Genomic DNA, 56834 nt, shown 5'->3' on the forward strand with positions numbered 1-56834 from the left:
GAGGCCAAGGCATCCGCCAACGTCGTCTCGGCGGCGGCGAGGGCGACGTCGACGCGTCCATCGACGCTGACGGCCGCGGTCAGCAGCAGCCGGCGATCACGCTCGTCGAGCGCTGCGACCGTGTCGCCGACGGCGTCGCGCACGGCGCGGACGGCGGGGAGCGGGTCGGGCAGTGCCGACAGGCCCGCGCGCTGGGCGGGGGAGAGCAGCGCCGCGACCTGCGCGATGGCCGCCTGATCGCCGCAGAGGGCGGCGTGCAGGCGGGATGCGACGTGGGGCGCTACGCGGTCTCCGTTGCGCTGGAGCAGTCGGAGCACTGCGTCGATATCGCGGGCGTCGACGTCACGGGCATCGAAATAGCGGGCGTCGAACTCGTGGGCCCGGGGAGAACTCGTCTCCGTCACCTACCGCACCTCCTCGAAGTCCCCATCGGCCCCAGTGCCGGTTATGTTACCAACCCTTACAAAGTCAGGGAACCACCTGAGTGTTGCGTCTGTGTGTCGGCGCGGACGCAGTTCGGTGACGACTGGGATCCGCCCCGGGCGACGACTGGGATCCGCCCCGGGCGATGTCGCGGATTCGGACATGGTGCGCGGATTCGGATGCCTGGGCCTGCGGCATCCGAATCTGTCGCGGATCTCCGAATCCGCGACGACGTGTGCGGGGTGTCGACGAGGCGTGTGGGCGGGTCAGAGTCCGGCGAGGAGCGCGGGGCCGAAGACCACGGCGGCGGCGAGTGGGACGACGAGCAGCGCCAGGGCGGCGAGGCCGATCGCGACGATCACGCCGGCCACCGACAGTACGGCGGCCCCGCCCGTCGACACGCGGTCGCGCAGTGGCGTCCGGCGTCGTCTCGATGCGGGGAGGGAGATGCTCGCGGTGACCATGCTTCGACGCTACGAAGAGGGGATGCCGCGGCACATCGCCCCCGCGGTGGATGCGCGTCCGCCGGAAGGATGATCCTCGCGCGTCACGCCCACCCGGCCGAAGACGCGCTGCGCGCGCGGGAGAACGGCGTTCGGTCTTGCTTGTGCCCCCGACAGGAATCGAACCTGCGACCTTTGGTACCGGAAACCAACGCTCTATCCCCTGAGCTACGGAGGCGTACCGATCGAGGTTATCACCCGGCGCTGTTACCCCGTGACGGCGGCGACCGCCGCCGCGAGCCGCTCGGCGAGGTAGCGGTGGCCTTCCGTGGAAGGGTGGTTCCGCGCCAGGTCGCTCGTGTCGATGACGGAGAGATAGTTCTCGGGCGTGATCCAGTTCTCCTCGATGGGAGACACGTACCACCAGCCGCGATCGGCGGCGGCGGCGCGCAGGTCGCGGTCGATCCGCGCCGTCGCACGCTCGACGGGGAGCACCTGGGGCGCAGGGCCGAGGATGACGAACTGCGCGCGCGGGTAGGTGGCGGCCAAGGCATCCCACGCGGCATCCACGGCGGCGCGGTATCCGGTCGCCGGCAGGCGCCGATCATTGATCGACCCCTGCACGATGATCAGGTCGGGATCGATCGCCGGATCGAGGGCGGCGATGCGGTCGCCGAAGTCGGGGCCGTCGAGCCCGGGTTTGACGTAGCCCGAGCCGCGCACGCCGTTGACCACGGTGGTCCAGCCCGCGATGTCCGCCACGATGTACGCGTAGCCGAGGGTGGGATCGGATGCCGCGGAACCGTACGTCCACGAGTCGCCGAAGATCAGCACGGTGGGGTGGTCGGGAAGGTCGAGCTTCGCCGGCTGCGAGGGGACGACGGCCCCGCCCTCACCCGCGGCGACGATCGCCTCGGGGGTCGCCCAGGGGCGCCAGATCGAGATGCTCACGACCGCAGCGACGGCCACGGCGAGCAGCGGAAGAACCCATGCGCGACGCCGCCTCGGGGACGGTCGGACGGCACGCATGCGTCGAGGGTAAGTCACGCCGGGCCAGATCGCGAAGAGCGGGTGTGGACAACCGTCACGAGGCATCCCTTCGGGCATGCGAGGATACTTCGGTGCAACGCATCGTGACCGCCGAACTCGACCTGGATCTGGGGTCCTCCGTCGACCTCATCTTCCAGATCGCGGCGGCCCAGCCGGCGCCCGTCGTGCGCGAGGAGCTGACCTTCACGCAGGGCGATCGCGTGTACACGCCGAACGAGATCGTCGACCAGTCGGGGAGCCGCCTGCACACCCTCCGCGGAGAGGGCGGCCCGCTCGCGGTGCGCTACGAAGCGGTCATCGACGGGCACGTCGCGCAGCGCTCGACGAGCGATCTCGAGGCCATCACCTACCTGCGCCCGAGCCGCTACTGCCAGTCCGACGAGGTGTTCTCGCAGGCACGGCGCCAGTTCCGCGGGCTGCAGGGCGTCGAGCTCATCACCGCGGTCAGCGAGTTCGTCGCGACGAGCACGACCTACACTCCCGGTCTCAGCCAGGGTACCGACTCGGCCGTGACGACCCTCATGACCGGGCAGGGAGTGTGCCGCGACTACGCGCACGTCGTCATCGCCCTGCTGCGCGCCATGGACATGCCGGCGCGCTACGCCGCGTGCTTCGCGCCGGGTCTTCGCCCGATGGACTTCCACGCCGTCGCCGAGGCGTACCTCGACGGGTCGTGGTACGTCATCGACGCGACGCGTCTGGCGAACCGCCGCTCGCTCGTCCGCATCGCGACGGGCCGTGACGCGGCCGACTGCGCGTTCCTCAGCTACCACGGCGGCCACGTGGGCCTGAAGCGCATGCACGTCGACGCGATCGTCGTACCCGACTCGGCATCCGATGTGGCGGTGCAGGGTGTGGCGCTGCAGGATGTGGCGATGCAGGATGCCGTCGCCGCGGCATCCGATCCCGCGCACGACGACCTGGCCGACCTCGTCCAGCTCGCGTGACGTCGTCGCGGACCACTATTGTCGAGTCCGATTGCTGAGGAGGCTTCGCTGTGGGCATGATGCTGCCGAACGAGCTCGTGTGGGTGATGGAGAAGCTCGGATTCGAGTGGCCCGACATCGATGAGGACGAAGTCTCGAAGGGCGCCGCGCTCGTTCGCACCTTCGGGTCCGACCTCGAGAGCGTCATCCAGTCGGTCGACCGGCAGATGAACGGCCAGTTCGGCGAGGCGATGCGCGGCAAGACGGGGCCTGCGACGGTCGCCGCGTGGAACGCGAACCGGTCGATGAACCTGCAGCAGCTCGTCGACATCCTGCCTCCTGCCGCGGCCGCGATGGACATCGGCGCGGGAGCGATCACGGCGCTGAAGGTCAAGGTGATCGTCGATGTCACGTCGACCCTCGTCGCGCTCGTCGCGATGCTCACGAACCCGGTCACCGCGCTCGGAGCGGGTCCGATGCTGCTGCTCAAGAAGAAGCTGCTGAACGCCGCCGTCGACATCGCGGTCGAACAGCTCATCGGTCAGCTCGCACCGATGGCGATCGAGCCGCTCGCCGAGCAGCTGCCCGCCGTGCTCGACGCGATCCTCGACGCGCCGCTCGTCGAGGGCGCGGTCGGCGACACCGACGAGTTCTACGCCGACCTCGCCGCGCTCGAAGACGCGCAGGCCACGATGAAACTCCACAGCACCGACATCCAGACGCTGACGTCGACGTTCTTCGCCGAGTTCTCGGCACTCGATTTCGGAGGGGATGCCTGATGAGCGCCATCAAGCCGATCTTCCGCGAGCTCAAGGATGCCGCCCTGAAGGGCTTCGGCGCCCTCAAGCACAAGCTGCACCAGTTCGCCGACGCGCTCGACGGCCACGCCGACGACGTGATCCGGCGGGTTCGGGGTCAAGACCACCTCGACGCGCCCGGGAGCTCGCGAGGTGTGTCGGCGGGTGAGACGGACGAGCTCGTGCCCCGACCCGAGTGCCTCGACGGCGCGGGCAATATCGACTGGAGTCAGGCCCCCGGAAACGGATTCCGCCTGGACGCCGACGGCAACCCGATCACACGCGATCACGTGCCGGATGCGGGCGACCGATTCGATCGGTATGGCGATGAGCGGGGGCGCTATGTGTCACCCGTACCGGAGGACGGACCGTTCTCGTTCGACAGTCGATCGCTGCCCTACCAGGAGAATCCGAACGCGTATCACCAATACGAGTGGTCGCATTCTCCTTCAGACGTGCAGGCTGTCTACAGCGGCCTTGACGACGTGACCCGCGCCTCCGTCGACGCAGACCTCGCCAAGTACGGACTCGAGGTCGGCGATCTCGCGCATGTCACCCGCGGCGAGGCCGCGCCGATCCCCGCCTGGGGCACCGCAGGCGGCGCAACACAGGATCTGCTGCCTGCGAGTGTCGCCCTGCTGAAGGATATGGGCATGATCGTGGAGGTCCGATGAACGTCGATGAACTGATGCAGGTGGTCCGGAACGAGCGGCTTGATGCGCCCGTGCTCTACGGGGCGGGGCAGCCTGGCCTCGACGATGTCGTCGTCCGAAGCGACGACGGCCGCTGGCGCGTGTACCTCTCCGACGAGCGGGGCGAGCCCTTCGCTGCAACTCTCAGAGAGTTCGCGAATGAATCCGACGCGCTCCAATACGCATTGCAGAAGCTGCGTCAGGTCTCGGCCGCGCGCGTCGCAAAGGCGGCACTCCGCGCGAAGCAAGCCGCCGACGGGAATACGGCGACGTAGACGTCTGCGGTCAGCCCCCGCGAGGGTTCCGACAGAGTGACCGCGCGCGACTCTCCCACTGATGAACTGCTGAGTGGAGCCGTGATCGCGCACCTGGGAAAGGGAAGGTCCGCCTTTCCGGTGAGTGACGACGAGGCCGTCCTTCGACTGGCCGGCGATCACGGGGCGGACGTGCTGCAACGGGTCAGCGAGCTCGAGGACGAGATGATGGCCGTGGGGATCGATTGGGATCAGTTCAGCCTCACCGAAGGCGGCGATCAGGCGAGGAGCGTCCTCGCGGACCGGCATCCGGAACTCTCACCCGCCGCGCTCGATGCGTTGCGGTGGATGTTCACATACAACTGGCGCTGATATCGCCGGCCGCAGCGGCCCGATAACCTGACACGATGCTCAGCAATCCGCAGGTCGTCGAGGCCTCTTCCGACGCACGGCCTGCGAGCGCCGTCGTGTCGTGGCTCTATCGCGACGGACTGTGGCGCGTATCGATCGTCTCTCCGGCATTCGGGCGGTTCGAGGCCTCGGCGGATGACGCGTTCGAGGCGCTCTGCCGCGTGCGCGAGGAACTCGATGCGGGCGGCTGGCGCGTGGGTGTCGCCGGCGCACAGTCGAACGTCTGGCCGAGCGGTATGGCTCGTGACCAGGGCGGCGGGCTCACGGCGTACCGGATGACCGAGGACGGTGTCGTCGGTGTCGTGGACACGTTCGCGCCGGTCGATCCCGCCACGACGGTGCCGGTCGCCGAGCAGCGGCGGGAGGCGGACCGGCTGCTCGCCGCAATCGCTCGCCGAGGGGCGACGGGCGCAGGGGAGCCGTGATCGGCGACATCGATCTCAGCGAGGCGATCATCGTGTCCCTCCGGAACTATCCGGGGCGCAACGAGATCGAGTTCCGGACCTCCGTGAGCCCGCCCTGAGGAATCTCGGGAACGACGTCACGTATCTCGTCCGCTGAGCGGTCGCTCCAGGGGGCGGTGAGGGCGACGCGGGGGTGAGGCGGACCAGTCGTATGGGCCGTGGGGCGGTGTTGCCTCGTGAGCAACGGGAGACGACACCAGCCCCACCGGTCATACGACGGAACCGCACTCGCGGCTCATCGCTCGCGCCGCGGGGCCTCACCGCAGAGGAGCGCGGGTCCCTGCGCCCGTAGACTTGACGGGTTATGAATCCTGACGCCCTCTCCGAAGCCCTGCTCGCCGTCATCGCGCCGCTCGCCGAGGCGCGACGCGAGGGCTCGAGCGCGCATCTGACCTCCGCCGACCTGCCGTTGGAGCGTCCGCGCAACCGCGACCACGGCGACTGGGCGTCGAACGCGGCGCTCAAGCTCGGCAAGGCCGTCGGGGCGAACCCGCGCGAGTTCGCGCAGGAGATTGCTGACGCCCTCGCCCAGACCCCGGGCATCGCGTCGGTCGAGGTCGCCGGCCCCGGCTTCATCAACATCCGACTGGATGCCGCCGCCGCCGGCGCCCTCGCGAAGACGATCGTCGAGGCGGGCGCGGCCTACGGTACGAACGACTCCCAGCGTGGCCAGTCGATCAACCTCGAGTTCGTCAGCGCCAACCCGACGGGTCCGATGCACATCGGGCACACGCGCTGGGCGGCCCTCGGAGACGCGATCGCGCGCCTGCTTCTCGCGAGCGGGGCGACCCTGGTCCGCGAGTTCTACATCAACGACGCGGGCGCCCAGATGGACCGGTTCGGCCGGTCGGTGCTCGCCTCGATCAAGGGTGAGCCGACGCCCGAGGACGGCTACCCCGGCTCGTACATCGACGACCTCGCGCGTCGCGTGCAGGCGGAGCTGCCCGGCATCCTCGACCTCCCTCTCGACGAGCAGGAGGTGCAGGCACGCGACCGCGCCTATGCACTGCAGCTCGCCGACCTGCAGGAGTCGCTCGTCAAGTTCAACGTCCACTTCGACGTCTTCTTCAGTGAGCGCGAACTGCACGCGAAGGGCGCTGACGGCGAGCCGAGCCTCGTCGACGAAGCGGTCGACCGCTTGCGGGCGCAGGGTTACGTCTTCGAGGACGAGAACGCCGTGTGGGTGCGCACGACCGCGTTCGGCGACGACAAGGATCGCGTGATCCGCCGCTCGAACGGCGAGTACACGTACTTCGCCGCCGACGCCGCGTATTACCTGAACAAGGGCGACCGCGGCTTCCGGCACAAGATCTATCTGCTGGGCGCCGACCACCACGGTTACGTGCACCGGCTGAAGGCGCTCGCCGGCGCCGCGGGCGACGACCCCGATAAGGACATCGAGGTGCTGATCGGGCAACTCGTGTCGGTCAACGGCGCGCGTCTGTCCAAGCGTGCCGGCAACATCATCGAGCTCGACGACCTGCGCGACTGGCTCGGCACCGACGCGCTGCGGTACTCGCTCGCGCGGTACCCGGCCGATTCGCCGTTGACGCTCGACCCCGAGATCCTCACGAAGCGCACGAACGACAACCCCGTCTTCTACGTGCAGTACGCTCACGCGCGTACGCACAACGTCGCCCGGAACGCCGCGACGGCGGGCGTCGACCGCTCGGCCTTCGCGCCGGAGCTTCTCACCCACGAGACGGAGAGCGCGCTCCTGGGCGCGCTGCAGGAGTTTCCGCGCATCGTCGCGTACGCCGCCGAGGTGCGCGAGCCGCACCGTGTCGCCCGCTACCTCGAAGAGCTCGCGAGCCTCTACCACCGGTGGTACGACACCTGCCGCGTGACGCCGCTCGGCGACGAGGAGGTCACCGACCTTCACCGCACGCGCCTGTGGCTGAACGACGCGACCGGGCAGGTGCTCCGCAACGGCCTCGACCTGCTCGGCGTCAGCGCGCCCGAGCGCATGTGACCGACTGAGCGAGACGCGGGGGAAGCGATGAGCGACGAGAACCCGACGGTGCCGTTACCCGACCCTCGCGCGCAATGGGCCCTGTCGACGGATGCCGCGGCCTCCGGCACGCGCACCGAAAAGCCCCGGAAGCGTCGCTGGCCGTGGCTCGTCGCGGTTCTCGCCGTCGTCCTGCTCGCCGTCGGTGCGTGGTTCGCGGGGGAGTACATCGCCCGCGGCATCGTCGAGCGGACGATCCGCGAGCAGGTCACGACGCAGCTCGCCCTCCCCGCCGACCAGCCGATCGACATCGACCTGCCCGGGCAGGTGCTCCCTCAGCTGATCGCCGGGCGGTTCGACCAGCTGACCCTCTCGAGCCAGAATGTCCCGTTCGGGCAGCTGACCGGCGACGTCGTCGTGCACGCGAGCGACGTCCCGATCCGCGGCGATGACCCGATCGGCTCCGCCTCGGCATCCGTCACACTCGACCAGTCGCAGCTGCAGGCGCTTCTCGCGACCGTCGAGGACTTCCCGGCGGCGACGGTCGCCCTCGCCGAGCCCGACGTCGACATCTCGATGGACCTGAAGCTGTTCGCCCTCACGGTGCCGGTCGGTGTGGGGCTTACGCCGAGCGCGTCGGCGGGGCAGCTCGTCCTCACCCCGCGGACCCTCATGCTCAACGGCGCGGAGATCTCCGCCGAGGCGCTCGTGGACCAGTTCGGCGCGATCGCACGCACCGTCGTCCGCGACTGGGAGGTCTGCATCGCGCAGTACCTGCCCGCCGGGCTCGAGCTCAGCGCCGTGACCGTGTCGGGCGACACGATCGTCGCCGACTTCGCGATCGACGGCGCCATCATCCACGACGAGGCGCTGCAGCAGAACGGCACCTGCCCGGCATCCTGACCCGCCGCACGCCCCCTCGCCGACCGCGCCCGACACCCCCGAGACGCCCGCGAGACCGCGCGAATTTCACGCAAACCGGCTCGAAAGCGGACATATGCGCGGTCTCGCGGGGTCTGTGGCCGCCGAGGCTGCGCGATATGCGCGGAGCGGTATGGGGCGGTGCCCTAGACTTGCACCACCCGCTGCCCGGCAGGCGGCGCCCCCGTTGCGCTCGCCCAGCCCGAGGTGCGGGAATCCCGCATCCCGCACCCGATTGGTACCCAGCTCGTGTCCGCGTCACCCGATCGTCCGCTCGTGCCGGACTGGCTGACCGTCCCTGACGACGCGAACGCCCTCGCGCAGGGGGTGTGGCCGGATGCCGCACACCGCGACGACCGGGGCGAGCTCGTCGTCGGGGGTGTCTCGGCGAGCGACCTGCGCGCTCTGTACGGCACGCCCCTCTACGTCCTCGACGAGGACGAGGTACGCGGCCGCGCCCGCCGCGCCCGCGCCGCGTTCGACGCGGCCGCCGCACGCCACGGCACGACCGCGCACGTGTACTACGCAGGGAAGGCGTTCCTGTCGACCGAGGTCGTCCGGTGGGTCACGTCCGAAGGCCTCGCCGTTGACGTCGCCACCGGGGGAGAGCTCGCGGTCGCGCTCGCCGCCGGCGCCGACCCCGCGCGCCTCGGGTTCCACGGCAACAACAAGTCCGTCGCCGAGATCGCCCGGGCGATCGCGGCCGGGGTCGGATCGATCGTGATCGACAGCGAGATCGAGGTCGAGCGGGTCGCCGCCGAGGCGGAGCGCCGCGGCATCCGCCAGTCGGTGCGCCTGCGCGTCACCAGCGGCGTGCACGCCGAGACGCACGACTTCCTCGCGACGGCCCACGAGGACCAGAAGTTCGGCATCGCCCTCGACCGCGCCGAGGCGGTGGTCGCGCGGATCCGCGCCCTCCCGAGCCTCGACTTCGGCGGGCTGCACTGCCACATCGGCTCGCAGATCTTCGGCGTCGACGGCTTCCGTGAGTCGGCCGCGCGCCTCCTCGACGTGCACGAGCGCCTGCTCGAGGGCGGCCCCGTCCGGGTCCTCAACCTCGGCGGTGGCTTCGGCATCGCCTACACCTCCGTCGACAGGCCGACCCCGATCGAGGAGCTCGCGGGCGCCATCGTCGACGCGGTCGCCGGCGAGTGCGCGCGTCGCGGCATCCCCGTGCCCGTCCTCGCCTTCGAGCCCGGCCGGGCCATCGTCGGGCCTGCGGGCGTGACGCTCTACGAGGTGGGCACCGTCAAGCCCGTGCGCGTCTCCGACGACCTCACCCGCGTCTACGTCAGCGTCGACGGCGGCATGAGCGACAACGCGCGCCCCGCCCTCTACGGTGCCCAGTACTCCGCACGCATCGCCTCGCGCGTCTCCGACGCCGACCCCGCACTCGTCCGCGTCGTCGGCAAGCACTGCGAGTCGGGCGACATCGTGGTGGACGCCGAATACCTCCCCGGCGACGTCGCACCCGGCGACCTGCTGGCCGTCCCCGCGACCGGCGCCTACTGCTTCTCGCTGTCGAGCAACTACAACTACGTGCTGCGCCCGCCCGTGGTCGCCGTACGCGGCGGCGCCTCCCGCGTCATCGTGCGCGGTGAGACGATCGACGACCTGCTGGCGCACGACGTCGGCGTGCACGACGCCGCCCAGGCCCTCCGTTTCGGAAAGGACTCCGAGTGACCGACTACAGACGCCTCCGCGTGGCCCTGCTCGGCGCGGGCGCCGTGGGATCGCAGGTCGCTGCGATCCTCCTGAAGCACGGCGACGAGCTGGCCGACCGCGCGGGTGCCGCGCTCGACCTCGTCGGCATCGCTGTGCGGAACCCCGACGCGCCGCGTGACGTCGAGCTTCCGCGCGAGCTGCTGACCACGGATGCCGAGGAGCTCATCGTCGGCGCCGACATCGTCATCGAGCTGATGGGCGGCATCGAGCCTGCGCGCACCGACATTGTGACGGCCCTCGGGTCGGGCGCCGACGTCGTCACCGCCAACAAGGCGCTGCTCGCAACGCACGGCCCGGAGATCTTCGACGCCGCCGACCAGGTGGGCGCGTCGGTGTACTACGAGGCGGCGGCGGCGGGCGCCATCCCGATCATCCGTCCGCTGCGCGATTCGCTCGCCGGCGACCGCGTGAACCGGATCATGGGCATCGTCAACGGCACGACGAACTACATCCTCGACCGGATGGACCGCGAGGGGTCGGAGTTCGCCGACGTCCTCGCCGACGCCCAGGCGCTCGGCTACGCCGAGGCCGACCCGACCGCCGACGTCGAGGGCTACGACGCGGCGCAGAAGGCCGCGATCCTCGCCTCGCTCGCCTTCCACACCGCGGTCCCCCTCGACGCGGTGCACCGCGAGGGCATCACGAAGGTCGATGCGCAGCTGATGGATGCCGCGCGTCACGCCGGCTACGTCATCAAGCTCCTCGCCGTGTGCGAGCGGCTGACAGGTCAGGGCGAGGTGTCGCCCTCGGGCGAGGCGATCTCGGTGCGCGTGTACCCGACGCTGATCCCGCGCGAGCACCCGCTCGCGAGCGTCCACGGCGCGAACAACGCCGTGTTCGTCCAGGCCGCGGCCGCCGGGGACCTCATGTTCTACGGCGCCGGCGCCGGAGGGGTGCAGACCGCCTCGGCCGTCCTCGGTGACGTCGTCTCGGCCGCGCGCCGCCACATCGCGGGCGGCGTCGGGGTGGGGGAGTCGACCCGGGCGAACCTCCCCGTGCTGCCGATCGGACGGGTCACGACGCGCTACCAGATCACCCTCGAGGTGTCCGACGAGCCCGGCGTCCTCGCGACGGTCGCCGGCATCCTCAGCGAGGGGCGCGTCTCGATCGCGACGGTCGAGCAGAGCGTCCTCGACGTCGCCGGCGACCGCGCGGACGAGGCCCCGGGCACGGCGCGGATCGTCATCGGGACGCACCCGTCCCTGGAACAGGATCTGAGCGACACCGTCGCCCGACTCGCCGAGAGCGGCGTCGTCGGTCGCGTGGTGTCGGTGTTGCGAGTAGAAGGAGACTGAGATGGTGCATGTCTGGCAGGGAGTCCTGCGCGAGTTCGCCGACCGGTTGGGCGTCACCGACGCCTCGACGGTCGTCACCCTCGGCGAGGGCGGCACGCCACTCATTCCGGCCGCGTCGCTGTCGGCGATGACCGGGGCGGACGTCTACGTCAAGTTCGAGGGGATGAACCCGACGGGCTCGTTCAAGGACCGCGGCATGACGGTGGCCCTCTCGCGCGCCGTCGAGCACGGCGCGCAGGCGGTCATCTGCGCCTCGACGGGGAACACCTCGGCATCCGCCGCCGCCTATGCGGCGCACGCGGGCATCACCGCCGCCGTCCTCGTCCCCGAGGGCAAGATCGCGATGGGCAAGCTCAGCCAGGCCGTCATCCACGGCGGGCGCCTCATCCAGGTGCGCGGCAACTTCGACGACTGCCTCGAGATCGCGCGCGAGCTCGCCGAGAACTACCCCGTGCACCTCGTGAACTCCGTCAACCCCGACCGCATCGACGGACAGAAGACGGCGGCCTACGAGGTCGTCTCGCAGCTGGGGGATGCCCCGGACTTCCACTTCATCCCGGTGGGCAACGCCGGCAACTACACCGCCTACACGCGGGGCTACCGCGAAGATGCCGAGCGCGGGGTGTCGACTCGCGTGCCCCGCATGTTCGGTTTCCAGGCCGAGGGCTCCGCGCCGCTCGTGCGCGGCGAGGTCGTCAAGAACCCCGAGACGATCGCCTCGGCGATCCGTATCGGAAACCCCGCCTCGTGGGAGCTCGCCCTCGAGGCGCGCGACGCCACCGACGGCTGGTTCGGCGCGATCTCGGACGAGAAGATCCTCGTCGCGCAGAAGCTCCTCGCCGACACGGTGGGCGTCTTCGTCGAGCCGGCATCGGCGATCAGCGTCGCGGGCCTCCTCGACCGCGCCGAGGCGGGCATCGTCCCGGCGGGAGCGAAGGTCGTGCTGACGGTCACGGGCCACGGCCTGAAGGACCCGCAGTGGGCACTCCGCAATGCCGACGGCTCCGAGGTGACTCCCACGGTCGTCGACGCGTCGACGAGCGAGGTCGCCGCCGTCCTCGATCTGGCGTGACCGTGACCGGCGCCCGCACCCCCGAGGCCGCGCACGACGGCCTCCGCACCGTCGCGGTCCGTGTGCCCGCGACGAGCGCGAACCTCGGTCCGGGCTTCGACACGCTGGGCCTCGCGCTGAGCGTGTACGACGACCTCGTCGTGACGGCGCTCCCCGAGCCGGGGCTCGAGATCATCGTGTCGGGGGAGGGCGCCGCAGACGTCCCCACCGACGCCTCGCACCTCGTCGTCCGCTCGATGGCGTACGCCTACGAGGCGGTCGGTCGCACGCTTCCCGGCATCCGTCTCGTGGCGCACAACACCATCCCGCACGGGCGCGGCATGGGGTCCTCCGGCGCCGCCGTCGTCGCGGGCCTCCTGGCCGCGAAGGGGCTTCTGGCCGGCGAGGTCGAATTCAGCGACGACACGTTGCTGCGCCTCGCGACGGAGCTTGAAGGCCACCCCGACAACGTCGCACCGGCGCTGTTCGGCGGACTCACGATCGCGTGGATGGGACAGGACGGCCCGCAGCACAAGAAGCTGCTCGTTCACCGCGGCGTCTCGCCCCTCGTGTTCGTGCCGGAGTTCACGATGTCGACGTCCGTCGCCCGCGGCCTCGCCCCGCTGCAGGTGACGCGCGAGGATGCCGTGTTCAACGTGTCGCGCTCCGCCCTGCTGATCGCGGCTCTCATGCAGAGCCCGGAGCTGCTCATGGCGGCCACCGAGGACAAGCTCCACCAGTCGTACCGCGCCCAGGCGATGCCCGAGACCGACGCACTCGTTCAGGCGCTGCGCGCCGCGGGGTTCGCGGCGGTCGTATCGGGGGCGGGACCGAGCGTGCTCGTGCTCGCCGACGGTCCGGGCCGCCGGCTCGAGGCCGCGCGGCTCGCGGCATCCGCCACCGACACACCGTGGGAGCCCCTCATGCTCGCCGTCGATGTGAAGGGTGGTACAGTGAGGGACCATACGGAGGGTTCCACGGTCAGTCCGTGAATCTGGCCTCCGTCGCAATTCTGCGAACCCCCGCATAGTCACCCTTTGCCTCATCGACGTCCACGTCGGACGCGCGATGTCATCGGGTCAGCGCCTCTCGTGGACGGCGTCTGTGCGGATCTGTCCTGTCCACTTTCCCCATGAAGGAGAACTCGTGGAGTCCCTCTCCGAGATCGAAACCCCCCAGAACGACGCTGCGCGCGAGGATGCCGCTCACGTCGTGACCCCCGACACCGACGCGCCCGCCGCGGACGAGACCGTGGAGACCGCGGACGTCGCCGCGGAGGCTCCTGCCGAGGAGGCCCCGGTCGCTGCCGAGGAGTCCGCTGCCGCGAAGCCGGCTGCCGCCGAGGCGCCCGCTGCCGCCGAGGCTCCGGCCGACGCCCCCGCCGCGGAGGAGGCCCTCGCCGCGGAGGAGACCCCCGCCGAGGCGCCGGTCGCCGAGGAGAAGCCGGCCAAGGCGCCGCGCAAGCGTGCCCCTCGCCGCGCCAAGAGCACCGACGTTCCCGCTGAGCCGGCCGCCGAGGCCCCCGCCGCCGAGGCCGCCGAGGCCCCCGCCGACGCCGCCGAGGCGCCGGCCCCCGAGGCATCCACCTCCGATGACGTGGCCGCGCCGGCCGAGGCACCCGCCGCGGAGGCGCCTGCTATCGAGTCGTCGGAGACGCCCGTCGCCGAGGCATCCGAGACCCCCGCGCCCGCCGACGGCGACACCGCAGCCGAGGGTGAGGCAACCGCCGAGGGCGAGGCCCCCGCCGAGGGCGAGACGCCGAGCCGCTCGCGCAGCCGTTCGCGCTCGCGCAGCCGCAGCCGCGGGCAGAAGTCCGAGCAGCAGAACGGCGGCCAGCAGAACGGCGGCGGCCAGAACAACCAGAACCAGAACGCCCAGAACCAGAACGGCTCCGCCGAGGCATCCTCGAGCGACGCCGACAGCGACGAGCAGGGGTCGGGTCGCGGCCGCCAGCCGCGCAAGCGCCGCGGGCAGAACCAGACGGGTGACGAGTTCGAGACCGAGATCGGCGAGGACGACGTCCTCATTCCGGTCGCCGGCATCCTCGATGTGCTCGACAACTACGCGTTCGTCCGCACGACCGGCTACCTCCCCGGCACGAGCGACGTCTACGTCTCGCTCGGGCAGGTCAAGAAGTACAACCTGCGCAAGGGCGACGCCGTGGTCGGCGCCATCAAGCAGCCGCGCGAGGGCGAGCAGTCGAGCCGCCAGAAGTACAACGCGCTCGTCAAGGTCGACGCGATCAACGGCCTGTCGGTCGACGACGCCGCGAACCGCGTCGAGTTCGGCAAGCTGACTCCCCTCTACCCGCAGGAGCGCCTGCGCATGGAGACCGCGCCCGAGAAGCTGACGCAGCGTCTCATCGACCTGGTCGCCCCGATCGGCAAGGGTCAGCGCGGCCTGATCGTCGCACCGCCCAAGGCAGGCAAGACGATCGTGCTGCAGCAGATCGCCGACGCCATCGCGAAGAACAACCCCGAGGTCCACCTCATGGTCGTGCTCGTCGACGAGCGTCCCGAAGAGGTCACCGACATGCAGCGCACGGTCAAGGGCGAGGTCATCGCCTCGACCTTCGACCGCCCCGCCGAAGACCACACGACGGTCGCCGAGCTCGCCATCGAGCGCGCGAAGCGCCTCGTCGAGCTCGGTCGCGACGTGGTCGTGCTGCTCGATTCGATCACTCGTCTCGGCCGCGCGTACAACGTGTCGGCCCCGACGTCGGGCCGCGTCCTCTCCGGCGGTGTCGACGCGTCGGCGCTCTACCCGCCCAAGCGCTTCTTCGGCGCCGCGCGCAACATCGAGAACGGCGGATCGCTCACGATCCTCGCGACCGCGCTCGTCGAGACCGGCTCCAAGATGGACGAGGTCATCTTCGAGGAGTTCAAGGGAACCGGCAACAGCGAGCTGCGCCTGTCGCGCCAGCTCGCCGACAAGCGGATCTTCCCGGCCGTCGACGTCAACGCGTCGTCCACGCGCCGCGAGGAGATGCTCCTCAGCCCGGACGAGGTGAAGATCACCTGGAAGCTCCGCCGCGCGCTCGCCGGCCTCGACCCGCAGCAGGCCCTGGAGGTCGTGCTCGGCAAGCTCAAGGAGACGAGCTCGAACGTCGAGTTCCTCTACCAGATGCAGAACGTGCAGCTGAAGGCATCCAACGGGTCGAACGGCCACGGCGGCGGTCACAGCCACGGCCACGAGAACAGCATCCGCTGAGTCCCCGCGCGATGGTCGAGGGGGCCGTGTTCGCGTCGGTTCAGACGCTCATCGACGAGCACCGCGCGGTGCAGGAGGAACTCTCCGACCCCGCGGTGCACGCCGACGCGACGCGCGCCAAGCGCGTCAACCGGCGCTACGCCGAGCTCTCGAAGATCGTCGCCGCGCACGACGCCTGGGTCGCCGCGAGCGACGACCTGGATGCCGCGCGTGAGCTGGCCGGGGAGGATCCGGCGTTCGCCGACGAGATCCCCGCGCTCGAAGAGCAGGTCGCCGCGGCGCAGGAGAAGCTCCGGCGTCTGCTCATCCCGCGCGACCCCGACGACGCGCGCGATGTGATCATGGAGATCAAGGCGGGGGAGGGCGGCGCGGAGTCGGCCCTCTTCGCCGCCGACCTCCTGCGGATGTACCTGCAGTACGCGGCCTCGCAGGGCTGGAAGACCGAGCTTCTCGAACGGAACGAATCCGACCTCGGCGGCTACAAGGACGTCCAGGTCGCGATCAAGGGGTCCGGGACCGACCCGGCGCAGGGCGTGTGGGCGCACCTCAAGTACGAGGGCGGCGTTCACCGCGTGCAGCGCGTGCCCGCGACCGAGTCGCAGGGCCGCATCCACACCTCGACGACGGGGGTGCTGGTCTTCCCCGAGGTCGACGAGCCTGAAGAGATCCAGATCGACCCGAACGACCTGCGCATCGACGTCTATCGTTCGTCGGGCCCCGGCGGGCAGTCGGTCAACACGACCGACTCGGCGGTCCGCATCACGCACCTTCCGACCGGGATCGTCGTGTCGATGCAGAACGAGAAGAGCCAGCTGCAGAACCGCGAAGCGGGCATGCGGGTGCTCCGCGCGCGGCTGCTTGCCAAGCAGCAGGAGGAGTTGGATGCCGCGGCATCCGATGCCCGCCGCTCGCAGATCAGGGGAATGGACCGCTCCGAGCGCATCCGCACCTACAACTTCCCCGAGAACCGCATCGCCGACCACCGCACGGGGTACAAGGCGTACAACCTCGACCAGGTGATGGACGGCGCGCTCGGCCCGATCATCGACTCGGCGATCACCGCCGACGAAGAGGCGCGGCTCGCGGCCCTCGCCGAGAACTGACGAGCTCGCGGGGCGCTACGCTCAGCGCATGATCACCTTCCTGATCCGCGCGCTGATCTTCGTGCTGTCGGCCGCCGTCGGCCTCATCGTCGCCGACCTCCTCCTCCCCGGCTTCCGGATCGACTGGTCGAACTGGTGGGGCTTCGTCCTCGCCGTCGTCATCTTCGCGGTGCTGCAGTCCGTCCTCACTCCGTGGGCGGCGAAGGTCGCCCGCCGGAACGCGCCGGCCCTCCTCGGCGGGGTGGGGATCGTCTCGACGTTCATCGCCCTGCTCGTCGTCGTGCTGATCCCGGGCGCGGGCATCACGATCGGTTCGCCCTGGTGGACGTGGCTGCTCGCCCCGATGATCGTGTGGCTCATCACGGCGCTGGCGACGATGCTGCTGCCGGCGCTGTTCATCAAGAAGAAGGTCGGCGACAAGCGCGCATCCTGACGGCGCCGCGGGATGCCTCAGATGTAGTACTCGGGGGTCGTGAGGAGCGCCCGCGTGTCCTCGCCGCTCTTGCGCTTGCGGGGCTTCGCCGGAACGCCGACGAGAACCGAGTCCTCCGGGGCGTCGCTCGTGACGACGGCGTTCGCGCCGACGGCGGATCCCGCGCCGATGACGACCGGTCCGAGGATCTTCGCGCCGGCGCCGACCGCCACGCCGTCGCCGAGGGTGGGGTGGCGCTTCCCCGCGTCGCGCGTGCGACCGCCGAGGGTGACGCCGTGATAGAGCATGACGTCGTCGCCGATCTCGGCCGTCTCGCCGATCACGACACCCATGCCGTGGTCGATGAAGAAGCGTCGGCCGATGACGGCGCCCGGGTGGATCTCGACGCCCGTCAGCCAGCGGGTGAGCTGCGACAACGCCCGCGCGGGGAAGCGCAGCCGCCGCGTCCAGAGCCGGTGCGCGACGCGGTACGACCAGATCGCGTGGAGCCCCGAATAGAGCACGGCGATCTCGACGCTGCTGCGCGCAGCCGGGTCGCGGAGCTTCGCGGCCGCGATGTCCTCACGAATGCGCGCGACGGCGCCCCCGATGCCGCGTCCCAGGCGCCCGATCACGCCGCTCATGCGGACACCTTCTCGCTGGACTCTTCGCTGACCTGTTCGCGCAGATCCGCGTACAGCGCCGTGGTGAGGTAGCGCTCTCCGGCATCCGGCACGATCACGACGATGCGCTGCCCCGCCGATTCGGGTCGCTTCGCGATCTCGAGCGCCGCCCACACCGCCGCACCCGCGGACATGCCGGCGAGGATGCCTTCGCGTGCGGCGAGCTCGCGCGCGACGCGCATCGAGTCCTCGAAGGGCGCGTCGATGATCTCGTCCACGACGGAGCGGTCGAGGACGTCGGGCACGAAGTTCGGCCCGATGCCCTGAATGCGGTGTCCCCCCGCGCGGTTTTCGCTGAGGACCGGCGAGTCCGCCGGCTCGACCAGGGCGACCTTCACGCCCGGCACCTCCGCCTTCAGCACCTGGCCGACGCCGGTGACCGTGCCGCCCGTGCCGGAGCCCGCGACGAACCAGTCGATGCGGCCGTCGGTGTCGCGGAGGATCTCCTGCGCCGTCGTCCGGCGGTGGATCGCCGGGTTGGCGGGGCTCTCGAACTGGTGCGCGAGGATCGCGCCCGGCGTCTCCGCGGCGATCCGCTCGGCGGTCTGGACGGCTTCGGTCATCCCCTTGTACGGATCGGTGAGGACGAGCTCCGCCCCGTACGCCTTCAGCAGCGCCCGGCGCTCCTTCGACATCGATGCCGGCATCGTGAGGATCACCCGGTATCCGCGCGCCGCGCCGATGAGCGCGAGCGAGATGCCCGTGTTCCCGCTCGTCGACTCGACGATCGTGCCGCCCGGCTGCAGGGCGCCGGATGCCTCGGCCGCCTCGACGAGGGCGAACCCGAGGCGGTCCTTGACGGACCGCCCGGGGTTGTAGAACTCGAGCTTCGCGAGAACCTCGGCGTGCAGGACCTCGGTGAGCGCGTTCAGCCGGACGAGGGGAGTGTTCCCGAAGACCGTCGTGATGTCGGAGTGGATGCCGGGCACGGGGTCAGACCGCGGCCTCGTCGCGCAGGTTCTCGAACAGCACGGTGGACAGGTATCGCTCGCCGAACGAGGGCACGATGACGACGACGTTCTTGCCGGCGGCTTCGGGGCGCGCGGCGACCTGCAGGGCAGCCCAGATGGCCGCCCCGGAGGAGATGCCGACGAGGATGCCCTCGCGCGTCGCGACCTCGCGGGCCGTCCGCAGCGTGTCGTCGAGCGTGACGTCGAAGACCTCGTCGATGACGCCCTGGTCGAGGATCGGCGGGATGAAGTTCGCGCCGATGCCCTGAATCTTGTGGGGGCCGGCGGTGCCCTTGGTGAGCAGCGGCGAATCGGCGGGCTCGACGGCGATGATCTTCGCGTCGGGCACGCGCTCCTTGAGCACCTGGCCGACGCCGGTGATGGTGCCGCCCGTGCCGATGCCGGCGACGAAGTAGCCGATCTCGCCGTCGGTGTCGCGGATGATCTCCTCGGCGGTGGTCTTGCGGTGGATCTCGACGTTCGCCTGGTTCGCGAACTGCTTCGCGAGGATCGCGCCGGGCGTCTCGGCCGCGATCTCCTCCGCCTTCTCCACGGCTCCCTTCATGCCCAGGGCGGGGTCGGTGAGGACGAGCTCGGCGCCGTAGGCCTTGAGGAGCAGGCGACGCTCGATCGACATCGACGATGGCATCGTGAGGATGACCTTGTACCCGCGGGCGGCGCCGACCATCGCGAGCGCGATGCCGGTGTTGCCGCTCGTGCCCTCGACGATCGTGCCGCCGGGCTGGAGGTCTCCGGAGGCCTCGGCGGCGTCGACGATGGCGATGCCGAGGCGGTCCTTGACCGACGATGCGGGGTTGTAGAACTCGAGCTTCGCGAGCACGGTGCCGGGGAGGCCCTCGCTCACGCGGTTGAGGCGCACGAGCGGGGTGTTGCCGAACGCGCTGGTGATGTCGGTGTGGATGCCGGACATGATCTGCCTTCCTGGCGGGTCGTGGACCGCCCCGCCGCGCCGGTTGCGCCGGGTGAGGCGGACCGCGCGAACCGAGCGGATGGTTCGATGGTGCGAACCAGCCTAAGCGGCGTGTCTATTCCGCGGCCGAATGTGACGCACCGTCACGGGCGGTTCCCGTCGCGCCCGGAGTCGGTCGCGACGCGGCACGTAAACTGGTCCCACCCATGGCCACTTCGCACGATACCGGCGCGCCCGCATCTCTTGCGGTCCTGTTGCGCGACGCCGCGGCGACCCTCGCCCGCGCGGGGGTGCCGACGCCCGATGCGGATGCCGAGCTGCTCGCCGCGCACGTCTTCGGGATCGGTCGCGGCGAGCTGGCCGCCGCCGCGATCCGAGGGGACGCGGCGCCCGCACAGACCGACGACTTCCTCGACCTCGTCGAGCGTCGCGCGGCGCGGGAGCCTCTCCAGCACCTGACGGGTTCCGCTCCGTTCCGCCACCTCGAGCTCCGTGTCGGCCCGGGGGTGTTCGTCCCGCGCCCCGAGACCGAGATGGTCGCGCAGCTCGCGATCGACGCCCTCCGTGCGGTTCCGGATGCCGCACCGATCGGGGTCGATCTCGGCACCGGGTCGGGGGCGATCGCCCTCGCTCTCGCAACCGAGGTGCCGCACGCCGAGATCCACGCCGCCGAGAACGCGGTCGACGCCTTCATCTGGGCGAAGGAGAACGTCGACGCTCTCGCGCCGCACGTCCGCCTGGCGTTCATCGACCTGGCATCCGCCTTCCCCGAACTCGACGGCCGCGTCGCGGTGCTCGTCTCGAATCCGCCGTACGTTCCGGATGCCGCGATCCCGCGCGACCCCGAGGTCCGGTTCTGGGATCCGCCCTCCGCGCTCTACGGGGGAGAGGACGGGCTCGACGTCGTCCGCACGCTCTCCGATGTGGGGCTGCGGCTCCTCCGCCCCGGGGGGACGCTCGTCATCGAGCACGGCGAGTGGCAGGGGCCCGCGATCCGCGAGCTCCTCTCGACGGCCGGGTGGCGTGCGGCGGCGACGCACCCCGACCTCACGATGCGCGATCGGGCCACCACCGCGCTCCGTCCCTGAGAGGGCCGCCGCGTAGACTGGACGGATATGTCTGACCTCTTCGACTGCCGCGACGCCGAGCAGCTGCTCCCCGGCATGCGCAAGGCGCGCCAGGCCATCGGCCGCGGCGAGCTCGTCGTCCTCCCCACCGACACCGTGTACGGCGTCGGCGCCGACGCGTTCAGCGCGGCGGCCGTGCAGCGGCTGCTGGATGCCAAGGGCCGCGGGCGCCAGTCCCCGCCGCCCGTCCTCGTCGCGGGCGTCGCGACGATGCGCGCTCTCGTCGCCGAGGTGCCCCCGCAGGTGGAGCGCCTCGTCGAGGCGTTCTGGCCGGGTGGCCTGACGATCGTCCTCCCCGCCCAGCCGTCGCTGTCGTGGGACCTCGGTGAGACCCACGGCACGGTCGCGGTGCGCATGCCCGCCGAGCGCATCGCCCTCGAACTCCTCGAGGAGTGCGGGCCCCTCGCCGTCTCCAGCGCGAACCTCACCGGTAGGCCCGCCGCGGTCGACGTGGACTCCGCGCGCGCCATGCTCGGCGACAGCGTCTCGGTCTACCTCGACGGGGGCCCCGCGTCGACCGGGGTCGCATCGACGATCATCGATGCGACCGGTCTCGTCGCGGGCGGCACCCGTCCCGTGCGCGTGCTCCGCGAAGGCGCCGTGAGCCGCGCGCAGCTGGGGGAGGTGCTCGGCGATCTGCTGGAGCCCGCCGATCCCGACGCGCCGCTGCTCGGCGACGGAGCGCGAACGGATGCCGGCCCCGCCTAGGGTCGGGCCGCCGCGGAACTCGACCTCATCGTGAAGAACGCATCGTGAAGTACTACCTCTTCATCGCCATCATGACCGCGACCTTCACGCTCGCGTTCACCGCGATCGTGTGGCGTGTGGGGCTGCGGTACCGTCTGTATCCGGCGATCCGCGAGCGGGACGTCCACAAGACCCCGAAGCCCCGCATCGGCGGCGTCGCGATGTACTTCGGTGTCCTCGCGGCGTTCGCCCTGTCGTCGCAGGTCCCGTACTTCTCGATCATCTGGGCGAAGCCGTCGGTGGTGTGGTCCGTGCTCGCCGCCGCGACTCTCATCGTCGTGATCGGCGTCGCCGACGACCTGTGGGACCTCGACTGGACGATCAAGCTGGGAGCGCAGTTCCTCGCCGCGGGGATCGTGGTCGGTTTCGGCGGCTTCCAGATCTTCTATCTGCCCTTCGGCACCCAGCTCGTCGTGTCGAGCTGGGTGAGCTTCGCGCTGTCGGTGCTCGCGATCGTCGTCGTCATGAACGCCGTCAACTTCATCGACGGACTCGACGGGCTCGTCGCCGGCGTCGGGCTGATCGCGAACCTCGTCTTCTTCGTCTACACGTACCTCGTGCTGCGCGACACGGGCGCCTCGACCTACTCGAGCCTCGCGCCGTTCATCGCGGTCGTCCTCATCGGCGTGTGCATCGGGTTCCTGCCTCTCAACTGGGCGCCGTCGAAGCTCTTCATGGGCGACTCGGGCGCGCTGCTGATCGGCCTGCTCATGGCCACGGCGGCGCTCGCGCTGATCGGCAGCCTCGACCCGGCCCTCTTGGGCGACAACAACGCCTTCGGGCGCTCGCAGCTGCTCGGTGCGTTCATCCCCATCGTGCTGCCGGTCGTCGTCGTCCTGCTTCCGCTGCTCGATTTCGGCATGGCGATCATCCGCCGCATGGGCAAGGGACTGTCGCCCTTCTCACCCGACCGCAAGCACCTCCACCACCGCATGCTCGACATGGGGCACAGCGACCGCGACGCCGTCCTCGTCTTCTTCGCGTGGACGGCGGTCATCTCGCTCGGCGTCCTCCTCATGTACATCGGCACGGCGCAGGATTGGGACGCGGGCTACTGGCCGGGCGTCGCGTTCGTGCTCGTGGGCATCGCCGCCTGCATCGCCGTGACGCTCCTCCCGTCGGCATCCCGTGCCGTCCCGCGGGATGCCGCGGATGCCCCGAGCTCTTCCGATGCGTCCGCATCGGTCGATCCTCCGGACTCTCCCACCCATCCCGACGCTCCCGCCCCGAACGAACCGAGGACCGCATGACCGAGGCCCCCGATCCCCGCCGCTCCGCCGCCCCGCCGGCCCCCACCGCGCGGCAGGAGGTGTCGAGCAACCGGCTGTTCCGCGCGACCCTCCTCTGGTCGGCGGGCGCGACCGCCGTGCTCGCGGTCGTCGGCGCCGTCGTCGGCTACGCGGTCGCCGGCACGTCGGGCCTATGGAGCGCGCTGGTGGCGATCCTCCTCGCGGCGGTGTTCCTCGGTCTCACGGCCGGCTCGATCCTCATCGCCAACCGCTGGTACGGCGACCCGCTCTGGGTGCCGATCTTCTTCGGGGCGGTGATGGGCAGCTGGGTCGTGAAGTTCGGGCTGTTCATCGTCGCGCTGCTGGTGCTGCGCGGCCAGGAGTGGCTCAACGGGCCGGTCTTCTTCGTCGCCCTCGTCGTGAGCGTCCTCGCCTCGCTCGTGATCGATGTCGTCGTCATGCTGAAACTGCGCGTGCCGCACGTGGGAGACGTCAGCCTGCCGACGCTCGCGGACGTGGAGGCCGCCGAATCCCGACCGGATGCCGGGGACGGGGAGCCGGGCGCGGACACGGGCGCCCCGCGCGCCTGATAGGCTGTCTCTGCGCCCGTGACCTCAGGTGTGAGAACGCCGAGGACTGTGTGCGCATCGACTTTCACCGACCATCGTCGCCTCGGTTCACGCCGATGCCCCGAAGCTGGAGTCTGCGCTGTTTACCCACGCTGCGACCTTGATCGCCAAGACCGCCGAAGACGGCGGCGAGTTCCACGGACCCTCGATCAACGAGTTCTTCCCTGAGACGCTCTTCAACCTGTTCGGTGTCATCCCGGTCAACCGGATCCACCTGATCCAGTTCCTCGCGACGGCGATCATCGTCCTCCTCTTCTGGCTCGGTACCCGCAACATGCGCGTCGTCCCCGGCACCGACTTCCGAGGCCGCCGCCAGGGCCTGGTCGAGATGGGTCTCGACTTCGTCCGCGTCAACATCGCCGAGGATCTCCTGGGCAAGAAGGACGGGCAGCGCTTCCTCCCGATCCTCACCACGATCTTCTTCATGGTGCTGTTCTTCAACCTGACCGGCATCATCCCGTTCCTGAACATCGCGGGAACCTCGATCGTCGCCGTCCCGTTGCTGCTCGCCGTGGTCAGCTACGCGACCTTCATCTACGCCGGTATCAAGAAGAGCCCGAAGAACTTCTTCAAGAACTCGCTCTTCCCCTCCGGTGTGCCGTGGCCGATCTACATCATCGTGACGCCGATCGAGCTGATCTCGACCTTCGTCATCCGTCCGGTCACGCTGACCCTCCGACTCCTCATGAACATGATGGTCGGCCACCTCCTGCTCGTCCTGTTCTTCGCGGCGACGCAGTTCTTCCTCGTGACCCTGGGCGGATGGTGGTCGGCGCTCGCCGTCGGCTCGCTCGCCTTCGGTTTCGTCTTCACCCTGTTCGAGCTCCTGGTGGCCGTCCTCCAGGCGTACGTCTTCGCCCTCCTCACCGCGGTCTACATCCAGCTCGCGGTGGCCGAGGAGCACTGAGCGGTCGAGGCTCCCGCTTCGCCCATCCCACCCTGAAAGGAAAACCCCCGTGGACGCAACTACGGTTCTCGCCGAGCTTTCCGGCAACGTCGCGACGATGGGCTACGGCCTCGCCGCCATCGGCCCCGCCATCGGCGTCGGCATCGTCGTCGGCAAGACGATCGAGGGCGTCGCCCGCCAGCCCGAGCTGGCCGGCCGCCTGCAGGTCCTGATGTGGATCGGTATCGCCTTCACCGAGGCGCTCGCCTTCATCGGTATCGCGACCTACTTCATCTTCCAGTAATCGCCTCCCGGACTTAAGGAGACAGGATGCTCAAGGCTCTTGTCGCGTACGCGGCGGAGGAGGGGCACAACACCAACCCCCTCATCCCCGCCTGGTACGACATCATCTGGTCGGCGGTCTGCTTCGTCATCATTCTCTTCCTCTTCTGGAAGATCGCGCTGCCGAAGATGCGGGACCTGCTCGACAAGCGTTCGGCTGCCATCGAGGGCAACATCGCGAAGGCGGACGAGGCTCAGCGCAAGGCCGAGGCCGCGCTCGAGGAGTATACGGCGCAGCTCGCCGACGCCCGCAAGGAGGCCGGTGAGATCCGCGATGCCGCCCGCGAGGACGGCAAGAAGATCGTCGCCGAGGCGAAGGACAACGCGACGGTCGAGGCCGCCCGCGTGACCGCCGCCGCCCAGACTCAGATCGAGGCGGAGCGCCAGACGGCGCTCGTGTCGCTGCGCAGCGAAGTGGGCACGCTCGCGCTCGACCTCGCCGGCGGTGTCATCGGTGAGACGCTCTCCGACGACGCCCGAGCCAAGGGCGTGGTGGACCGCTTCCTCGCCGACCTCGAGGCATCCGAGAAGGCCGCCTCGTCGACGGAGGCTGCGAAGTAATGGGAAGCGCGACCACTCAGGCGCTGGCGACCACGGTCGCCGAGCTCACCGCGTCGACCGTCGACGACCTCTCCGTCTCCCGCGAGCTGTTCGCGGCGGCACGGGAGATCTCCGACTCGACGCAGCTGAGCGGCGCGCTCTCGCTGTGGGGCGCGCCGGCCGCGGCGCGCACCCGGGTCGTCGAGACGGTCTTCGCCGGGTTCGGTGAGACGTCGCGGAAGCTCCTGGCATCCGCCGTCTCCGAGCGCTGGTCGTCGACCTCCGACCTGATCTCGGGGATCGAGGAGCTCGCCATCCGTGCGGCCTCCATCGCCTCACCGGGAACGGACGTCGAGGGCGAGCTGTTCCAGGTGGTCCGGATGGTCGCGGCCAACCCGGACCTTGAGCTCGCGCTCGGCAACCGCCTCGCCTCCGCCGAGGCCAAGGGCGCGGTCGTCGAGAAGCTCCTCGGCGGGCGCACCAGCGAAGCGACGACGCTCATCACCTCGCAGCTCGTGCAGCAGCCCCGCGAGCGTCGCGTGCGCTTCCTGCTGACACGGGCGACCGAGCTCGTCGCCGACCAGCGCGGCAGCACCGTCGCCACGGTCCGCGTCGCCGCGCCGCTCGACGAGCAGCAGCGGGGCCGCCTCGCTGAGGCGCTCAGCGAGCGGTACGGCAGCACCGTGACCGTCAACGTCATCGTCGACCCCGCGGTGCTCGGCGGGGTGCGCGTCGAGATCGGTGACCACGTCATCGACGCGACCGTCTCCTCCCGAATCAACGACTTGCGCCAGCGCCTCGCTGGCTGAACCAGAAGGAAAACCATGGCAGATCTCACCATCAGCCCCGACGTCATCCGTGACGCACTGAAGGACTTCGTCGCCGCCTACGAGCCCACGGGCGCGGCGGCGACCGAGGTCGGCACGGTCGTCGACGCGGCCGACGGCATCGCCCACGTCGAGGGCCTCCCCGGCGTCATGGCGAACGAGCTCGTCCGCTTCGCGAACGGTGTCGAGGGCCTCGCGCTGAACCTCGACGAGAACGAGATCGGTGTGGTCGTCCTCGGCGACTTCTCCGGCATCGAGGCCGGCCAGAGCGTCACCCGCACCGGCGAGGTGCTCTCCGTGCCCGTCGGCGACGGCTACCTCGGCCGCGTCGTCGACCCGCTCGGCACCCCGATCGACGGTCTCGGCGACATCGCGACCACCGGCCGCCGCGCCCTCGAGCTGCAGGCGCCCGGCGTCATGCAGCGGAAGTCCGTGCATGAGCCGATGCAGACCGGCATCAAGGCGATCGACGCCATGATCCCCGTCGGCCGCGGTCAGCGTCAGCTGATCATCGGCGACCGCCAGACCGGCAAGACGGCCATCGCGCTCGACACGATCATCAACCAGAAGGACAACTGGGCCTCGGGCGATGTGAACAAGCAGGTCCGCTGCATCTACGTCGCGATTGGTCAGAAGGGCTCGACCATCGCCGCCGTGAAGGGCGCCCTCGAGGACGCCGGCGCGATGGAGTACACGACGATCGTCGCGGCCCCGGCATCCGACCCCGCCGGCTTCAAGTACATCGCCCCCTACACGGGCTCGGCCATCGGCCAGCACTGGATGTACGAGGGCAAGCACGTCCTCATCATCTTCGACGACCTGTCGAAGCAGGCCGAGGCCTACCGTGCCGTCTCGCTCCTCCTCCGCCGCCCGCCGGGCCGCGAGGCGTACCCCGGCGACGTCTTCTACCTGCACTCGCGTCTGCTCGAGCGCTGCGCGAAGCTCTCCGACGAGCTCGGTGCCGGTTCGATGACGGGTCTTCCCATCATCGAGACGAAGGCCAACGACGTCTCGGCGTACATCCCGACCAACGTGATCTCGATCACCGACGGCCAGATCTTCCTGCAGTCCGACCTCTTCAACGCCAACCAGCGCCCTGCGGTCGACGTCGGCATCTCGGTGTCGCGCGTCGGCGGTGACGCGCAGGTGAAGTCGATCAAGAAGGTCTCGGGAACGCTGAAGCTCGAGCTCGCCCAGTACCGGTCGCTCGAGGCGTTCGCGATGTTCGCCTCCGACCTCGACGCGGCCAGCCGCCGTCAGCTCGAGCGCGGCGCACGCCTCACCGAGCTCCTCAAGCAGCCGCAGTACTCGCCGTACCCGGTCGAGGAGCAGGTCGTCTCGATCTGGGCCGGCACCAACGGCAAGCTCGACACGATCGAGGTCGAGGACGTGCTCCGGTTCGAGCGCGAGCTGCTCGACTACCTCAAGCGCAACACGACGATCCTCACGACGCTCCGTGACACGAACGTCCTCGACGACGACGCCGCCGCCGAGCTCGAGAAGGTGACGGATGCCTTCATCCTGGAGTTCCAGGGCGGCAAGGGCCAGTCGATCGACAAGCCGGGCCACGAAGAGGTCGCGGCCGCGCACGAAGAAGACGTGAACCAGGAGAAGATCGTCAAGGGCCGCCGCGGCTGAGGCCGCGGGACCGTTTCCTGAGACAGAGAACATGGGCGCACAACTCCGGGTCTACAAGCAGAAGATCGCTTCTGCTCAGACGACCAAGAAGATCACGAAGGCGATGGAACTCATCGCGGCTTCGCGCATCCAGAAGGCGATGGCGCGCGTCCGCGCGTCGTCGCCCTTCGCGCGGGCCGTGACGCGGGCCGTCGCCGCCGTGGCGACGCACTCCAACGTCCAGCACCCGCTCACCACCGAGCGCGAGGTGATCCGCCGGTCGGCGGTCGTCATCTTCGCCTCCGACCGCGGCCTCGCCGGCGCGTTCAACTCGCAGATCCTCCGGGAGGGTCTCGAGCTCGGAGAGCTGCTGCGGCTGCAGGGCAAGGATGTCGTCTACTACCTCGTCGGTCGCAAGGCCGTCGGCTACTTCCAGTTCCGGCGCATGGCGTCGGCGGGGGAGTGGGTCGGCGACACCGACACTCCGCACTTCAACACCGCCGAGCAGATCGCAGGGGCCCTGCTGGATGCCTACGACCGCGGCGGCGACGAAGAGGGCGGCGTCGACGAGATCCACCTCGTGTACAACCGCTTCATCAGCATGATGACCCAGGAGCCCGAGCGGGTGCGCCTGCTCCCGCTCGAGGTCGTCGAGGCCGACGAGACCGAGGCCGCGAGCAGCGGACCTGCGCAGGTCTACCCGCTCTACGACTTCGAGCCGAGCCCAGAGACGGTGCTCGACGCGCTCCTTCCGGTGTACGTGCAGAGCCGCGTGTTCAACGCGCTCCTGCAGTCGTCGGCCGCGAAGCACGCCGCGACCCAGAAGGCGATGAAGAGCGCCAGCGACAACGCCGACAAGCTCATCACCGATTACACCCGCCTGCGCAACAACGCACGCCAGGCCGAGATCACTCAGCAGATCGCCGAGATCGTCGGCGGCGCCGACGCCCTCTCGTCCGGCTCCTAATCCGGCAACTGACCACACCGAAAGAGACAGACAATGACTGCCACCGCCACTGCCGACAAGGCCGAGACGACGGTCGTCGGGCGCGTCGCACGCGTCACCGGCCCGGTCGTCGACATCGAGTTCCCGCACGATGCGATCCCCGACATCTACAACGCGCTGAAGACGACGATCACGATCGGCGACGACTCCACCGAGATCACGCTGGAGGTCGCGCAGCACCTCGGCGACGACCTCGTGCGCGCCATCTCGCTGAAGCCGACCGACGGCATGGTCCGCGGCCAGGAGGTGCGCGACACCGGCGGCCCGATCTCGGTGCCCGTCGGCGACGTCACCAAGGGCAAGGTCTTCAGTGTCACCGGTGACATCCTGAACCTCGAGCCCGGCGAGCAGGTCGAGATCACGGAGCGCTGGGGCATCCACCGTCAGGCTCCGAACTTCGACCAGCTGGAGTCGAAGACCCAGATGTTCGAGACGGGCATCAAGGTCATCGACCTGCTGACCCCGTACGTCCAGGGTGGGAAGATCGGCCTGTTCGGCGGCGCGGGCGTCGGCAAGACCGTCCTCATCCAGGAGATGATCCAGCGCGTCGCGCAGGACCACGGCGGCGTGTCGGTGTTCGCCGGTGTCGGCGAGCGCACCCGTGAGGGCAACGACCTCATCCACGAGATGGAGGAGGCGGGCGTCTTCGACAAGACCGCACTCGTCTTCGGCCAGATGGACGAGCCGCCGGGGACGCGCCTTCGCGTCGCCCTGTCGGCGCTGACGATGGCGGAGTACTTCCGCGACGTGCAGAAGCAGGACGTGCTGCTGTTCATCGACAACATCTTCCGCTTCACGCAGGCCGGCTCCGAGGTGTCCACCCTCCTCGGTCGCATGCCCTCCGCGGTCGGCTACCAGCCGAACCTCGCCGACGAGATGGGTGTGCTCCAGGAGCGCATCACCTCGACGCGTGGTCACTCGATCACCTCGCTCCAGGCGATCTACGTGCCCGCCGACGACTACACCGACCCGGCCCCGGCGACCACCTTCGCCCACCTCGACGCCACCACCGAGCTCTCGCGTGAGATCGCGTCGAAGGGTCTGTACCCGGCCGTCGACCCGCTGGCCTCGACCAGCCGCATTCTCGACCCGCGTTACATCGGTGCCGACCACTACCGTGTCGCCACCGCCGTGAAGCAGATCCTGCAGAAGAACAAGGAACTGCAGGAGATCATCGCGATCCTCGGTGTCGACGAGCTCTCCGAAGAGGACAAGGTCGTCGTGTCGCGCGCGCGCCGCATCCAGCAGTTCCTCTCGCAGAACACCTACATGGCGAAGAAGTTCACGGGCGTCGAGGGCTCCACGGTCCCGATCAAGGAGACCATCGAGTCGTTCGACGCGATCGTCAAGGGTGACTACGACCACGTCGCCGAGCAGGCGTTCTTCAACGTCGGCGGCATCTCCGACGTCGAGGAGAAGTGGGCGAAGATCCAGAAGGAGAACAGCTGACATGGCGCTGACCGTCACCCTCGTCTCCGCGGAGGAGGAGGTCTGGCACGGCGAGGCGAGCCTCGTCGTCGCCAAGACCGTCGAGGGCGAGATCGGCTTCATGACAGGGCACGAGCCGGTGCTCGCGATCCTCGCCGAGGGCCAGGTGCGCATCACCCAGTCCGACGGCTCGAAGGTCATCGCGACAGCGCACTCGGGCTTCATCTCGATGGAGCGCGACGAGCTCACGATCGTCGCCGGTCACGCCGCCCTGGAGTCCTGACCCCGCCTCATCTCCTGAGCGTTTCGACATCGCCTGAGCGTTTCGACTCGCTGCGCTCGCCCGCTCAACGACCGGCACTTCCGGACGTTGAGCGGGCGGCGTAGCGGCGAGTCGAAACGCTCTCGTCATTGTGAAAGTCCCCATGCTGATCCTGCTGCCCCCGTCGGAGACCAAGCGGCCCGGGGGTCGTGCCCGCCCCCTCGATGTCCCCGCGCTCGCGATGCCGCAGCTCTTTCCGGAGCGCGAGGCGGTCATCGACGCACTGGTGTCGCTGAGTGCCGACGCCGACGCCGACGCCGCTGCGCGCGTTCTGAAGCTCTCCGAGCGTCAGCGCGGCGGGATCGCCGACAATGCGGCGCTCCGCACGGCGCCGACGCTCCCCGCCGTCGACCGCTACACGGGCGTGCTGTACGACGCGCTGGATGCCGCGACGCTCGACGCCGCCGCACGGCGGTGGCTGGGGGCGCACGTCCTCATCCACTCGGCGCCCTTCGGGCCCGTACGCGCCCTGGATGCGATCCCCGCGTACCGACTCGCGGCGGGCGTCCGCCTTCCCGATCTGCCGCCCCTTCGGCGCGTGTGGGCGGATGCCGTGACCCGCGCGCTCGCGGAGGCCGCGCCGCGCTTCGTCCTCGACCTGCGCTCCGAGGCGTACGCCGCGCTCGGGCCGGTACCTTCCGGCATCCCTTCGCTGTACCTCCGCGTCGTGACCGGGGCGGCAACGGGGGATCGCGCCGGGAGCGAGACGGGCGCCGTCCGCGCCCTGAACCATTTCAACAAGCACGCGAAGGGCGCCCTCGTGCGTGCGCTCGCCGAAGGTCGACCCCGCATCACGAGCGGGGATGCCTTCCGCGCGTGGGCCGAGACCGCCGGCCTCACCGTGCGAACGGGTGCGGACGGCGAACTCGACCTCGTCGTCTGATCAGCGCGGCGGCGTGGTGGCGCGCTGCGTGTTCTGCGCGGTGCGCTCGGTGTTCTCCGCGATCGCGACGAGCGCGACGCCCGCTTCGATGACGAAGCGGAGCACCACGATCGCGAGGAAGGCGAGCACGGGGACGACGATCAGCGTCGAGATGATGAGCGCGATGCCGCCGCCGACGTTCCAGCTGAGCGACCCGATGCCGGAGATGATCCCGCTGAAGAAGGTCGCGATGAAACCGATGCCGATCGCCACGAGACCGACGAGGTAGAAGACGCTCGCGAGGCGCCGCGTGATGAACTGCGTGAACGTGATGTCGAACAGCGCCGAGAGGAAGCCCTTGCCGATCTCGTCGAACTCGCCCAGCAGGCGCGGCACGCCCGTGTCGTCGACACCCGCCTGCCCGCCGGTCGGTGTCGTCGCCGGCGCGGCCTGCGCCTGAGCGGCCGCGTCGGCGGCGGGCTGCTCCGGGACGGGCGGGGGAGTGGGGGTCTGCGCGTCGCTCATGGCGATCCTTCCGATGGGTACAGTCGCCAGGCTAGCGAAACCAGCGCTCGGCGCGCGAGAAACTGCGCGCGCCGACTGCCTCTGGTCGCGGGGTGCGCTGTGCCCTTACGATGACTCTGACGGACGCGCTGGCGACCGCTCACGGCCGAAAGGACATCATGGGCGACTCTTACAACGACGGCGCGGTGGTCGCCGCTGCCCTCTTCTTCGGGTTCATCTTCTTCCTGTTCGCGGTGCTGTACTACGTCCTCTCGTCGCTCTTCCTCATGAAGATCTTCGACAAGGCGGGTGTCCAGGGGAAGTGGCGCGCGTGGGTGCCCGTCTACAACTTCATGGTCTTCAGCAAGCTCGGCGATCTGAGCCCCTGGGTCGTCCTGATCGCCGCGGGTGTCGCCATCGTCCTGGCTCCGCTGAACCTCGGCTTCCTCGGTTTGGTCCTGTTCATCGTGGCGACGGCGCTGGCCGCGTGGCGCGTTGGGTTGAAGCTGCAGAAGGAGCCCGTCTGGGTTGTCCTCTACGTGCTCCTCTCGATCGTCTGGCTCGGCATCAACGCGTACGACAAGTCGCGCTGGAACCCGGCCATCGCACCCGCACCGTGGGCCGGCAACGGGTTCTTCGCCGACCGCACGGTGTGGCAGGGGATCCCGGTGCAGCCGAGCGCCGGGTACGTCGCGCCGCCCGCGCCCGGGTACGCGCCGCCTCCGGGCTACCAGCCGCCCGCCGGCTATCAGGCACCCCCGGCCGGCTATCAGGCGCCGCCCGCCGGTTACCAGGCGCCGCCTGCCGGTTACCAGCCGCCGCCCGCGGGTTACCAGCCGCCGCCGGCCGGTTACCAGCCGCCGCCGGCGTACGGACCGCCCTCGACCGAGCCGCCCGCCTACGGACCGCCGTCGACCGAGCCTCCCGTCGCCGCACCGGCCCCCGAGCCGCCGGTGGTGCCGTCGCCCGCCGCTGAAGCTCCCCTCGCGCCGCCGGCGACCGAGCCGCCCACGACCGAGCCGCCGACGACCGCAGCGCCGACGACCGATCCGTCGGCATCCGGCGACACGACGACCGACCCGACCGCGGGCGGCGCCGGCGAGACGCCCAAAGCCTGACCGCGCGGCGCAGGCCCCCGATGCTCGGGAAGATCCTCGTCGGTTTCCTCCGGCCCGCGTGGCCGTTGCTGGTACTCGTCGTGCTGTTCCAGCTGGGGCAGTCGATCGCCTCCCTCGCCCTGCCGACGCTCAACGCCGACATCATCGACAAGGGCGTCGTCACCGGTGACATCGACTACATCTGGCGTACCGGCGGGGTGATGTTGCTCGTCAGCTTCTTCCAGGTCGTCTGCTCTCTCATCGCGGTGTACTTCGGGTCGCGCCTCGCGATGGGCATGGGCCGGTCGCTCCGTGCCGCCGTGTTCCACCGTGTCGTCGCGTTCTCGCAGCGCGAGGTCGGACAGTTCGGCGCTCCTTCGCTGATCACGCGCAACACGAACGACGTGCAGCAGGTGCAGATGCTGGTGCAGATGTCGGCGACGGTGATGGTCTCCGCGCCGATGCTCGCCATCGGCGGCATCATCATGGCGGTGCGACAGGATGCCGGTCTGTCGTGGCTCATGGCGGTGTCGATCCCGGTCCTTCTCCTCGTGGTCTCGCTCATCGTCGTGCGCATGGTCCCCGCCTTCACCGCGATGCAGGCGCGCATCGACCGCGTGAACCAGATCCTCCGGGAGCAGCTCACCGGCATCCGGGTCGTCCGGGCGTTCGTGCGAGAGGACCGGGAGCGCGCCCGGTTCGGCAAGGCCAGCGAAGACGTCATGGAGACCGCGCTGCGGGCCGGGTACCTCATGGCGTTGATGTTCCCCGCTGTGATGCTCGTGATGAACCTCTCGTCGGTCGCCGTCATCTGGTACGGCGCCGACCAGGTGCAGAACCACGGGGTGCAGATCGGCACGCTGTTCGCGTTCCTCAACTACCTCATGCAGATCCTCATGGGGGTGATGATGGCGACGTTCATGTTCGTCATGATCCCCCGCGCCGCGGTGTGCGCCGACCGGATCGGCGCCGTGCTCGAGACCGAGCCTTCCGTGCACGCGCCGGAGCACCCGGTGGAGGTCCGGCCCGCCGGGGGCCTCATCGAGTTCGACGACGTCGACTTCACCTACCCCGGCGCCGACGAGGCCGTGCTCCGCGACCTCACCTTCACCGTCGCGCCGGGCACGACGACCGCGATCATCGGATCGACCGGTTCGGGCAAGACCACGCTCGTCGGCCTCATCGCGCGCCTGTTCGACGTCACGGGCGGTGCGGTGCGCGTCGACGGCACGGACGTTCGCGAGATGGACCCCGATGACCTGTGGGCGCGCATCGGTCTCGTGCCCCAGCGCGCGTTCCTCTTCTCCGGGACGGTGGCCTCGAACCTCCGCTACGGCGACCGCGACGCCACCGACGAGGAGCTCTGGAAGGCGCTCGATCTGGCCCAGGCATCCTCCTTCGTGTCGGGTTTCGACGGCGGGCTCGAGGCGCCCATCGCGCAGGGCGGCACGAACGTCTCGGGCGGCCAGCGGCAGCGTCTCGCGATCGCACGCGCGCTCGTGAAGCGCCCCGAGATCTACATCTTCGACGACTCTTTCTCCGCTCTCGACCTCAAGACGGACGCGGCGCTGCGGCACGCCCTCGACACAGAACTCCCCGACGCGACCCGCGTCATCGTCGCGCAGCGCGTGACGACGATCCGGTACGCCGACCAGATCGTCGTGCTCGATCACGGACGCATGGTCGGCCTCGGCACGCACGACGAGCTGCTCGATACGTGCGAGACATACCGTGAGATCGTCGAGTCGCAGCTCTCCGCGCAGGAGGCGGTATGAGCGGCGGAAGCACGACGTCATCCCGCCCGGCGGCACCCCAGGGCGGGCAAGGACCCCAGGGCGGGCACGGACCCATGGGCGGACGGGGGCCCATGGGCGGAGGGCGCGGCATGGCGCCGGGCGGAAAGGCGCAGAACTTCGGGCCGAGCGCGAAACGACTGCTCGGGACCCTCAAGGTCGATACGCCGAAGCTCGTCTTGGTGCTGATCCTCGGGGTGCTCTCGGTCGCGCTCAGCGTCGCGGGCCCGAAGATCCTCGGCGAGGGCACCAACATCATCTTCGCGGGGTTCATCTCCCTCCAGGTGCCGGCCGGTGCGACCAAGCAGCAGATCATCGACCAGCTCATCGCGTCGGGCAACGAACAGCAGGCGGACATGATCCGCTCGATGGACTTCACGCCCGGCGCGGGCATCGACTTCGACCGCCTCGCGGTCGTCATGATCGCCGTCCTCGCCGTCTACATCCTCGCCGCGGTGTTCGGCTGGCTGCAGGCGCGGTTGCTCACCGGCATCGTGCAGCGGGCCATGAACCGCCTCCGCGTCCAGGTCGAGGACAAGATTCACCGGCTGCCGCTGGCGTACTTCGACCGCGTCCAGCGCGGCGAGCTGCTGAGCCGGGTCACGAACGACGTCGACAACATCGGTCAGACGATGCAGCAGACGCTCTCCCAGGTGGTGACGAGCCTGCTCACCGTCGTCGGCGTCCTGGTGATGATGTTCGTCATCTCGCCGCTGCTCGCCGTCATCGCGCTCGTGACGATCCCCCTGACCATCCTCATCACGACGCTCGTAGCGCGTCGATCGCAGAAGCTCTTCGTCGCGCAGTGGGCCGCGACGGGCGTTCTCAATGCCCGCGTCGAGGAGACGTTCTCCGGCCATCAGATCGTCAAGGTGTTCGGTCACCAGACCGACGTCGAGGCCGACTTCGCCCGCGAGAACGATGCGGTGTACCGGGCGAGCTTCGGGGCGCAGTTCCTCTCCGGGATCATCATGCCCGCGATGATGTTCATCGGGAACCTCGTCTACGTCGCCATCGCGGTCGTCGGCGGCCTGCAGGTCGCGAACGGTCTCATGTCGATCGGCGACGTGCAGGCGTTCATCCAGTACTCGCGGCAGTTCACGCAGCCGCTGAGCCAGCTCGGGTCGATGGCGAACCTGCTCCAGTCGGGCGTCGCGAGCGCCGAGCGCGTCTTCGAACTCCTCGACGAGGAGGAGGAGAGCCCCGATGCCGAGCCCGCCGAGACCGTCCCCGAAGAGACCGCGGACCTCGCGTTCGACGACGTCTCGTTCCGGTACGTCCCCGACATCCCGCTGATCGCGGACCTGTCGCTGCGAGCCGATCCCGGCAGCACCGTCGCGATCGTCGGCCCGACGGGGGCAGGGAAGACGACGCTCGTGAACCTCATCATGCGCTTCTACGAAGTGGATGCCGGCGTCATCTCCCTCGGCACTCTCGACACCCGCCTCATGACCCGCGCCGATCTGCGCTCGCGCACCGGGATGGTGCTGCAGGACACGTGGCTGTTCTCGGGCACGATCCGCGAGAACATCGCCTACGGCAAGGACGACGCGAGCGAGGAGGAGATCCTCGCGGCGGCGAAGGCGGCGTACGTCGATCGGTTCGTGCACGCCCTTCCCGACGGCTACGACACCGTGCTCGACGACGAGGCGACGAATCTGTCCGTCGGTGAGCGCCAACTGGTCACGATCGCGCGGGCCTTCATCTCCGACCCGCGCATTCTGATCCTCGACGAGGCGACCAGCTCGGTGGACACCCGTACCGAGCTCCTCATCCAGCGGGCGATGTCGCGTCTGCGCCGCGACCGGACGTCGTTCGTCATCGCCCATCGCCTCTCCACCATCCGTGACGCGGACCTCATCCTGGTCATGGAGGCCGGGGCGATCGTCGAGCAGGGCACGCACGAGGAGCTCCTCGCGGCGAACGGCGCATATCGGCGCCTCTACGACGCGCAGTTCGACGCCCCCGCCGTCGACGACGAGACGGATCCGGTCGATGTCGAGCCGGAGGCGGTCCTCACCGGACCGGTCCCCGTGGTCTCGCCCGGAGCGGTACCGCCGCTGCCGCCCATCCCGCCCGTCGCCGATGAGCCGGGCGAGGCGTCCACTAGAGTGTGAGCGTGTCAGAAGCCGCGACCCGTTCGCGCACCGTTCCCCTCGACGACGGTGCGCTCGAGCTCCAGTGGTCCGAGGTGACCCATCGTGGACGTCGCCGTGACACGAACCAGGATGCCGTGCTGGCCGAGTACCCGCTCTTCGTCGTAGCCGACGGGATGGGCGGCCACATCGGGGGAGAGATCGCCAGCGCGAGCACCGTCGACCGGCTGCGCGCCGTCGCGACGAAAGGCGACGTGGGCCCGAAGGCGATCGAGAAGGCGCTCGCCCGCGCCGTGAGCGATATCGCGTCGCATCCCGAGACCACCGACGAGGGCACAGGGACGACCGTCACCGGCGTCTACCTCGACCTCTCCGGCCCCGAACCCACGTGGGTGACGCTCAACGTCGGCGACTCGCGCGTGTACCTCTTCCGCGACGGAACGCTCGCGCAGGTGACGACCGACCACTCTGTCGTGCAGGAGCTCATCGCCGCAGGAAGGCTCAGCCCCGAAGAAGCCGAGAACCACCCGTACGGCAACGTCATCACGCGCGCCATCGGTCCCTCCGACGGCGTCTCGCCCGACTACGTGCGCCTCGAGGTGCTCGACGGCGACCGGTTCGTGATCTGCAGTGACGGGCTCACGAAGGAGCTCACCGACTACGGCATCCTGCACTTCCTGCTGCAGCACGACGACCCGACCGAGGCCGTTGACGACATGCTCGAGGCCGCGCTCGAGAACGGTGGTCGCGACAACGTGACGATCATCGTGCTGAACGCGCGCCGCACGCACGCGGGTGACGCGCCCATCGACTCCTCCACAGACGACGCCTGAGCGGATTCATCCACCGATCCGCCTGATCGGTCCCCACGCGCACGGTCGCCCCGCTTGACTGTCGCGCATGCATGACGCACACGACGACCCGCTCCGCCTCCCCGCTCCGCCTCCGTCGCCGCCGCGACCGGCGCTGCCCATCGCCGCAGCGATCGTTCCGGTGATCGGCGCCGTCGTCCTGTGGAAGGTCACCGGGTCGCCGTTCGCGCTCTGGTTCGCCGCCCTCGGGCCGCTCATGGCGGGGGCGTCGTTCCTCGACGGGCTGCGCACCGCGCGACGCACGAAGCGGCGCGCCGCCAAAGACGGGGCGCGCGAACTGGGTGTGCTCGAGGGCGAACTCGACCGGCGCCACGACGTCGAACGCGAGCGCGCCTGGCGACGGACTCCCGATGTCGCGGGCTACGCGGCCGCCCCCGAAGAGATCTGGCGTGTGGTGCCGGGGCGCGAGGACGTCCTTGTCGTGGGCGCGGGGCGCGCCGCGAGCGGGGTGCGCCTCGACGGCGAAGCGCACGACGACCGATCCCGCGCGCTCCGCCGCCGCTCCCGCATGCTCGATGACGTACCCATCACGGTCCCGCTCGCGGGCGGTGTCGCCGTTGCCGGCCCCGCGATCCCGGCCGCGGCCGTCGTCCGTGCGCTCGCGCTGCAGGTGTGCCTCGCGCACGCCCCGGGGAGCGTGCGGTTGGGGGATGCCGGGGCTGCGGCGGCGGGTGATGCGACGCTGCGCGTGCCGCATGCCGAAGCGACCCGCGGTGCGCTCCTCGTCGTTGCGAACGGCGGCCGGCCCGTGTCCGACGGCATCGACATCCCGATCGTGCAGGTGCGCGAGGGGGATCCGCCGCCGCCGCGCTGCGCCGCGGTGCTCACACTCACGGGTGCCGACAGGGCGCGCCTCGATCACGACGGCCTCTCGCAGGAGGTTCGCGTCGAGGCGATCTCCTCTGCCCAGGCGGAAGCCCTCGCGGCCGCGCTCGCCGCGCGCGCCGATTCGCTCGGGCAGCGGGTGGACGGTGCCGTGTCGCTCGAGGACCTCCCGGTGCTCGGGGGTGGGCGCGGCAGTCTCGCGGCCGCCGTCGGCAGGAGCGGCGGCGCGCCGGTCGTCCTCGACCTCGTCGGTGACGGCCCCCACGCCGTCGTCATCGGGGTGACGGGGTCGGGCAAGAGCGAGCTGCTCACGACGTGGATCGCGGCGATGTGCCGCACGCGCTCGCCGCAGGAGCTGTCCCTGCTCCTCGTCGACTTCAAGGGCGGGCGCACCTTCGATGCGCTCGCCGCGCTCCCGCACGTGACGGGGGTCCTCACCGATCTCGACGAGGCACGCGCGCTTCGCGCGGTGGAGAGTCTCACCGCCGAGATCCGCTACCGAGAGCGCGTGTTGGCGGACGCAGACGCCCGCGACATCGACGACGCGGGCGACGCGCTGTCGCGCCTCGTCATCGTCGTCGACGAGTACGCGGCCCTCGTCGCCGCGCGCCCCGAGCTGCACGACCTGTTCGCCGACATCGCCGCGCGCGGCCGCGCGCTCGGCATGCACCTGATCCTCGCGTCGCAGCGCGCCGCGGGCGCGTTCCGCGACGGAGTGCTGGCCAACGCCCCGTTGCGCATCGCCTTCCGTGTGACAGATGGCGCCGACTCCCGCACCGTGATCGGCCAGGATGACGCGGTGCGCCTCCCCGGGAGCGAAGCCGCACGGGGGACGGCGCTCATCCGCTGCGCCGCCGACGCCACGGCGCGCACGGTGCGGGTCGCGCGGACCGGCGCAGACGCGCTCGCCGAGCTTCGGGCACAGGCCTCGGGGCACGCCCCCGCCCGGCGTCCGTGGCTTCCGCCGCTTCCCGACCGGCTCGAGCTTCATGACGTGCGCCGAAGCGGCGAGATCGTCCTCGGGCTGAGCGACGAGCCGGAGCACCAGCGGCAGAGCGTCGTGACGCTGCCCCGAGCCGCCGGGGGCCTCGCTATCGTCGGCGGGCCCGGCAGCGGGCGCTCGACGCTTCTTGCCACGATCGCCGCCCAGGCGGAGCGCGTGCTGCGCGTGCCCGCCGATGCCGAGGGCGCGTGGGACGCGCTCGACGGCATCGCCGCGGCGCCCGCAGGCACGGTCGTCCTCGTCGACGACGCCGACGCACTCGTGGGGCGACTGCCCGGTGAGTACGCGGCGACGTGGGTCGCTGGGCTCGAACGGGCGGCGCGCGAGGCACGCGGTCGCGGGATCGTGCTGGTCGTCGCGGTCGCGCGCCTCGCCGGCGGACTCGGGCGGGTGCTCGAACTGCTGCCGCACCGGCTGCTCCTGCCACTTCCGACCCGGACCGATCACGTGGCCGCGGGGGGCGAATCGTCCGACTTCGCGGCCGGCACGGCACCCGGGCGCGGTCGCTGGGGGCGGCGTCCGATCCAGGTCGCGGTCGCCGACGGGCCCGGCGGGACCGGCGGAGTGGGCGCGGGCGGTGGGGCCGGCGGGCTGCCCGGGTCGCTCCCGGCATCGATGGCGACGCTCGAGCCGACCACGCCGCTCGCGATCGTCACACCTCCCGGGGCGCGGGTCGAGCGCCTGCGCGCCGCGTGCGCGGAGGCGGGCCTTCACGCGATGACGGTCGAGGAGGCGGCGGCATCCACCACTCCGCCCTCTCGCGGCGACGCGGTGATCGGCACGCCGGACGCCTGGCTCGCGCAGTGGCGCGTGCTCGCGGCGGCACGCGAGCACAGCCGATTCGTCGTCGACGTCGCCTGCGCGTCCGAGTACCGCGCCGTCACCGGGCGGCGCGAGTCTCCGCCGTACACGGAGGCTGTGCCCGGGCGGGCGTGGGCGCTCGCTCCCGGCGAGGCTCCTGCGCGCGTGTGGTTGCCGGACTGAGGGCGCGGATGCCTCAGGCGAGGGCGTCGGCGAGCGTCACCGCCGCGAGGCCGTGGGCTTCCGCGACGCCGGCGTTGGCGAGAAGGCCGGCCGTCACGTTGAGTCCGTCGGCGAGGGCGGCGTCCGCGCGCAGCGCGTCGCGCCATCCGAGCCCCGCGATCCTCCGGACGTAGGGAAGGGTGGCGTTGGTGAGCGCCGAGGTGGAGGTGTTCGGGACGGCGCCGGGCATGTTCGCGACGCAGTAGAAGACGCTCCCGTGAACGGGGAAAGTGGGGTCGGCGTGCGTCGTCGGTCGGGTGTCCTCGAAGCAGCCGCCCTGGTCGACGGCGATGTCGACGAGCACCGATCCCGGTCGCATGCGCGCGACCATCTCGTTCGTCACGAGCTTCGGCGCCTTCGCGCCGGGGATGAGTACCGAGCCGATGACGAGGTCGGACGCGACGACCGCGCGGTCGAGGTCGAGCGGGTTCGACGCCGCCGTCTTCACGCGACCCTGGAAGTGATCGTCGAGAAAGCGCAGACGTGCGATGTTCGTGTCGAAGATCGTGACGTCGGCACCGAGGCCCGCCGCGATGTAGGCGGAGTTCGCCCCCGCGACGCCGCCGCCGATGATCGCGACCGTCGCGGGACGCGTGCCCGGCACACCCGACATGAGAAGGCCGAGGCCCCCGGCGGAGCGCATCAGCGTCGCAGCGCCCACCGTGGGGGCGAGGCGACCGGCCACCTCGCTCATCGGGGCGAGGAGCGGCAGCCCACCTCCCGGGAGCTGCACCGTCTCGTACGCGATCGCGGTGACGCCGCTCGCCACGAGGGCGTCGGTGAGCGGGCGGTCCGCGGCGAGGTGCAGGTAGGTGAAGATCACGAGGTCGTCGCGGAAGTACCCGTGCTCCGCGGCGATCGGCTCCTTCACCTTCAGGAGCAGTTCGGCCCGCGCCCAGACCTCCGCCGCGTCGTCGAGAAGCGTGGCGCCGGCGTCGGCGTACTCGGCATCCGACATCGACGAGCCGATCCCGGCACCGCGCTGGACGAAGACCTCATGGCCGGATCGCACGAGGTCGTAGACACCCGCGGGGGTCAGCGCGACCCGGAACTCGTTGTTCTTGATCTCGGTCGGAACACTGATGCGCATGTCGCTCCCTTGTCGGTGCCCCGCCCCGCCGCGCCTTGTGGCCGCGCCGTGCGAAGGCTAAACGGTCGGCCGGATCAGGCCGACATCCTGCCCGCCGCCGGTCACGGCGAGCGGAAGCTGAGCCAACGTCGCGGCGACGTCGGCGGGGGAGAGGGCGCCGACGCGCTCGAGCAGGGCGAGCGCGATCGCGGTCGTCGCGCGACCCGACCCGTCGAGCACCTTCAGCGCGACCGTCGTGCCGTTCGGGGCGACCATGATCATGACGCCCTCCGCGCCCCCCTTCGCGAAGACGCCGAGCCGCTCGATCGCGATCGTGTCCGGACGACCCGGCCCGTCGATCGTCCACGGGCTCTCGCGAACGGCGCGGACGAGGGCGCCGGCGCTGCGGTGCAGGGCGAACGGGGAGCGCTCCGACGACGTGCCGATGCGATGCGCCGCACGGCCGAGAGCCGACAGGCTCATCCCGTACACGGGCGCGCCGCAGCCGTCGACGGCGGCGGAGGTGACCTTCGTGCCGATGAGACGCTCGATGACCTCGCGGATGTGGACCTGCAGCGGGTGGGCGGGGTCGAGGTAGCCCGTGGTGTCCCAGCCGTTCACGGTGCACGTGAGAAGCATCGCCGCGTGCTTGCCGGAGCAGTTCATACGGATGCGCTGGGGCTGTCCGAGCTCGCGCATGAGCTCGTCGCGCGTTGCGGGGTCGCCCGGCCACGCCGCGGGGCACCCGAGATCCGACTCGCCGAGACCCGCCGCATCGAGGATGTCGCGGACGACGGCGACGTGCCGGTTGGTGCCCGAGTGGCTCGCCGTCGCGAGCGCCAGGCGCTCGCCGGTGAGGTCGGCGCCGGCCGTCAGGCATCCGAGCGCCTGTAGCGGCTTCATGCTCGAGCGGGGCAGGATCGGGGTCTCGACGTCGCCGAGCGTGAGCTGCACGACGCCCTCGGCGTCGAGGACGATCGCCGCTCCCGCGTGGCGCGACTCCACGAACCCGGAACGTTCGACGACGGCGAGTTCGACGGAGGAGGGCACGGTCAACGTCTCGGGCACCGGCCCAGCCTACCGCCGGCACCGGCCGGGCCGAGGACGGTTTCGGTCAGGTCGCCCGACCGGCGCGGTGCGAGACTGGGAGCATGATCGGAGAGCATCGATACGAGGTCCGCAGCACGTGGACGGGCAACCGCGGCACCGGAACGAGCGGGTACCGCGATTACGACCGCGCCGTGACGGTGTCGATCTCCGGCAAGCCCGACCTCGCGGCATCCGCCGACCGGCCCTTCCGGGGCGACCCCGCGAAGTGGAACCCCGAAGACCTGCTGCTCGCGGCGCTCTCGGAGTGCCACCTGCTGTCCTACCTGCACGCATGCGTCGAGGCGGGCGTCGTGGTCGTGTCTTACGACGATCACGCGACCGGCACGATGACCCTCGACGGGCGCGGAGGCGGCGCATTCACCGAGGTGACGCTCCACCCGCGCGTCGTCGTCGCCGAGGAAGGGATGATCGCGGCGGCGGAGGCCGCGCACGCGCAGGCGCACGACTGGTGCTTCATCGCGAACTCGGTGAACTTCCCGGTCCGTCACGAGGCGACGGTTACCGCCGTCTGAGCCGCGCGTATCGACGCCGGCCGACCCCGCGAAAAGCAGGGGCGACTGCGTCTATCCGGTCTGTGGCCCGCCTTTCCTGCCACCTGCCCCTGCTCTTGCCTGCGTTCGCGCCGGGGACGCGCGGCGCCGCCTCGGCCGCCGCGTCGCCCCTGCGCGGCCGCCGGCTGCTTCGTCACCGGGGGCGGGCGGCGAGCAGCCCCGCGACCGCCGCCCGCACCACGTCCGCACGCTCCATGATGTCTTCGGCGATCGGGCGGTACGTCGTGAGCCCGCGCATCGCAGCCTCCTGATCACGTCGCCGGTCGCGCTTCTGCTGCTCCCATGACGAGTGGAATGCGCGGCTGTCGCATTCGATGATGAGCCAGCCGTCGACGAGGAAGTCGACGCGTCCGACCCCCGCGATCTCCACCTGCACGTCGAATCGGCACCCGAGGGTGCGCAGGATGAGCCGCATCAGCGACTCGGGCCCCGACTCGGCGCGGGAGTCGAGCAGTCGACGCAGCCGCCGGTGGCGACGGGGGAGCGACGCGAACAGCTCGTCCAGGTCGTCGTGGGCGAGAACCCCGAGATGGAGCGCGGAATCGGTCGTCGCGATCGCGGCCCGGGGGCTTTGGCACAGCACCGATTGGCGCACCGCGTCGAAGACTTCCACGCTGAGCGACCGGGGATGAGGGGCACGCAGGAGCCGGTCGCGGTGCAGCCGATTCGTCCCGGGCGGTCCGAGCCGCGCCGCTTCGGGCACGACGTGGATGTGCCGTGTGGCGTGGTCCATGACGAACACCCCACGACGACGCAGCTCGGAGACGCACGCGAGACGTCCCCGGTTGCGCCCCGCGGCGACACAGTCGGGCGGGGTGAGCGGCGAACAGAAGGCGCCCTGACGCACCCGCACGAGACCTCCGCTCTCCACCGCGGCCCGCACCTCGCTCGCCCGCCATCCCGCCGCCCGCAGGTCGCGGGTTCGCGCGATGCGCGGGGCCGGTCCGGCGTCGGCCTGCGTCATGTGCTCCATGCCGCCAGACTGTCGGCCCGCGCAGTGGCGAGGGCGCGCCCGCGTCTGATCTGTGGACGGATCGGCGATTCGACCGGTTGGGGAGGAGGCGATGCGCGACCGTCTGGAGAGCGAGCCGCCGCAAAAGCAGGGCGAACCGCAGCTGCGGTGGCGTCACACCGCCGTCGGCGCCGATCGGCCCTGCTTTTCGCCCGCGCTCTCGCCGAGATCCCGCGTCCGGCGCCCGTGCGCTACCGCCGCTCGTGCGGGAGCACCTGCTTGAGACGTTCGACGGGGTTCGCGGCGGGCGCCTCGTTGTAGGTTCCGGCCAGCTCCTGCCCCGAGAGGGCGTGGATCGCGGACATGACCTCGTCGGTCGCGAGCCGGCGTGCTCTGCCGCTGGATGCCGGTCCGTAGTGCGACAGGTCGAGAGGCTCCCCGTAGCGCACCGTCACGCGGGGATGCCGCTTGGGCATACGTGCGCCGACGGGCATGGCCTCGTTCGTGCCGATGAGCCCGACGGGGACGACCTGGGCGCCCTCTTCGAGCGCGAGGAATGCGACGCCCGTCCGTCCCTTGTAGAGCTTGCCGTCCAGCGAGCGCGTCCCCTCGGGATAGAGCGCGATCGCCCGACCCGAGGCGAGGATGCGCCGCTGCTGGTCGAGCGCGTCGAGCGCCGCCTGCCCGGCGCCGCGCTCGACGGGGGTCGCACCGATGGCACGGAAGAAGTGCCGGCTCACCCACCCGCGGAACCCGGTGCCCTCGAAGTAGGCCGACTTCGCGAGGAAGTAGACGGGGCGCGGCGCGAACATCGGGATGATCAGCGAGTCGATGAACGACAGGTGGTTGCTCGCGAAGACCACCTTGCCCGTACGCGGGATGTTCGCGCGCCCTTCGATGCGCGGGCGGTAGATGAGCCGGGTGAGCGGCACGAGCACGGCGCGACCGAAGTAGTAGGTGAAACCGACGGGTGCGACGCCCGATTCGTCCGGCTCGGCATCCGTCGTCGCGGCGCGTTCGGGCGCCTCGGACGCGCCCCCATGCTCTTCTGCCACCCGTCGAGGGTACTCCCGATCTCATTCCTCCCCGCGCATGGCCCCCATCGGCCGCGCGGCCGGCCTCCCGACGGGACGCCTCTCAGCGGGGACAGAAGAAGATGCGCGAAGATGTGTGAGTCTCTCGTCTGCCCGGGTGCCGTGTCACGGCATCCGTGACCACCACCCCTGTGAGGTCCCCGTGCGCCTGCGCCCGATCGCCGCCCTGTCCGCCGCCGCCGTGTCGGTGCTCCTGCTCGCCGGGTGCGCCGGGTCGGGCGACGCGGAATCCTCGCCGTCGCCGTCCGGCTCCAGCGGTGCGGCGGACGCCTGCCTCATCGCGGCGTCGCCGGGATCGGACTCGGACGCCGTCACCGTCGACGAGGCGGGTGACACGCTGTCTGCCACCGTTCCCTCCGACCTGGCGTTCGAACAGGTCGAGCGCACCGTCGTCACGCCCGGCGACGGGGCGGACCTCGGCGTGGGCGACCTGGTCTCGGCGCAGTACCAGGTGTACGACGGCGCCTCCGGTGAGCTGATCAACGACTCGACGACGACCTCCGCCTCCGAGGACGGACGCGTGCCGGTACTCATCGACCAGACCCAGCTGACGATGTGGGTCGGAGCGATCGAGTGCAACCCGCTCGGGTCGACTGTCGTGATGACCGTGCCCGGCTCGGCGCTCGGCACCGAGGGCAGCAACTACGTCGTCGTCGCGCGCACGTTCGAGGAGCTGCCGACGACAGCGACCGGTCAGAGCGTTGCGCCGGTGGAGGGGATGCCGGAGGTCGCTCTCGCGGACGACGGCGAGCCGACGATCACCGTGCCCGACACCGCTGCGCCCGCCGACCTGCAGATCGAGGTGCTCAAGAAGGGCGACGGGCCGACCGTCGCCGAAGGCGACCAGGTGACGGTTCAGTACAAGGGCGTCGCGTGGGACACCAAGGAGGAGTTCGACTCCAGCTGGAAGCGCGGGGCGCCGGCGGCGTTCACCACGACGGGGGTGTACGAGGGGTTCGGCAAGGCGATGGTCGGTCAGACCGTCGGCAGCCAGGTGCTCGTGGTCATGCCGCCGTCGATGGGTGACCTGAACGGCGCGCTGAAGGGGAAGACGCTGGTGTTCGTCATCGACATCCTCGGCACCCAGCACGCGCCGACCGCCGCCACCCAGTGACGCCGAGGCGCCCCAGCGACGGCGCGCGGCTAGGCTGACGGGATGCGTCGCGTCCTGATCCTCGGCTCCACCGGTTCGATCGGGACGCAGGCGCTCGATGTCATCCGAGACCGCCGCGACAGGTTCGAGGTCGTGGGGCTCGCCGCCGGGCGTGACGCCGACGGCATGGCCGCGCAGGCGGCCGAGTTCGGCGTCGCCGAGCGCGCGACGGCGCTCGGCGCAGACGCGGCGGAGCGGCTCGTCCGCGAGGTGGATGCCGAAGTGGTGCTCAACGGGATCACCGGATCGGTCGGCCTCGGCCCGACCCTCGCAGCCCTCGAAGAGGGGCGCACGCTCGCGCTCGCGAACAAGGAGTCGCTCATCGTCGGCGGCGACCTCGTGACGGCGCTCGCCGCGCCCGGGCAGATCGTCCCGGTCGATTCGGAGCATTCCGCGATCGCGCAGGCGCTGCGCGCGGGGGAGGCGCACGAGGTGCGACGGCTCGTGCTCACGGCATCCGGGGGTCCGTTCCGCGGGCGGACGCGCGCCGAGCTCGTGAACGTGACGCCCGCCGAGGCGCTCGCGCACCCCACCTGGGACATGGGCCGGGTCGTGACGACGAACTCCGCGACCCTCGTCAACAAGGGGCTCGAGGTCATCGAGGCGCATCTGCTGTTCGGCGTCGACTACGACGCCATCGACGTCACCGTGCACCCGCAGTCGATCGTGCACTCGATGGTCGAGTTCACCGACGGGTCGACGATCGCCCAGGCATCCCCGCCCGACATGCGCCTGCCGATCTCGCTCGGGCTCGACTGGCCGCACCGCGTCGCGGGCGTCGGTGCGCCGCTCGACTGGACGACGGCGCAGACCTGGACGTTCGAGCCGCTCGACGACGAGGCGTTCCCCGCCGTCGCGCTCGCGAAGCAGGTCGGCCGCGCCGGCGGCACCTACCCGGCTGTCTTCAACGCCGCCAACGAGCAGGCCGTGGATGCCTTCCACGAGGGCGCTCTGAGCTATCTCGGCATCCTCGACACCGTTCGGCGCGTCGTTGACGCGCACGCGGCCCCCGGCGAGCTCACGCGTGAATCGCTCGCCGAGGCGGAGAGCTGGGCGCGCGCGGAGGCGGATCGCGCGATCGCCGGTGCCTGAGAGCTCCGGCGCGTGAGGAAGGGGATCAGCCCGCGCCCGGGGATGGGAAGGGGCGCAGGCTGATCCGGGAGCCGACCACCGCGGTGTGGGGCTCGAGCCGACCATCGGGTGCGGATCGGCGCGTCGGGGGAGCGGTCAGTAGGTCGTCAGACCGTGCGCGCGGAACTTCTCGCGCACCCGCTCGGTGAGTTCGGGAGTGGGCGGCTCGGTGTCCTCGAGCAGGTAGTCGCGGCCGAGGGCGGCCCACTTGTCGCGGCCCATCTGATGGAAGGGGAGGACCTCGACGCGGGTTACGGTGCCCGGCATGATCTCGTTGAGGGATGCCGCGTACTCCGCCACCTTCTCGACGTTCTCGACGTCGTCGGTGAGACCCGGGACCAGCACGAAGCGGATCCAGACCTCGGGACCGTGCGGCATCTCGGCGAGGCGCCGCCCGAAGGCGAGCGTCGGCTCGAGCTCGCGCCCCGTGACCGTCTTGTACGTGTCGGGATCCCCGCTCTTGACGTCGAGGAGCACGAGGTCGACGTCGTCGAGCATCGCGTCGGTGGCCGCCGCGCCGAGGTAGCCGGAGGTGTCGATCGCCGTGTGGATGCCGAGCTCCTTCGCCCCGCGGAGGATCCGCGCCGCGAAAGCGGGCTGCATGAGCACCTCGCCCCCGGAGAGCGTGATGCCGCCTCCGGTGGCGCGGAAGACGCCCTGATACCGCGCGATGCGGGCGAGGAGCTCGTCGCTCGAGACGGGCTTGCCGTCGCGCATCTGCAGCGTGTCGGGGTTATGGCAGTACTGGCACTGCAGCGGGCAGCCCGCCAGGAAGGTCGTCAGCCGCGTTCCCGGGCCGTCGACCGCCGTCACGAGCTCCCACGAGTGCACCGATCCCAGCCGGCCCTCGCGCATCGCGACGAGGCGCTCGTGCCGCGAGGCGTCGGCGACCTCCAGGCCCGCGAGAGGAGCAGACAGGTTCGACGCGATCAGCGTGGCGGACATGGTCTGCTCCTCTCGGGGTCTTCTGGGGTGGGGGTTACATCGAGCCGTGGAACGTGCGCGACAGGACGTCGAGCTGCTGCTCGCGGGTCAGTCGCACGAAGTTCACGGCGTAGCCGGAGACGCGGATCGTCAGCTGCGGGTAGTTCTCCGGGTGCTCCATGGCATCCTCGAGCGTCTCGCGGTTCAGCACGTTGACGTTCATGTGATACCCGTGCGACCCGACGTACGCGTCGAGGAGGCCGGCGAGGTTGTGCACCTGCTCGTCCTTCGTGCGTCCGAGGCCGGCGGGGACCACCGTGTTCGTCAGCGAGATGCCGTCCTGCGACTCGGAGTACGGCAGCTTCGCGACCGACAGGGCGGAGGCGAGCATGCCGTGCGTGTCGCGACCGTTCATCGGGTTCGCACCCGGGGCGAACGGTTCGCCGGCGCGGCGGCCGTCGGGGGTGTTCCCCGTCGCCTTGCCGTACACGACGTTCGACGTGATGGTCAGCACCGACTGGGTCGGCAGCGCGTTCCGGTACATGGGGTGGCTGCGGATCTTCGCCATGAAGCGCTCGACGAGGTCGACGGCGATGTCGTCGGCCCGGTCGTCGTCGTTGCCGTACGTCGGGAACTCGCCCTCCGTGACGTAGTCGACGACGATGCCGCGGTCATCGCGCACCGGGGTGACGGTCGCGTACTTGATCGCCGACAGCGAGTCGGTCGCGACCGAGAGGCCGGCGATGCCGCAGGCCATCGTGCGCAGCACGTCCTTGTCGTGCAGGGCCATCTCGAGCCGCTCGTACGCGTACTTGTCGTGCGACCAGTGGATGCAGTTGAGCGCCTCGACGTACGTCTCGGCGAGCCAGTCCATCGTCTTGTCGAACCGGGCCATGACGTCGTCGAACTCGAGCGGTCCGTCGCCCACGGGGGCGGCGACCGGCGAGACCTGCTTGCCGGAGACCTCGTCGCGCCCGCCGTTGATCGCGTAGAGCAGCGTCTTAGCGAGGTTGACGCGGGCGCCGAAGAACTGCATCTGCTTTCCGACGCGCATGGGGCTCACGCAGCACGCGATGGCCGCGTCGTCGCCCCACGCCGGACGGATGATCTCGTCCGACTCGTACTGCACGGCCGACGTGTCGATCGACACCTGCGCGCAGAAGTCCTTGAACCCCTGCGGGAGGTCCGGGCTCCAGAACACGGTCATGTTCGGCTCGGGCGCAGGTCCCAGGTTGTAGAGCGTCTGCAGGTAGCGGAAGGAGTTCTTCGTGACGAGCGGACGCCCGTCCTCGCCCATGCCGCCGATCGTCTCGGTGACCCAGGTCGGGTCGCCGGAGAAGAGCGCGTCGTACTCGGGAGTGCGGAGGAACCGGACGATGCGGAGCTTGATCACGAAGTCGTCGATGATCTCCTGCGCCTCGGTCTCGGTGAGCAGGCCCTGCTCGAGGTCGCGCTGGATGAAGACATCCAGGAACGTCGAGGTTCGGCCGAGCGACATCGCGGCGCCGTTTTGCTCCTTGACCGCGCCGAGGTAGGCGAAGTAGAGCCACTGCACGGCTTCACGAGCGGTGGTCGCGGGGCCGGAGATGTCGAATCCGTAGGATGCCGCCATCTGCTTGAGCTCCTGCAGCGCGCGGATCTGCTCCGCGTGCTCCTCGCGCTCGCGGGCGATCTGCTCCGTGAAGGGCGTGGTGTCGAGGCCGAGCTTGTCGACCTTCTTCGCGGCGATCAGCTGGTCGACGCCGTAAAGCGCGACGCGGCGGTAGTCGCCGATGATGCGGCCGCGGCCATAGGCATCCGGCAGACCCGTGATGATGTGCGACGAGCGTGCGGCGCGGACGTTCGGCGGGTACACGTCGAAGACGCCCTGGTTGTGCGTCTTGCGATACTCGCTGAAGACCGTCTTCAGGGTCTGGTCGACCTCGTAGCCGTAGGTGTCCAGAGCGCCCTCGACCATGCGCCAGCCGCCGTTGGGCATGATGGCGCGCTTGAGGGGAGCGTCGGTCTGGAGGCCGACGATGACCTCGTCGTCCTTCGCGATGTAGCCGGGCGCGTGGGCGGTGATGCCGGCCGGCGTGTGCGGGTCGACGTCGTAGATGCCCTTCTCGCGCTCCTCGGGGAACATCTCCGAAAGGGTGTTCCAGATGCGGGTCGTGCGGGCGGTGGCGCCGGTCAGGAACGAAGCGTCGCCGGTGTAGGGCGTGTAGTTGCGCTGGATGAAGTCGCGCACATCGATCTCGTCCTGCCAGGGGCCGGCGGTGAAGCCGTTCCAGGCGGCGGGCTGAGCGTCGTGCTCGGTCTCGTGTGCGGCGGGAGTGACGGTGGTCATGATTGTTCCTCGAGTCCTCGTGGGATGAGCCCAATGGATCGATCGGCTTCGCCGATCCGCCCGAGCACCCATCCGTGTCCGGGTCGTGATTCCAGTGTAGGACTTGTGGTCAGACCACAAAGAAGATGTGTGCGCAACCCACAAGGCGGGGCGCGTTCGCGGCATCCCCTTTGTGGTCAGGCCACACGTGCCTTCCCGCGCGGCGGCGCGTCACCACCCCGCGTCGCGCAGGGCGCGCAGCGCCATCTCCCGCGGGTTGTAGGGATGCCGGACGCCCTGGATCTCGCGGTGGTCCTGATGCCCCGGTCCGAACCAGAGGATCGCGTCTCCCTCGCCCACGAGCGAGACGGCCTTCGTGATCGCGTCTTCGGGCGGGGTGATGTTGTAAAGGCCCCCCGCGGGCGGCTCCTCGACGGCGCCGGAGTACAGCGCGTCGCGGATCACCTGGGGGTCTTCGTAGCGCGGGTGGTGGTCGGTGACGATCGCGATGTCGCTGTTGCGCGCCGCCGCCCGACCCATCGCCGGGCGCTTGGTCGTGTCGCGCGAACCGTCGGCGCCGAACATGATGAGGAGCTTCCCCGGCGTCTGACGACGGACCGCCTGGGCCGTCATCTCGAACCCGTCGGGGGTGTGCGCGAAATCGAGGTACACCGTCGGCCCGCGGCCCGTCGTGACCGTCTCGGTGCGCCCCGGAAGCGTGCCACGGATGCCGCCGTCGCGATCGAGCGTCGCGACGATCTCGTCCCACGTGGCGAGGCCGGACTCGAGGATCATGACGATCGCAAGACCCGCGTTGGCGGCCATGTGCGGCCCCGTGACGGGCGCGGTCGTCTCGAGGCGCTCGCCATTCGGACCGGTGAGGACGAAGCGGGTCTCGTTGATGCGCTCGTCGACCATCTCGACCGACCACTGCGCCGTCGCGGCGAGCGCGGCGTCGGTCGCGATCTCGGGCGTTGCGATCGTGGTCACCGGGATGTCGGCGTGCTCCACGACGCGCTGCCCGGCCGGGGTGTCGAGGGACACCACGGCGCGGCGGGCGCGGTCGGCGCGGAACATGCGGAGCTTCCCCTCGAGGTACTCCTCCATGTCGGCGAAATCGTCCATGTGGTCGTACTGCAGGTTCGTGAAGCCGGCGACGTCGTAGACGATGCCGTCGACGCGGTGACGGACGATCGCCTGGACGCTCACCTCGAGTGCGAGCGCGCGCACGCCCTGCTCCCGCATGTGTGCGATGAGCGCGTGCAGCTCGGTCGACTCGGGGGTCGTCAGGCGCGCCATGATCGACTCGCCGTTGATGTGGCGGCGCGCGGACGAGGACATCCCCGACGGGATGCCGAGCTGCTGCAACAGCTCATCCTGCAGATGCACGGTCGAGGTCTTGCCGTTCGTCCCGGTGACACCGAGGATCACCGGGAGGTTGCCGTCGGTGCCGTAGACGAAGGAGGAGACGTCTGCGAGGGCGCCGCGCGGGTCGTCGGTGACGAGGATCGGCACGCCGGCGTCCGCGGCGATCTCGGCGCCCGCCTCGTCGGTGAGGATCGCGACGGCGCCGCCCCGCACCGCGTCGGCGGCGAACTCGGCACCGTGCCGGCGCACGCCGTGGATGCCGACGAACAGGTCGCCCGGGTGCAGGTCGGTCGTCGCCAGGGTGACGCCGGTCACCTCGACACCGTCCAGGTCGCCGATCGTGCGATGCGCCGCGCGCTCCGCGACCTCGGTGAGGGCGCGGACGGGCGGGTGTGCCGGGCGCAGCGCGGGGGGGATGTTCGAGGGCGGAGTGGGCATGTTCATGTCCCGTCCATCATCTCATCGACACCTCGTGCGGGTGTCGCACCGCGCTGCGCCCGGAGGCGCGTCAGCTCATGCGGCGGACCGCGGCGGCTTGTGCGCCGGACTCCGCGTCAGCTCTTGCGGCGAAGCCCCGCGACGCCGACGCCGAGGGCTGCGAGCGCGGCGACGAGCGCCCCGCCGGCGAGCCAGCGCGCGACGGGATCGGCCGCGGCGCCCACGTCGTCGGTGTCGGCGTGCTCGGTGTGGTCGCCCCCGTCGGCGGGGTCGGCCGACGCGTCGTCGGCCGCGCCGTCGCCGTGACCGTGACCGGTGTCCTCCGACACCTCTCCGACGGTCACGACGGGAGCGGGAGACTCGAGGTCGTCTTCGCTCTGGCCTTCGCCGGCGACCTCGGCCCAGTCGGTCTGGCCGACCTCGCAGGTCTGCAGCACCGGGAAGGCGACCTGCGTTCCCGACGCCGACGATGCGAAGATCACGTCGAGCGCGACGCTCGCGGCGACACCGGATTCGACGGGCGTCACCGCCGTGTAGGTGACCTTCGTGGGGATGCCGTCGGTGCCGACCTCGCGGTCGATCGTCCACGCGCCGTCGAGGACGGGCGTGACGCCGTCGACGCCGTCGGGGATGCTGATCGCGACGGAGGTGGTGGGCGAGTCCTCGCAGCCGTGGCTGAACGAGAAGTCGAGACGCGTCGTCGTGCCGGCGGCGGATTCGTCGGGCGTGACGTGGACGTGCGCCGACGCGGCGAGCGGCGCGGCGAGGATGAGTGCGCCGCCGGCGACGAGGCCGGCGAAGAGCGGTGCGCGGCGGCGACGGGGCGTGGTGGAGTGCGGGCGTGCGGATGCCATCGGGTTCTCTCTGTCTGTGTGGTGCCGTCGGTGCGCGGTGCGCGGTGCGCGGCGGGACGGCCGGTGTGAAGGGACGCCTGCGCTCGGACGAACGGATCAGGCGGTGAGGGCGGACGCGGGGCGCGTCGGCGGACCCCTTCGGCTCAGACAGTCGAGGAAGACGGCGGCCGCGTGCGGAGCGGTGGCCGGGGCAGACGGCAGCGGCGCATGCGGGGACGGCAGCATGGGCGCGACCGGCAGGCGCAGCAGGCGGCGGATGCCGCGGGCGATGGCGACCATCAGGTGCTCACCCCACGCGAGCACGACGAGGGTCGCGAGCGCGGCGATCGCGTGGCCCACGGTCATGGTCGCGGCGGCGGGATCGGCGAACGTCGAGGCATCCAGAGCGAGCGGGGTGTGGTGGTGCGCGGCGTGGCCGAGGCCGCCGGCCGGGGCGGCATCGCCGATCACGGCGAAGGCGCCGTGCAGGGCGAGCTGGGCGGCGCCGATCGTGGCGGCGAGCCGCGGCAGGGTGCGGCGCCGACCGATGAGGCCGACGCACAGCGGGGCCGCGAGGACGACGATCGCCACGACGAGCCAGGCCGGCGGTGCGTGCCCGCCGGAGAGCGTGTGCGCAGTCGAGGCGAACAGCACGGCGACGGCGGCCGCGACGGTGCCGCGCAGCGCGCGCAGGCGCCGCAGCGTCGGGCGTTCGCTCACGTCGGGCACAGACAGGAGCCTAACCGGCCTTCAGGTGGAGTGATGCACGGGCCGACCACCGCGCTCACGACGGGGCCCACGCGGCGTCGGGTCGGGTGGCGGCTCGGCAAACTCAAAGCGGGTCGCGCTAGCCTCTTCGGTCGTGACCGTCATCGCCTTCATCATCGGGGTCGCGCTGCTCGTCGTCGGGCTCGCGGTGTCGATCGCGCTGCACGAGATCGGTCACCTCGTGCCGGCGAAGAAGTTCGGCGTCCGCGTCGGCCAGTACATGATCGGGTTCGGTCCGACGCTGTGGTCGCGGCGCATCGGCGAGACGGAGTACGGCGTCAAGGCGCTGCCGCTCGGCGGCTACATCTCGATGGCGGGGATGTATCCGCCCTCAGACGCGACCGCGTCGGGAGCCGCGGGCAAGGCCGGAGGCGGGTTCTTCGCCACGATGGTGCAGGATGCCCGCACCGCGAACGACGAGACCCTCGCCGCCGGCAGCGGCTCGCGCGGGCTCTACTTCTACGAGCTGCCGGTCTGGAAGCGCATCATCATCATGCTGGGCGGGCCGGTGATGAACTTCCTCCTGGCCGTCGTGCTCTTCACGATCGTCGTGAGCGGCATCGGCGCGCAGACCGCGACGACGACGATCGCTGCCGTGAGCGAGTGCGTCCTTCCCGCCGGCACCAGCCAGACCACCTGCACATCGAGCGACCCGGCGTCGCCTGCGGCGGCCGCCGGCATCCTCCCCGGAGACGTCATCGTCTCGGTCGACGGCACCGACGTCGACACGTTCGCCGAGGCATCCGCCATCATCCAGGACAAGCCGGAGACGACGATCCCGATCGTCGTCGAGCGCGACGGGCAGCGTCAGAGCCTGCAGGTCACGCCGATGCTCGCGACCCGGCAGGTGGCGGGCGAGGACGGGACCGCGACGACGGCCGAGGTCGGCTTCGTGGGGATGACCGCGACCGTCGAGTACGAGCGCCAGCCGATCTGGGAGGGCCCGAAGGCGGCGGTCACCCAGACCCAGCAGGTCGCCGGGATCATCTGGCAGCTGCCGGTGCGCGTCTACGACACCGCCGTCGATCTCGTCACGGGGCAGGAACGCGACCCGAACAGCCCGCTCTCGGTCGTCGGCGCGGGGCGCCTGGCCGGCGACGTCGCGGCGACCGACACGCCGATCCTCAACCGGGTGTCGGGCCTGCTCACGATCCTCGGCGCGCTCAACATCGCGCTGTTCGTGTTCAACCTGATCCCGCTGCTGCCCCTCGACGGCGGGCACATCCTGATCGCGCTGTGGGACGGCATCCGCCGCTTCTGGGCGAAGCTGTGGCACCGCCCGCCCCCGAAGCCGGTGGACGCGACGCGGCTCGTGCCGGTGACGTTCGTCGTCGTGATCGCGCTCGCCGTCATGACGGTCGTGTTGGTCGCGGCCGACCTCTTCAACCCCGTGCAGCTCCTCGGCGGCTGACCCGTCTCGGGAGCCGGCGCGTCGGGGCCCGCTCAGGTCAGGGCGGGAGCCAGCGCGTGGGTCAGGAGGCGGTCGAGGGTCTCGAGGCCGTCGCGCGACAGGATCGACTCGAGGTGGCCCTGCACGGACGCGTAGCCGGGGCCCCGAAGCGCGTAGACGTCCCCGGATGCCGGGTCGGCCGCGATCTCGGTCTCACCGAGGGCCGCGGTCCCGGGTGCGACGCGCGCCGTGAAGGTGTTGTAGAACCCGATGGATGCCGTCTGCCCGAACACCTCGACGTTCTTCTGCAGTCCCTGGTGCGGGCTCGCGAGCGGCACGAGGTCGAGGCCGAGCGTGTCGGCGAGCACCTGATGGCTGAGGCACACGGCAAGGAGCGGGCGGCCGGACGAGAGCCGAGCGGCCACCACCTCGCGCATGCGCGCGATGCGCGGGCTCCGATCGTCGCGGGGGTCGCCCGGTCCGGGGCCCGCGACCACGACGTCGGCGACATCGAGCGCCGACGGTGAGGCCTCGGACCACGGCACGATGGTGGTGGCGAACCCGAGGTGGCGCAGCTGGTGGGCGAGCATCGTCGTGAAGCGGTCTTCGGCATCCACCACGATGGCCGTGCGTCCGGCACCGGGGCCTGCGGGGGCGGCGGGCGCGGTGGCCGTGGGCACCGCCGGGGCCTGCGGGTTCATCCAGAACGGGGCGAGGCGCTCGTTCCGCGCCTCCAGCAGCGCCGCGATCTCGGGGTCGTCGGCGAGCGCGGTGCGCGGCGCGGCGGCGGGGGCGTCCTCGTCGAGCGCGGCACGCTCGGCCGCCTCATCGCGCGGGATCGCGCCGATCGCGCCCAGCACACCGGCGGCCTTGCCGTGGGTCTCACCGACCTCGCCGTCGGGGTCGGAGTGGCGCACGAGCGTCGCCCCGACCGGAACGCGCAAGGTCCCGTCCACGAGGTAGGCGGTGCGGATGAGGATCGGCGCGTCGAGATCGTGGCCCGCGGCATCCGGCACCCCGCCCGCATCGGCGGGCGCCGGGGTGAACAGCGCCGCGACGCCCGAGTAGTACCCGCGGGGAGCCTTCTCGTGGCGCTTGATCACGGTGCACGCGTTCTGCATGGGCGAGCCGGTCACCGTCGGCGCGAACATCGTCTCGCGAAGGATGTCGCGCGGGTCCATCGTGCTCTGCCCGCGGAGCATGTACTCCGTGTGGGTGAGGCGCGACATCTCCTTGAGGTGCGGACCCGTGATGCGGCCTCCGTCGGAGCACACCGCC

At 70.6% G+C, this 56834-nt stretch carries 53 protein-coding genes and 1 tRNA gene (1 of these 54 running past the window's edge); 37 read left to right on the forward strand and 17 right to left on the reverse strand.

The window, feature by feature from the left end; translation table 11 throughout:
- Positions 1-689: 689 nt before the first annotated feature.
- The 3 genes from AC3ENQ_RS05425 to AC3ENQ_RS05435 form a co-directional block, all read right to left on the reverse strand.
- The gene (locus tag AC3ENQ_RS05425; protein WP_431802445.1) at positions 690-887 is read right to left on the reverse strand and encodes a hypothetical protein; all 198 of its coding nucleotides are present in this window, start codon (positions 885-887) and stop codon (positions 690-692) included.
- A gap of 144 nt (positions 888-1031) precedes the next feature.
- Positions 1032-1104, reverse strand: a tRNA-Arg gene (locus AC3ENQ_RS05430).
- Between the two features lie 29 nt (positions 1105-1133).
- A complete protein-coding gene (locus tag AC3ENQ_RS05435) occupies positions 1134-1895 on the reverse strand; it encodes an SGNH/GDSL hydrolase family protein (protein WP_431802447.1) in 762 nt (253 codons plus the stop codon).
- A gap of 92 nt (positions 1896-1987) precedes the next feature.
- Between AC3ENQ_RS05435 and AC3ENQ_RS05440 the strand changes: the two genes are divergently transcribed.
- The 15 genes from AC3ENQ_RS05440 (at position 1988) to AC3ENQ_RS05510 (ending at position 17149) form a co-directional block, all read left to right on the forward strand.
- Positions 1988-2863: a transglutaminase-like domain-containing protein gene (locus AC3ENQ_RS05440; protein ID WP_431802449.1), complete on the forward strand. Its 876-nt coding sequence runs from the start codon at positions 1988-1990 to the stop codon at positions 2861-2863.
- Between the two features lie 56 nt (positions 2864-2919).
- The gene (locus tag AC3ENQ_RS05445; protein WP_431802452.1) at positions 2920-3621 is read left to right on the forward strand and encodes a WXG100-like domain-containing protein; all 702 of its coding nucleotides are present in this window, start codon (positions 2920-2922) and stop codon (positions 3619-3621) included.
- Positions 3621-4313, forward strand: a complete 693-nt coding sequence (locus AC3ENQ_RS05450; RefSeq protein ID WP_431802454.1) for a glycohydrolase toxin TNT-related protein — start codon at positions 3621-3623, stop codon at positions 4311-4313. Before AC3ENQ_RS05445 ends, AC3ENQ_RS05450 begins: the two co-directional genes overlap by 1 nt.
- Positions 4310-4606 (forward strand): hypothetical protein, encoded by a 297-nt coding sequence (locus tag AC3ENQ_RS05455; RefSeq protein ID WP_431802456.1) that lies wholly within the window; start codon positions 4310-4312, stop codon positions 4604-4606. The genes AC3ENQ_RS05450 and AC3ENQ_RS05455 overlap by 4 nt, the downstream gene beginning before the upstream one ends.
- A 36-nt stretch (positions 4607-4642) precedes the next feature.
- On the forward strand, positions 4643-4957 hold the full coding sequence (locus tag AC3ENQ_RS05460) for a hypothetical protein (RefSeq protein WP_431802458.1): 315 nt from the start codon (positions 4643-4645) through the stop codon (positions 4955-4957).
- Positions 4958-4992: 35 nt separating this feature from the next.
- A complete protein-coding gene (locus tag AC3ENQ_RS05465; protein WP_431802460.1) occupies positions 4993-5421 on the forward strand; it encodes a hypothetical protein in 429 nt (142 codons plus the stop codon).
- 343 nt (positions 5422-5764) lie between these two features.
- Positions 5765-7432, forward strand: coding sequence for an arginine--tRNA ligase (gene argS / locus AC3ENQ_RS05470; RefSeq protein WP_431802462.1), 1668 nt, complete (start codon positions 5765-5767; stop codon positions 7430-7432).
- A gap of 27 nt (positions 7433-7459) precedes the next feature.
- Entirely contained in the window at positions 7460-8314 is an 855-nt protein-coding gene (locus AC3ENQ_RS05475) for an LmeA family phospholipid-binding protein (protein ID WP_431802464.1), read from the forward strand.
- 267 nt (positions 8315-8581) lie between these two features.
- Positions 8582-10015, forward strand: a complete 1434-nt coding sequence (lysA, locus tag AC3ENQ_RS05480) for a diaminopimelate decarboxylase (protein WP_431802466.1) — start codon at positions 8582-8584, stop codon at positions 10013-10015.
- Positions 10012-11352 carry a homoserine dehydrogenase gene (locus tag AC3ENQ_RS05485; RefSeq protein WP_431802468.1) on the forward strand — a complete coding sequence of 447 codons (1341 nt, stop codon included), beginning with the start codon at positions 10012-10014 and terminating at the stop codon, positions 11350-11352. Before lysA ends, AC3ENQ_RS05485 begins: the two co-directional genes overlap by 4 nt.
- Position 11353: 1 nt before the next feature.
- On the forward strand, positions 11354-12424 hold the full coding sequence (gene thrC, locus AC3ENQ_RS05490) for a threonine synthase (protein ID WP_431802470.1): 1071 nt from the start codon (positions 11354-11356) through the stop codon (positions 12422-12424).
- Positions 12425-12426: 2 nt separating this feature from the next.
- Entirely contained in the window at positions 12427-13395 is a 969-nt protein-coding gene (thrB, locus tag AC3ENQ_RS05495) for a homoserine kinase (RefSeq protein WP_431802616.1), read from the forward strand.
- Between the two features lie 154 nt (positions 13396-13549).
- Positions 13550-15613: a transcription termination factor Rho gene (rho, locus tag AC3ENQ_RS05500; RefSeq protein WP_431802472.1), complete on the forward strand. Its 2064-nt coding sequence runs from the start codon at positions 13550-13552 to the stop codon at positions 15611-15613.
- A 26-nt stretch (positions 15614-15639) separates the two neighbouring features.
- Positions 15640-16716, forward strand: a complete 1077-nt coding sequence (gene prfA, locus AC3ENQ_RS05505; RefSeq protein WP_431802474.1) for a peptide chain release factor 1 — start codon at positions 15640-15642, stop codon at positions 16714-16716.
- 28 nt (positions 16717-16744) lie between these two features.
- Positions 16745-17149 carry a hypothetical protein gene (locus AC3ENQ_RS05510; RefSeq protein WP_431802476.1) on the forward strand — a complete coding sequence of 135 codons (405 nt, stop codon included), beginning with the start codon at positions 16745-16747 and terminating at the stop codon, positions 17147-17149.
- Positions 17150-17166: 17 nt separating this feature from the next.
- Here the strand turns inward: AC3ENQ_RS05510 and epsC are convergent, their stop codons facing one another.
- The 3 genes from epsC to cysK (AC3ENQ_RS05525) are packed head-to-tail and all read right to left on the reverse strand — an operon-like array spanning position 17167 to position 19692.
- A complete protein-coding gene (gene epsC, locus AC3ENQ_RS05515) occupies positions 17167-17772 on the reverse strand; it encodes a serine O-acetyltransferase EpsC (RefSeq protein WP_431802478.1) in 606 nt (201 codons plus the stop codon).
- Positions 17769-18740 (reverse strand): cysteine synthase A, encoded by a 972-nt coding sequence (cysK, locus tag AC3ENQ_RS05520; RefSeq protein ID WP_431802480.1) that lies wholly within the window; start codon positions 18738-18740, stop codon positions 17769-17771. The genes epsC and cysK (AC3ENQ_RS05520) overlap by 4 nt, the downstream gene beginning before the upstream one ends.
- Positions 18741-18744: 4 nt before the next feature.
- Positions 18745-19692, reverse strand: coding sequence for a cysteine synthase A (gene cysK, locus AC3ENQ_RS05525; RefSeq protein WP_431802482.1), 948 nt, complete (start codon positions 19690-19692; stop codon positions 18745-18747).
- A gap of 206 nt (positions 19693-19898) precedes the next feature.
- Between cysK (AC3ENQ_RS05525) and prmC the strand changes: the two genes are divergently transcribed.
- The 13 genes from prmC to AC3ENQ_RS05590 all read left to right on the forward strand — a co-directional run bounded on the left by prmC (position 19899) and on the right by AC3ENQ_RS05590 (position 31275).
- Complete coding sequence (gene prmC / locus AC3ENQ_RS05530) at positions 19899-20780, forward strand: peptide chain release factor N(5)-glutamine methyltransferase (RefSeq protein ID WP_431802484.1); 882 nt, start codon at positions 19899-19901, stop codon at positions 20778-20780.
- Positions 20781-20807: 27 nt separating this feature from the next.
- Positions 20808-21527, forward strand: a complete 720-nt coding sequence (locus AC3ENQ_RS05535; RefSeq protein WP_431802486.1) for an L-threonylcarbamoyladenylate synthase — start codon at positions 20808-20810, stop codon at positions 21525-21527.
- Positions 21528-21571: 44 nt separating this feature from the next.
- The gene (locus tag AC3ENQ_RS05540) at positions 21572-22816 is read left to right on the forward strand and encodes an MraY family glycosyltransferase (RefSeq protein WP_431802488.1); all 1245 of its coding nucleotides are present in this window, start codon (positions 21572-21574) and stop codon (positions 22814-22816) included.
- Complete coding sequence (locus AC3ENQ_RS05545; RefSeq protein ID WP_431802490.1) at positions 22813-23385, forward strand: Cg1360 family ATP-synthase-associated protein; 573 nt, start codon at positions 22813-22815, stop codon at positions 23383-23385. Before AC3ENQ_RS05540 ends, AC3ENQ_RS05545 begins: the two co-directional genes overlap by 4 nt.
- 139 nt (positions 23386-23524) lie before the next feature.
- Positions 23525-24331 (forward strand): F0F1 ATP synthase subunit A, encoded by an 807-nt coding sequence (gene atpB / locus AC3ENQ_RS05550; RefSeq protein ID WP_431802492.1) that lies wholly within the window; start codon positions 23525-23527, stop codon positions 24329-24331.
- A 49-nt stretch (positions 24332-24380) separates the two neighbouring features.
- The gene (atpE, locus tag AC3ENQ_RS05555) at positions 24381-24614 is read left to right on the forward strand and encodes an ATP synthase F0 subunit C (protein ID WP_067163287.1); all 234 of its coding nucleotides are present in this window, start codon (positions 24381-24383) and stop codon (positions 24612-24614) included.
- A 26-nt stretch (positions 24615-24640) separates the two neighbouring features.
- The gene (locus tag AC3ENQ_RS05560) at positions 24641-25213 is read left to right on the forward strand and encodes a F0F1 ATP synthase subunit B (protein WP_431802494.1); all 573 of its coding nucleotides are present in this window, start codon (positions 24641-24643) and stop codon (positions 25211-25213) included.
- Positions 25213-26001, forward strand: a complete 789-nt coding sequence (locus AC3ENQ_RS05565; protein WP_431802496.1) for a F0F1 ATP synthase subunit delta — start codon at positions 25213-25215, stop codon at positions 25999-26001. The genes AC3ENQ_RS05560 and AC3ENQ_RS05565 overlap by 1 nt, the downstream gene beginning before the upstream one ends.
- Positions 26002-26016: 15 nt before the next feature.
- Positions 26017-27657 carry a F0F1 ATP synthase subunit alpha gene (gene atpA, locus AC3ENQ_RS05570; protein WP_431802498.1) on the forward strand — a complete coding sequence of 547 codons (1641 nt, stop codon included), beginning with the start codon at positions 26017-26019 and terminating at the stop codon, positions 27655-27657.
- A 31-nt stretch (positions 27658-27688) separates the two neighbouring features.
- Entirely contained in the window at positions 27689-28603 is a 915-nt protein-coding gene (locus AC3ENQ_RS05575) for a F0F1 ATP synthase subunit gamma (protein ID WP_431802500.1), read from the forward strand.
- Positions 28604-28636: 33 nt separating this feature from the next.
- The gene (gene atpD / locus AC3ENQ_RS05580) at positions 28637-30091 is read left to right on the forward strand and encodes a F0F1 ATP synthase subunit beta (RefSeq protein WP_431802502.1); all 1455 of its coding nucleotides are present in this window, start codon (positions 28637-28639) and stop codon (positions 30089-30091) included.
- Position 30092: 1 nt separating this feature from the next.
- Positions 30093-30353 (forward strand): F0F1 ATP synthase subunit epsilon, encoded by a 261-nt coding sequence (locus tag AC3ENQ_RS05585; protein ID WP_431802504.1) that lies wholly within the window; start codon positions 30093-30095, stop codon positions 30351-30353.
- A gap of 142 nt (positions 30354-30495) precedes the next feature.
- On the forward strand, positions 30496-31275 hold the full coding sequence (locus AC3ENQ_RS05590; RefSeq protein WP_431802506.1) for a YaaA family protein: 780 nt from the start codon (positions 30496-30498) through the stop codon (positions 31273-31275).
- Here AC3ENQ_RS05590 and AC3ENQ_RS05595 read toward each other — a convergent pair whose 3' ends face one another.
- Complete coding sequence (locus tag AC3ENQ_RS05595; protein ID WP_431802508.1) at positions 31276-31779, reverse strand: DUF4282 domain-containing protein; 504 nt, start codon at positions 31777-31779, stop codon at positions 31276-31278.
- 110 nt (positions 31780-31889) lie between these two features.
- On the opposite strand from AC3ENQ_RS05595, the gene AC3ENQ_RS05600 reads away from it, so the two are divergent.
- The 5 genes from AC3ENQ_RS05600 to AC3ENQ_RS05620 all read left to right on the forward strand — a co-directional run bounded on the left by AC3ENQ_RS05600 (position 31890) and on the right by AC3ENQ_RS05620 (position 40428).
- A complete protein-coding gene (locus AC3ENQ_RS05600; RefSeq protein WP_431802509.1) occupies positions 31890-32876 on the forward strand; it encodes a hypothetical protein in 987 nt (328 codons plus the stop codon).
- Between the two features lie 20 nt (positions 32877-32896).
- Positions 32897-34630 (forward strand): ABC transporter ATP-binding protein, encoded by a 1734-nt coding sequence (locus tag AC3ENQ_RS05605; protein ID WP_431802511.1) that lies wholly within the window; start codon positions 32897-32899, stop codon positions 34628-34630.
- Positions 34627-36765 (forward strand): ABC transporter ATP-binding protein, encoded by a 2139-nt coding sequence (locus AC3ENQ_RS05610; protein WP_431802513.1) that lies wholly within the window; start codon positions 34627-34629, stop codon positions 36763-36765. Before AC3ENQ_RS05605 ends, AC3ENQ_RS05610 begins: the two co-directional genes overlap by 4 nt.
- 2 nt (positions 36766-36767) lie before the next feature.
- On the forward strand, positions 36768-37577 hold the full coding sequence (locus tag AC3ENQ_RS05615; RefSeq protein ID WP_431802515.1) for a PP2C family protein-serine/threonine phosphatase: 810 nt from the start codon (positions 36768-36770) through the stop codon (positions 37575-37577).
- 67 nt (positions 37578-37644) lie between these two features.
- Entirely contained in the window at positions 37645-40428 is a 2784-nt protein-coding gene (locus AC3ENQ_RS05620) for an FtsK/SpoIIIE domain-containing protein (protein WP_431802517.1), read from the forward strand.
- A gap of 13 nt (positions 40429-40441) precedes the next feature.
- On the opposite strand, the gene ald is transcribed toward AC3ENQ_RS05620, so the two are convergent.
- Both ald and AC3ENQ_RS05630 read right to left on the reverse strand, forming a co-directional pair.
- Positions 40442-41557 carry an alanine dehydrogenase gene (gene ald / locus AC3ENQ_RS05625; RefSeq protein WP_431802519.1) on the reverse strand — a complete coding sequence of 372 codons (1116 nt, stop codon included), beginning with the start codon at positions 41555-41557 and terminating at the stop codon, positions 40442-40444.
- 57 nt (positions 41558-41614) lie between these two features.
- Positions 41615-42604: an asparaginase gene (locus AC3ENQ_RS05630; protein WP_431802520.1), complete on the reverse strand. Its 990-nt coding sequence runs from the start codon at positions 42602-42604 to the stop codon at positions 41615-41617.
- An 83-nt stretch (positions 42605-42687) separates the two neighbouring features.
- Here AC3ENQ_RS05630 and AC3ENQ_RS05635 point away from each other — a divergent pair, with 83 nt between their 5' ends.
- Positions 42688-43158, forward strand: a complete 471-nt coding sequence (locus AC3ENQ_RS05635) for an OsmC family protein (protein WP_431802522.1) — start codon at positions 42688-42690, stop codon at positions 43156-43158.
- A gap of 172 nt (positions 43159-43330) precedes the next feature.
- Here AC3ENQ_RS05635 and AC3ENQ_RS05640 read toward each other — a convergent pair whose 3' ends face one another.
- Both AC3ENQ_RS05640 and AC3ENQ_RS05645 read right to left on the reverse strand, forming a co-directional pair.
- Positions 43331-44170 (reverse strand): endonuclease domain-containing protein, encoded by an 840-nt coding sequence (locus AC3ENQ_RS05640; RefSeq protein ID WP_431802524.1) that lies wholly within the window; start codon positions 44168-44170, stop codon positions 43331-43333.
- 230 nt (positions 44171-44400) lie between these two features.
- Positions 44401-45204 carry a lysophospholipid acyltransferase family protein gene (locus AC3ENQ_RS05645; protein WP_431802526.1) on the reverse strand — a complete coding sequence of 268 codons (804 nt, stop codon included), beginning with the start codon at positions 45202-45204 and terminating at the stop codon, positions 44401-44403.
- A gap of 181 nt (positions 45205-45385) precedes the next feature.
- On the opposite strand from AC3ENQ_RS05645, the gene AC3ENQ_RS05650 reads away from it, so the two are divergent.
- Positions 45386-46357 carry an FKBP-type peptidyl-prolyl cis-trans isomerase gene (locus AC3ENQ_RS05650; protein WP_431802528.1) on the forward strand — a complete coding sequence of 324 codons (972 nt, stop codon included), beginning with the start codon at positions 45386-45388 and terminating at the stop codon, positions 46355-46357.
- A 42-nt stretch (positions 46358-46399) separates the two neighbouring features.
- Positions 46400-47488: a 1-deoxy-D-xylulose-5-phosphate reductoisomerase gene (dxr, locus tag AC3ENQ_RS05655; protein WP_431802530.1), complete on the forward strand. Its 1089-nt coding sequence runs from the start codon at positions 46400-46402 to the stop codon at positions 47486-47488.
- A 135-nt stretch (positions 47489-47623) separates the two neighbouring features.
- On the opposite strand, the gene pflA is transcribed toward dxr, so the two are convergent.
- The 5 genes from pflA to AC3ENQ_RS05680 all read right to left on the reverse strand — a co-directional run bounded on the left by pflA (position 47624) and on the right by AC3ENQ_RS05680 (position 54127).
- A complete protein-coding gene (pflA, locus tag AC3ENQ_RS05660) occupies positions 47624-48472 on the reverse strand; it encodes a pyruvate formate-lyase-activating protein (protein WP_431802532.1) in 849 nt (282 codons plus the stop codon).
- 34 nt (positions 48473-48506) lie between these two features.
- Positions 48507-50780, reverse strand: a complete 2274-nt coding sequence (gene pflB, locus AC3ENQ_RS05665) for a formate C-acetyltransferase (protein WP_431802534.1) — start codon at positions 50778-50780, stop codon at positions 48507-48509.
- 210 nt (positions 50781-50990) lie between these two features.
- Entirely contained in the window at positions 50991-52571 is a 1581-nt protein-coding gene (locus AC3ENQ_RS05670; protein ID WP_431802536.1) for a Mur ligase family protein, read from the reverse strand.
- Between the two features lie 110 nt (positions 52572-52681).
- Positions 52682-53419, reverse strand: coding sequence for a DUF1775 domain-containing protein (locus AC3ENQ_RS05675; RefSeq protein WP_431802538.1), 738 nt, complete (start codon positions 53417-53419; stop codon positions 52682-52684).
- A 96-nt stretch (positions 53420-53515) separates the two neighbouring features.
- Complete coding sequence (locus AC3ENQ_RS05680; protein WP_431802540.1) at positions 53516-54127, reverse strand: hypothetical protein; 612 nt, start codon at positions 54125-54127, stop codon at positions 53516-53518.
- A 133-nt stretch (positions 54128-54260) separates the two neighbouring features.
- Between AC3ENQ_RS05680 and AC3ENQ_RS05685 the strand changes: the two genes are divergently transcribed.
- On the forward strand, positions 54261-55577 hold the full coding sequence (locus tag AC3ENQ_RS05685) for a M50 family metallopeptidase (RefSeq protein WP_431802542.1): 1317 nt from the start codon (positions 54261-54263) through the stop codon (positions 55575-55577).
- 32 nt (positions 55578-55609) lie between these two features.
- Here the strand turns inward: AC3ENQ_RS05685 and AC3ENQ_RS05690 are convergent, their stop codons facing one another.
- On the reverse strand, positions 55610-56834 hold the 3' portion of the coding sequence (locus AC3ENQ_RS05690; protein ID WP_431802544.1) for an anthranilate synthase family protein. Its footprint extends 782 nt past the window's final position; only the last 1225 of its 2007 coding nucleotides appear in the window; its start codon lies beyond the right edge, outside the window — the gene reads right to left on this strand; the stop codon is at positions 55610-55612.

The organism is Microbacterium sp. bgisy203, from assembly GCF_057706945.1.

What these genes read in the sequence shown, in the direction of transcription:
- AC3ENQ_RS05425 (WP_431802445.1), bottom strand. Translation starts at nt 887, where the DNA reads ATGGTCACCGCGAGCATCTCCCTCCCCGCATCGAGACGACGCCGGACG.
- AC3ENQ_RS05435 (WP_431802447.1), bottom strand. Translation starts at nt 1,895, where the DNA reads ATGCGTGCCGTCCGACCGTCCCCGAGGCGGCGTCGCGCATGGGTTCTT.
- AC3ENQ_RS05445 (WP_431802452.1), top strand. Translation starts at nt 2,920, where the DNA reads ATGATGCTGCCGAACGAGCTCGTGTGGGTGATGGAGAAGCTCGGATTC.
- AC3ENQ_RS05450 (WP_431802454.1), top strand. Translation starts at nt 3,621, where the DNA reads ATGAGCGCCATCAAGCCGATCTTCCGCGAGCTCAAGGATGCCGCCCTG.
- AC3ENQ_RS05455 (WP_431802456.1), top strand. Translation starts at nt 4,310, where the DNA reads ATGAACGTCGATGAACTGATGCAGGTGGTCCGGAACGAGCGGCTTGAT.
- AC3ENQ_RS05465 (WP_431802460.1), top strand. Translation starts at nt 4,993, where the DNA reads ATGCTCAGCAATCCGCAGGTCGTCGAGGCCTCTTCCGACGCACGGCCT.
- argS (WP_431802462.1), top strand. Translation starts at nt 5,765, where the DNA reads ATGAATCCTGACGCCCTCTCCGAAGCCCTGCTCGCCGTCATCGCGCCG.
- AC3ENQ_RS05475 (WP_431802464.1), top strand. Translation starts at nt 7,460, where the DNA reads ATGAGCGACGAGAACCCGACGGTGCCGTTACCCGACCCTCGCGCGCAA.
- thrC (WP_431802470.1), top strand. Translation starts at nt 11,354, where the DNA reads ATGGTGCATGTCTGGCAGGGAGTCCTGCGCGAGTTCGCCGACCGGTTG.
- AC3ENQ_RS05510 (WP_431802476.1), top strand. Translation starts at nt 16,745, where the DNA reads ATGATCACCTTCCTGATCCGCGCGCTGATCTTCGTGCTGTCGGCCGCC.
- epsC (WP_431802478.1), bottom strand. Translation starts at nt 17,772, where the DNA reads ATGAGCGGCGTGATCGGGCGCCTGGGACGCGGCATCGGGGGCGCCGTC.
- cysK (WP_431802482.1), bottom strand. Translation starts at nt 19,692, where the DNA reads ATGTCCGGCATCCACACCGACATCACCAGCGCGTTCGGCAACACCCCG.
- prmC (WP_431802484.1), top strand. Translation starts at nt 19,899, where the DNA reads ATGGCCACTTCGCACGATACCGGCGCGCCCGCATCTCTTGCGGTCCTG.
- AC3ENQ_RS05535 (WP_431802486.1), top strand. Translation starts at nt 20,808, where the DNA reads ATGTCTGACCTCTTCGACTGCCGCGACGCCGAGCAGCTGCTCCCCGGC.
- AC3ENQ_RS05545 (WP_431802490.1), top strand. Translation starts at nt 22,813, where the DNA reads ATGACCGAGGCCCCCGATCCCCGCCGCTCCGCCGCCCCGCCGGCCCCC.
- AC3ENQ_RS05560 (WP_431802494.1), top strand. Translation starts at nt 24,641, where the DNA reads ATGCTCAAGGCTCTTGTCGCGTACGCGGCGGAGGAGGGGCACAACACC.
- AC3ENQ_RS05565 (WP_431802496.1), top strand. Translation starts at nt 25,213, where the DNA reads ATGGGAAGCGCGACCACTCAGGCGCTGGCGACCACGGTCGCCGAGCTC.
- atpA (WP_431802498.1), top strand. Translation starts at nt 26,017, where the DNA reads ATGGCAGATCTCACCATCAGCCCCGACGTCATCCGTGACGCACTGAAG.
- AC3ENQ_RS05575 (WP_431802500.1), top strand. Translation starts at nt 27,689, where the DNA reads ATGGGCGCACAACTCCGGGTCTACAAGCAGAAGATCGCTTCTGCTCAG.
- atpD (WP_431802502.1), top strand. Translation starts at nt 28,637, where the DNA reads ATGACTGCCACCGCCACTGCCGACAAGGCCGAGACGACGGTCGTCGGG.
- AC3ENQ_RS05585 (WP_431802504.1), top strand. Translation starts at nt 30,093, where the DNA reads ATGGCGCTGACCGTCACCCTCGTCTCCGCGGAGGAGGAGGTCTGGCAC.
- AC3ENQ_RS05590 (WP_431802506.1), top strand. Translation starts at nt 30,496, where the DNA reads ATGCTGATCCTGCTGCCCCCGTCGGAGACCAAGCGGCCCGGGGGTCGT.
- AC3ENQ_RS05595 (WP_431802508.1), bottom strand. Translation starts at nt 31,779, where the DNA reads ATGAGCGACGCGCAGACCCCCACTCCCCCGCCCGTCCCGGAGCAGCCC.
- AC3ENQ_RS05600 (WP_431802509.1), top strand. Translation starts at nt 31,890, where the DNA reads ATGACTCTGACGGACGCGCTGGCGACCGCTCACGGCCGAAAGGACATC.
- AC3ENQ_RS05605 (WP_431802511.1), top strand. Translation starts at nt 32,897, where the DNA reads ATGCTCGGGAAGATCCTCGTCGGTTTCCTCCGGCCCGCGTGGCCGTTG.
- AC3ENQ_RS05610 (WP_431802513.1), top strand. Translation starts at nt 34,627, where the DNA reads ATGAGCGGCGGAAGCACGACGTCATCCCGCCCGGCGGCACCCCAGGGC.
- AC3ENQ_RS05620 (WP_431802517.1), top strand. Translation starts at nt 37,645, where the DNA reads ATGCATGACGCACACGACGACCCGCTCCGCCTCCCCGCTCCGCCTCCG.
- ald (WP_431802519.1), bottom strand. Translation starts at nt 41,557, where the DNA reads ATGCGCATCAGTGTTCCGACCGAGATCAAGAACAACGAGTTCCGGGTC.
- AC3ENQ_RS05635 (WP_431802522.1), top strand. Translation starts at nt 42,688, where the DNA reads ATGATCGGAGAGCATCGATACGAGGTCCGCAGCACGTGGACGGGCAAC.
- AC3ENQ_RS05640 (WP_431802524.1), bottom strand. Translation starts at nt 44,170, where the DNA reads ATGGAGCACATGACGCAGGCCGACGCCGGACCGGCCCCGCGCATCGCG.
- dxr (WP_431802530.1), top strand. Translation starts at nt 46,400, where the DNA reads ATGCGTCGCGTCCTGATCCTCGGCTCCACCGGTTCGATCGGGACGCAG.
- pflA (WP_431802532.1), bottom strand. Translation starts at nt 48,472, where the DNA reads ATGTCCGCCACGCTGATCGCGTCGAACCTGTCTGCTCCTCTCGCGGGC.
- pflB (WP_431802534.1), bottom strand. Translation starts at nt 50,780, where the DNA reads ATGACCACCGTCACTCCCGCCGCACACGAGACCGAGCACGACGCTCAG.
- AC3ENQ_RS05670 (WP_431802536.1), bottom strand. Translation starts at nt 52,571, where the DNA reads ATGAACATGCCCACTCCGCCCTCGAACATCCCCCCCGCGCTGCGCCCG.
- AC3ENQ_RS05675 (WP_431802538.1), bottom strand. Translation starts at nt 53,419, where the DNA reads ATGGCATCCGCACGCCCGCACTCCACCACGCCCCGTCGCCGCCGCGCA.